The following is a 46,452-nucleotide window of genomic DNA, read 5'->3' on the forward strand; positions in this document are numbered from 1 at the left end:
GCGACCCCCGGCGTGACAGGCCGGTATTCTAACCGACTGAACTACCGCTGCGCGTCGGTGGACTTTCGTCCGGTTTCACAAGAGTGGTGGGTGATGACGGGATCGAACCGCCGACCCTCTGCTTGTAAGGCAGATGCTCTCCCAGCTGAGCTAATCACCCGCTGCTTGCGAGGCGCGAAATTTACGCAAGGGCCGCACCTAAGTCAACACCCTGCTTCAAGTTTTTCTAAAAAAGTGTAAAAACCGCCGCCCTTGCCAGGTGCTATCACAGGGCACCCTGCACCCTTATTGCGCCACCCGCAGACTGAGCCGAGCAGCCACCTTATTGTCTTCGGCGCGATCCAGCCCGGCTTCGGCGATTTGTACGCCCTGCTCCTGCAGCACGGTGAACCAACGCAGCAACTGGGCAAAAGGCGCCGGCTGCAGGTTGAGCTGCACAGCACCATCGCCGGAGTTGTCCAGGCGCTCGATGGTCAGGCCCTGGGTTGCCGCCGTGGCCGTGACCATGCCTTGCAGCCGCTCCGGATCAATCGCCTGCTGCGGGGTACTGGCCAGATTGCGCGCCGCCGGCGCCTGGCTATGCAGGTAGGCATTCAACTCGCGCTGCGTTTCAAACGCACTGCGCGCTGCGGCCAGGCGCTCTTGCGTCGGCTGCCAGAGCGTCAGGTAGAGCAACACCAGCAGCAGAAACGCGCCCAAGCTACCAAGCGAGAACTGCTCACGCGGCGCCAGAGCACGCCAGCGCTGCAGCAACAGCGAATTATCCAATTGCGCGGTAAAGCCTTTGCCTTGCGGAACCATGCTCATCCTCCGATCACCACGCGCGCGCTGACGCCCGCCTCTTCCCGGCTGGCCGAGCCCAGCTGCACCGCCAAGCCACTTTCCTGCAAGCGCTCACGCAGGCGCTCCAACTCGGCAAAACCTGCAGCCTGTACCTGCATGGCCAGATCGCCACGTACCTCGCTGAAATCCACCTGACTGATCTGTACTTGGCCGCCTTCGGCAGCCAACGCGCCGCTGACCTGTGCGAGCAAGCCGAGCAGACGGGTTTGCCCGCTGCCCGCGCCGGCCTGCAGATGCTGATCAAACTGCGCACGCAGGTTGACCAGCTTGCTGTCCTGCGGGAACAGCTCCTTGTACAACGCGGCGCTGGCGGCAGCGTATTCATCGGCCTGACGCTGCAGATGCCAGCCCTGTGCCAGATTGAAGCCCCACTGCAACACCAGCCACATGCCGACCAGCCCCAACAATGGCCGCCAGCGTTGCCAGTGGCCATTACTGCTTTGCACGGCGAACTCGCCCTGGGCCAGGTTGTTACGCAGCGGCTGTTGAGCGAGCCAAACAAAGGGCTCGGTCACCGCCATGCGTTCATCCACCGGCTGTGGCGCTTGATGCTGAGAGTCACACCAGACCACCTGCGGTTGCACACACAAGGGGCTCAGCTGCGGCCAGTCCTGCGCCTGCAGCGCCATTTGCGAGACATTTTCGCCGCCCAGCAACCAACGGCCATGCAGCGGCAAGAGCGCAGTACCCGGCCCGGGCAATAGATCGGCATCCACCACAATCGCCTGCGGCGCTGTGGGGCACAACGCCAGCCAGCCGGCCAGCCAGCTGCGGCGCACGGCAAACACCCGATGGCGACCATCGGCTAATTGCTCGCCCAACGCCAGGTGCATCAGTTCGACTTCTTCGGCAAGCAGCTCTTCCACCGCAAACGGCAACGCCTGACGCAGCCAGCGGGCTTTGCGCGTCGGCAGGTTAACCGCGCAGGCCGTCACCGCCTCAACGGGCAGGACCAGGGTCCAGCTGGTGCCAAGCTGCATCTGCGCGTCACCAAACGCCAGGGCTTCACTTACCCCGTCGGCCACCCACTGCACGGGTAGATCCGCCTGCGCGCCAGCACAGGCGGCGGGAGGCAGAAATACATAGGTCTGACTCATGGTTCGACTTCCTCAACGGGCGCCGGCGGCATACCGCCCTGTCCCAAATCACGGGCTAGAACATACAACTTGCCATCACTGGCGCGCTGCAAGGTACTGCGTAAAACCTGACGGCGCTCACCCACAGTGACCTCGCTGAGCACCTGAAAATATTGACTACCCACAGCCAACCCTTGGCTCTGTACCTGCAAGCCGCTTAGCTGCGCAGTAAAGCTCGGTAAATCACGATAGCCCTCACTGCCCCGCGCGGCGACCAGGCCCTGAGCAGTACTCAGCGGCAGCCCTTCGGCCACGCTGGCCAATACCCGCGCACTGGCAGTATTGACGTTGAGCGTGGCATCCGCCGGCAAGGCGCTGACATAGGGCGATAAGCGCTGGTAATCCGCCTCGGTCATTTCCAGCAACAGGCGCAGCTCGGAGACATCCTTCAACTCGCGGTTGCCTGCGCGATAAGGTGGCTGCGCGAGCAGGTACTGATTGTCTTCCGCACCGTAACCGCCGCCTGGCTGATCATCGGCATCCAGCCAATCGAGCAGCCGCTCGGCGTAAGGCGCTTCGATCTGCAACCCCAGCAGCAGACGACGAAATTGCGCCACGGCGGCCTCGTTGGGCTGGCCCTGGCGCAGCACGCTGTTGAGGTTGAAACGTGCGGTCAGATCGGTGATCTGCACACGCAAGGCGCCGCCCTCATCCAGAGCAAAGGGCGCTCGGACTTTGGCCCATGCTTCGCCCGGATGATCCACTGGCGCACGCGGGTCACCTTCGCGCAGGTCACGCTGCAAAATGGCCTTGGCCAGGGTCTCGCCGCCCAGGGCGTACTGCCAGGCTTGGCGGACGTGTAACTGATTAGCGCTGCTGCGGATCGACAGTTGCTGACGGGCGATAATCCCGGCGCTGACCACCGTGACCACCGCTACCACCAGCAACACGGTAATCAGCGCCATGCCGCGCTGCCGACTCATGAGCGCGGCTCCTCGGGAATATCACCGCCGGGCTCGGCGGGATCGTCCGGGCTCGGCTCGGGCGCTTGCTGCAAGCGCTCCGGTAAGCCTTCTGGCAAACGCAGCAGACGGCGCAACTCGCCATAACGACGATGCTCCAGCACCAGTTCAACGGCCTGCGGTAACAACTTGAGCGCATCGTCCGGGTTGTTGCCCAGTGGCGGCCAACTGGTCTGCCAGGTGCCTTCCTGATCCAGATAACGCAACTGCAGTCGCGTCACCCCATCCAGCGCCTGCTGCACCTGCGGCTGGCTATCCTGCGCTTGATCCAGCACCGTCCAGTACTGACGCTGCCATTGCTCACCACTGAGTTGCCAGCGCACGCGCTGCAGGCCAGAGCGCGGCTGCCCCAGGGGATTGCGCCAGCCGCTGCGAGTCAGTTCCAGGGCAGGGTTATCGAGGTCTTCGCCAAGCAACGCGGCGCGCGGATCACCAAATGGATCACGCGTGGGCCTGGCCTGCACCTGCAACACATCGCGCTCGAATGCGGCCATGGCGCGCACCAGCTCGCGCAGTTGCAGTTCATGGTCACGGGTGACCCTGTCGGTTTGCAGCACGCTGTCGAGCATGCGGTAGGTGCCCAGCCCCAGCAGGGCAAAGATGGCGATGGCAATCAGCAATTCAAGCAGGGTAAAACCGCGCGCGCCCCTCATTGCATCACCCCGAGAAAACCATTCAGGCTGACCACCGCGCGCTCACGTATATCACCGCCTAAACGTCCCTGCTCTGCGGGCGCGACCCACAGGGTGACGCGGCGCATATCCGCCTCGCTGGTGGCCAGCACCTCGCTTTGCCACTGCCAGCGTCGCCCGGCGAAATCCACCTCGCCCTGGTCGCGGCCATCAGCAACCGGAGTCTTCGACAACTGCAACTCAGCCAGCTGGTTGTCGGCGATCCACATAGCCAGAGTCTTTTCTTCCAACCGCGAGGCGGTTTGCAGGCTGCGCGCAGTGGCGGTCAGCACGCTAGCGGCGACCAGCGCGAAAATTGCCAAAGCAATCAGCACCTCAAGCAGGGTAAAGCCGCCCGCGCGCCTCATCGTTTGCGTCCTGCCGGCTGCTCGCTCTCAACCTTTGGCAGCTGGAAACCATCGCTGACCAATTGCAGGCGCAGCCCATCGGCGCGGCGCTCGGCCAAGCGCAAACGAAACGGACTGATTTCCCCGCTCGACAGCAACAACAACTGTGGCGTCAGTGCACCTTTGCTGGGTTCTTCGCCCTCAGGCAGAGGTAGCTCCAGCGCCGCACCTTCCAACTCAACACTCAGTTCGGCCCAGCCCGGCAGCTTATGGGGCTTGGCCGACAAGGCCTGCCAACTCTGTTTCGCCGAGTCGTAGCGCAGCACCTGATAGGCCTCGCGACTGAGCAGCAGGCCGTACTCCTGGTTATCCAGCACCGCTTCCTCGGCCAGCACGCCAATCAACCCGGCCAGCCGTTCGGCTTCGTTGTGCAACTCGCGCCCCGGACCGGCGATGCCCACGCTAAGCACCGCAATACCGATCAGGCTGCCGAGAATCACCAGCACCACCAGCAGTTCGATCAGGGTAAAGCCCCCAGCCTGGCTCGGTTGCTGGCGCATGGGGATCAGAGGTCCCAGTTACCGATATCGGTATCCTGATCACTGCCGCCTTCCTTGCCGTCGGCGCCCAGGGAATACAGGTCAAAAGCACCCTTGGTGCCCGGCGCCAGGTATTGGTAGACGTTGCCCCACGGATCGACCGGCAGGCGCTTGAGGTAACCGTCGCGGTTCCAGTTCTTCGGCTGCGGGTTGCCAGAAGGTTTCTTCACCAGCGCTTCCAATCCCTGCTGGGTGCTGGGGTAGCCGTGGTTGTCGAGCTTGTACATATCCAGCGCGGCGGCCACGGCCTTGATATCACCCTTGGCCACGGTGACCTTGGCCTGATCGGGCCGGCTCATCACCTGCGGCACCACCAACGCGGCGAGGATGCCGAGAATGACTACCACAACCATGATTTCGATCAGCGTAAAACCGGATTGACGCTTGTTCACTGCTTACCCCACCAACTGATTGAGAGACAGAATCGGCAGCAGAATGGCCAGTACGATCACCAGCACCACCGCCCCCATAAAGACCAGCATAAAGGGCTCGAACAGCCCCACCAGCAGTGCCACCTGGGCACCCAAATCGTTTTCCTGATTGCGCGCGGTACGCGCCAGCATCTGATCCAGCTCACCGGAGCGCTCACCGCTGGCGATCATATGCAGCATCATCGGCGGAAACTGGCCGCTGGCTTCCAGCGCGCGGGTCAGGCTGCCGCCCTCGCGCACCTTCTGCGCGGCAATCACCACTTCAGCGCGAATCACCCGGTTGGCAATTACCTGTGCGCCGATGCCCAGGGCTTCAACCAACGGCACACCGCTGCGGGTCAGAATGGCCAGGGTCGAAGCAAATCGCGCGCAGTCAGTGGCACGAATCAACCGCCCGACCAGCGGGATGCGCAGCAGAAAGCCGTGCCAGCGCGCCTTGACCGCATCATCACGCAGCGCCCAGCGCAGGGCGAACACGCCCAAGATGGCGAGAATCACCGCCAGCCAGCCCCAGCCTTTGACCCAATCACTCAGTGCAATCAGACCGCGAGTCAGCGCCGGCAGGGTTTGCCCGGAGTCGACAAACACCCGCACCACGTCCGGCACCACATAACCGAGCAGGAAGCCGACGATCAGCAAAGAAGCGCACATCAGAATCAGTGGATAAAGCAGCGCCAGTTGGATTTTCTGCCGCGACTGCTGACGTTGTTCAGTGTAATCGGCCAACTGCTCCAGCACCGGACCCAGGTGGCCGGCATGCTCGCCCGCCGCCACCGTGGCGCGGTACAGCTCAGGGAAAGCCGAGGGAAATTCTTTCAGGCTGCTGGCCAGATCATGGCCTTCCAGCACCCGCGCGCGCACCGCCAGCAGCATGCTTTGGATACGCGGCGAACTGGCCTGAGCTGCAGCTGCACGCAGGGCTTCCTCAATTGGCAGCGCCGCTTGCACCAGGGTTGCCAATTGACGGGTGATCAGCGCCAGATCACGCGCGGAAATACCCCGAGCAAAACTGAAATGCGAGCCTGCCCCAGCATGTTCACGGGTGCGCGTGGCCTTCACATCCAGCGGCGCCAGTTGCCGTTCGCGCAGAATCTGCCGTACCTGGCGCGCGCTGTCGGCTTCCAGCACGCCTTTCTGCTGGCGACCTTTGCCGTCGAGAGCGAGGTATTCAAACGCGGCCATTATTCTTCTCGAGTCACGCGCAGCACTTCCTCAACCGTGGTCGCCCCTTCCAACACCTTGCGCCGGCCATCCTCGCGGATACTCGGGCCGAGGCTGCGGGCGTGGCGGGTCATGTCCTGCTCAGAAGCGGCGTTGTGAATAAGCGTGCGCAAGTGGTCATCGAACACCACCAGTTCGTAGATGCCGGTACGGCCGCGGTAGCCCTGCTGATGGCACTCGGCGCAACCGCGGGCGTGGTAAAGGGTCGGTGGCTGTGCGAACGGCACGCCGAGCAATTTGCACTCGGCTTCGTCGGCCTGGTAGGCCTCTTTGCAATGCGGGCAGAGCACCCGCACCAGGCGCTGGGCCAGCACGCCGAGCAATGATGATGACAACAGAAACGGCTCGATGCCCATATCCACCAGACGGGTAATCGCGCCGATGGCACTGTTGGTGTGCAGGGTCGAGAGCACCAAGTGACCAGTCAATGAGGCCTGCACGGCGATTTCGGCGGTTTCCTTGTCGCGGATCTCGCCGACCATCACCACGTCCGGGTCCTGACGCAGGATCGCGCGCAGGCCACGGGCAAAGGTCATATCGACCTTGGAGTTAACTTGGGTCTGGCCGATGCCTTCGAGGTGATATTCGATGGGGTCTTCGACGGTAAGAATATTGCGTGTGCGGTCATTCAGGCTGACCAGGCTGGCGTACAAGGTGGTGGTCTTACCCGAACCGGTAGGCCCGGTGACCAGCAGAATGCCGTGGGGCTTGCGTACGGTGGCTTCCATCTGATCGCGGTCACGCGGGCTCATGCCCAGGTGTTGCAGGTTGAGCCGGCCGGCCTGCTTGTCGAGCAAACGCAGCACCACCCGCTCGCCATTGGCCGAGGGCAGGGTCGAAACCCGCACATCCACCTCGCGGCCACCGACTTTCAGGGAAATACGGCCATCCTGCGGGATGCGCTTTTCAGCGATATCCAACCGCGCCATGACCTTGATCCGCGAAACCAATAACGCCGCCAGTTCTCGCTTGGGCTCCAGAACTTCACGCAGGATACCGTCCACCCGGAAGCGCACGACTAAGCGTTTTTCGAAGGTTTCCAGGTGGATGTCCGAGGCGTTTTCCTTGATCGCCTCGCCGAGGATGGCGTTGATCAAGCGGATGATCGGCGCGTCGTCCTCCTGCTCCAGCAGGTCTTCGGTTTCCGGCACCTGCTCGGCCAATGCCGCCAAGTCCAGGCTGCCGCCGATGTCTTCGGCCAACTGCATGGAGGCTGAATCATGCTGATAGGCCTTGGCCAGGGCCTGCTCGAAGGCCTCTGCCGACAGCGCCTGCAACGGCAGCTGTGCACCAACAAACCGCTGCGCCTCGCTCAGCGCCACCAGTTCGACGCCTGGGCGATAAACCAGGCTGGATGTACCCTCAACGCTTAACAGCACCACACCATGGCGCTTGGCAAAGCTGAAGGGCAAACGCCGTAAGGGCACTTCGATAAGCAGCGCATTCATTCGTAACATGCCTTTGTCACAATAACCCGACACCACGCAACAGGCGCCAAACGCAGGACAGCTAGCCAGGGTTCTGTGAATTAATTGTTGTAAGTTGGCGGAAACAGCATGAAAACAGCGCACTATCTTTAGCACATTGAGCGGATCGACACACTACCCCAACGGGGGGCTGCCAAATGCCCGGCAAGTGTCTATGATCAGCGCGCGATCCACGCCACATAATAATAAGTTACGGAGTGACGCCCCTTGCCCCTTTTGGCCTCCCAACGCTGGCTGAAGCGCCATGCCACCACTCTGGTGGGCTCTGCGCTGGTGATCGCCATGAGCGCTTGCCTTGCCTGGCAAAGTGCCGATTGGCTGCGCCTGCTGCGCACCCCGATCAGTGCGGCTGACACTTCGGCCACTACCGTGCAAACCGCTGTACAGCCTACTGAAATTGGCCAGCTATTCGGCACCAGCAGCGCAACCAGCGACAGCCCAGCACCCAGTACCAACCTGCGCCTGACCCTGCTTGGCAGTTTTGTACATGCCGATCCGCAGCGCTCCACCGCGATTATTCGCAGTGAAGGCAGCACCGCCCAGCGCTACACCCTCAACAGCGAGATCAGCAGCGGTGTGCGCCTGCATGCTGTAGCTGCCGACCACGTTGAACTGCTGCGCAATGGCCGCCGCGAAAGCCTTAGCTTCCCGCTGAATAACTCGAGCACCAGCAGCCTGCAGAGCAATACCTCGGAGGCTATAGCGGACCCACTTGAGCAGCTCAGCGAAATGGAATCCGATGACCTGAGCCAATTACGTGAACGCATGGATGCGTTGCGCCAGCAGATGCAGGACTCCAGCACACTGCCGGGTACTGCAGAATCCTCCGAACAGCCCTTGGAAACCAACTGACACGATGACTCCGACTCTCTCGCGCCTCACCTTCGCCCTGCTGGCCGCCGGCCTTGCCTTCAGCTCGCTGCCACTGAGTGCTGCCGTTACTGCTGTAGCGCCCAGCGCCAGCCATCAGGAAGAAAGCTGGACCATCAACCTCAAAGGCGCCGATATCCGTGAGTTTATCGATCAGGTCGCGCAGATCAGCGGACAGACCTTCGTCGTCGACCCACGGGTCAAGGGCCAGGTCAGCGTGGTATCCAACAGCCCGCTGACGCTGACCGAGGTTTATCAGCTGTTTCTCTCGGTGATGGCCACCCACGGCTTCAGCGTGATCACCCAGGGCGACCAGGCGCGCATCGTCCCCAACGCCGAGGCCAAGGCCGATGCGGACGCCGGGCGCAACGCACCAGACCGCCTGGAAACCCGACTGATTCAGGTACAGCATGGCTCGGCGACCGAACTGATTCCGCTGATCCGCCCACTGGTGCCGCAGTACGGCCACCTGGCCGCTATCAGCAGCGCCAACGCCATCATCATCAGCGACCGTACAGCCAACATTGAACGCATCGAAGACCTGCTGCGTCAGCTCGATCAGAAAGGCCAAAACGACTACAGCGTGCTCAACCTGCAACACGCCTGGGTCATGGACACCGCCGAAGTGCTGCGCAATGCCGTGGATCGTGGTCAGGCCAAGGGCGCGTCCGGCACTCAGGTAATTGCCGACGGCCGCACCAACCGCCTGATTCTGCTCGGCCCGCCGGCCGCACGGGCCAAGTTGATGGCCCTAGCACAGTCGCTGGACACACCCACCAGCCGCTCGGCCAATACCCGCGTGATTCGCCTGCGTCATGGTGATGCCAAGAGCCTGGCGGAAACCCTCGGCGAGATTTCCGAAAAACTCAAACCTGAAACCGGTGGTGAAACCACTGGCAAGCCGCAGACCATCCTGATCCGCGCCGACGAGAGCCTAAACGCACTGGTGCTGCTGGCCGAACCTGATGTGGTGGCGACCTTGGAAGACATCGTGCGCCAGCTGGATGTGCCACGCGCTCAGGTTATGGTCGAGGCAGCGATTGTCGAAGTCTCAGGCGATATCACCGACGCCCTCGGTGTGCAGTGGGCCGTGGATGGCCGCGGCAGTACCGGTGGCCTGGGCGGCACCAACTTCAGCGGCACCGGATTGTCTGTGGGCCGTGTATTACAAGCCATTCAGGACAGCGGCAGCGACACTGATAACAACACCCTGGCCAACCTGCCGGATGGCGCCATCATCGGCCTGGGCACAGACAGTTTCGGGGTACTGATTACTGCGCTGTCGGCAAATAGCAAAAGTAATCTACTGTCCACGCCCAGCCTGCTGACTCTGGATCACCAGAAAGCGGAAATTCTGGTCGGGCAGAACGTCCCCTTCCAGACCGGCTCCTTTACCACCAGCGGTTCGGGCGCGGACAACCCCTTCACCACCATCGAACGCCAGGACATCGGCGTGACCCTGAAAGTTACCCCTCACATCAACGAAGGCGCCAACCTGCGCCTGGAAATTGAGCAGGAAATTTCCTCCATTGCCCCCACCAGTCAGGGCGTCAATGCCGTCGACCTGATTACCAACAAGCGCTCGATCAAGAGCACTATCCTTGCCGAAAACGGCCAGGTTATCGTGCTCGGCGGATTGATTCAGGATGACGTGACCCAGGCTGACTCCAAGGTGCCACTGCTCGGCGATATTCCGCTAGTAGGCGCCCTGTTCCGCTCAACCAAGGAAACCCGCATCAAGCGCAACCTGATGGTCTTCCTGCGTCCAACCGTGGTGCGCGATGGCGCAGGCCTGGCGGCGTTGTCTGGGAAGAAATACAGCGATATCCGGGTACTGGGCGACGTACGTGAGGACTACCGTCCTGGCATTTTGCCGCGCGACCCTGTGCAGCTGTTTGACCAGAACACTCCTGAGGCGATCGACCTGCGCGAGTGATGGTTACGGATACGTCATCAGGCGACATAGCAATAAAAAAGGCCTCGGTGGATACAGAGGCCTTTTTGTTTACCGCGATGAATCCTTACTTATCTTCGTTACGCTGGTGCTTGAAGAACACACCGCTGTCACCGAAGGTAGACGCGATAAAAGCGGAGGTCAGTTCCATCTCACCGATCTTCACCGCACTGTTGCGCCGCTGGGTGGCGTAGTTGCGGCTGATGGATGGAATGATCGAACTTTTGATTTCCATCGAGGTGGCATACACGTCGTAGACCTTGGTGCCGGCATTCAGGGTCAGCAGGTCCGTACGGAAATCATGGGCCGTGCTGGCGAAACGATTACGCAGCTCGGTGCGCGGCACAAAGTAAATCTGCGTCGGCGCTTTGGGTTTAGCCACGGCGGCGCCTGCCTGGGTGACTTCTGCCAGGTCGTTGAGCAGCAGCAACGTCGGTTTGAGGCTCACCGCGGAGAACAGGATGGTGGTGCCCAGGGTGTCATTGGCTTCCGGCACCACGTACTGCGACAGCTCGTTGGCGAAGAAGTTATGGTTAGCGCCCTGCCCGCTCAGGGTGTACAGCGCGGAAACGTTCTCCGACGGTTTGCCATCGACAAAAGCCTTCCACGCCAGCCCCGGTGCGAAACCACGATCCGCCGGATCACCGGTAACCGACAGCCGCAGCAGGCCGCTGTCAGAGCCCTGGAACAGACCGCTGTAGGGGTTATTGGGCACCGCGACGAACTTGACCTTGGCCATCACACCATGCGGATGAATCGGCTTCTCATAACCGGCCGGGGCCACGTCGCTGCGCACCTTGACCTTGTTCCAGAGGATTGAGCCGATCAACCCGCCAACATTCACCGGCTGCAACGCTGGCAGTTTGTCCGCCGCATACTGGGTGCGCAGCGCGCCGTTGACCCAAAGGTTTTCCTGCTTGTTGGCCCCAGGCCAGCTTTCGTAGTCCGCCGGAATATTCAGCCCCCAGGGTTTGAAGGCATTTTCCACACCGGCCAGGCTGGCTTGCAGCTGCGGGTTATGCCGACGCAGCACATCCACCATGGTGGTGTGTTCGACCCAGTCGATCCCTTCCGGGGTGTACACCTCTGGGCGGTAGTCCTTGGTGTAGAAGCGGTCCGCCATCAAGCGGCGTGAGGCGTTCATGATAAAGATCTGGAATGCCGTTTCACCGAAGGCAAAGCCCTCAGGACGTACGGTTTCCGCCAACTGACCGACCAGGGTGTCGATTTTCTCGATGTCGTTGTTATACAGACGCTTGAGCTCGGCCAGGGTCGCGGCATCCTTGGTCAGGTCCTCGAACTTGGTGATCGGGTTGAGGCCGATCTGCCGGCGGAACTCGTTATAGCGCGGCACGCCACGCTCACGGTCACGCAACACATCGATGGCGGCCAGGTCGATATCACCCACCAGCGGCATCGACAGGTTACGCAAGAAGCTCGGGTAGTTGTTCAGCGTCAGCGAACCCGGATTGGTGATGCCGAATGAGTACCACAGGCGCTCCGGGCGCTCGTCGTTGAGCAGGTTTTCGGCGTCACGGTCACGGGTGTTCTGCAGTGCGATGGTGCGCGAAACCTGATTTGAGCCGATGTCATACACCTGCACGTTGTCGCGCATCAGCGGGTGCATGCGGTACACCGCGACAAACTCTTCGGTGAGGGTGAACGGCACGCCGTAGTTGTTCGGCGCGGTGGAGCCGACGATGCCGGTAAGGGCGTGGTCGATGGCACTGTTACCAACGCCCGGCGCCACGTTCGGGTCGAAGCCGAGGATGCGTTTGACGAAGGAATCGGAGCGCGCCAGGTCCGCCTGCAGCATGCGTACTTCGGCCTGGAAGTCGTCACGCGGGCCGCCCTGACCGAGCAGACCCCACCAGTTGGAATACATGGCGCGCTCGGTGATTGGGTTGGCGATCACCGCCGGAGTCCATTCCACGGTGTGGATCTTGGCCATCAGCGCCGAGTTGATCAGGCGCGCGCGGTCGTACAGCCACTGGTCGCTCTGCGCCGGGTACTTCTGCTTGAGCTTGCTGGCGATGGCGTTGTGTTCGAGGGTGAACAGCTGATGCAGCATGCTCAGGCCAACCCACCAGTTCTCATTGAAACCGGTTACCGGTTTGCCGCTGAGCAGCTCGGTGGGCAAGGTGCCGTTGGCATTGACCTTGAGCTTGCCGTCAACAAACGAGCGCACCTTGTCGTTGGTTTCCTTGCTGCTGCCATACAGCTGCGAGCCGTCCCACCAGTGGGTGTTGTGGTTACGGTAGGTTTGCGGCTTGCCGGCGTCAGCGCCGCTGCGTGTCGGGTCAGGCTGCGTGCGCTTGACCGACATACTGCCGCTGCCCAGCACATCGCCCGGCGGCAGCGGGAACTGGATCGGGTCGGCGACGGCATTCGGGCCGTGATCGAACCAGTCGTGCACCATAAATTGAATCCAGGCGGCGGCGATAAAGTTCAGGCTTGGCGCCGGCTTGAACTCCTCGCGTGCCATCAGGCTGTTACTCACCTCACGCGGGTTAGGGCTAAGCAAGGTGGTGGTTTCACCCTGGGTCACCGCCGGGTTGACGTTACGGCCAAAGCGCCGATACACCGAACCCTCGGCCGGGTTACTGAGAATGTTGCAGGTACCGTCTTCAGTACGAGCCGCCTGGCTGCGCGCATCACAGGTGATGTTGGCGTTGTAGCCCGCGTAGTTTTCAACATCGAAGAGGTTGTTCTCGAACAACGCCTGGCGTTCAACCGCCAGCACCAGTAGTCCAGAGACTACGCCCAGCGTTCCCAGCTTGGTCAAAGCTGGCCAAGTGACCCATACCGACATGGCTAATGCTCCCGTTTTTATTGTTGTACGGACAAGGCGGCTACTGACATAGCAGCGCAGGATCAAGCCTATCGACGGGTATGGCGCAACGCCCCCTTCCAGCGGAGGGGCTATGGCCAATCAGTTATGCAGGGCGGTCTAGTTGAGCGAGGCGCGCGGCCGTACGGAGAGAATCGCCTCGGTGCGACTGGAGACATTGAGCTTGGCGTAGATGTTTTTCAGGTGCCATTTGGTGGTGGACAAAGCGATACCGGTCTTGTCGCTAATCTGAGTGTTCGACAGGCCGCTAAGCAGGCACTCGAACACCTCCACCTCACGCCCTGTCAGCAGGCCGCCGGCCAGCGTATCAAGAGCCGGCGCAACCTGAATACCCTGGAGAAACTCTGCGTAGTGCTCACGGTAGTTGTCCGGTACCACCAATAAGCCGGCCTGCACCAGATCCAGCACACCTGCGGCAAAACCTGGGGCCTCATCGAATACCGAGCGATTGATATTGACGATGCCATAAGTCTCAACCAGCCCCGCCAAAGCAGCCAGTTGCTGGCCCTTGCTCTGGCTGGGCGCCGCCAGCACCAGGCGGTTGGCTTCGACGATCAGCAGCCGCGCACGCATCTCACTTTGCCGCAACGAGGCCGCCAGCACCTTGAGAATCCGCTCGGCCTGCGCCTGCGCACCGCGTGCCTGCAACCAGTACACACAGGCCAACCCCTGACGTTCCCAACTTTCGTCATAGGCGCGCACGCGCTCCCACTCCCCGGCCTGCAACCGCCCAGACAAACCGTAGCGCTGAGCTACGGCATCCATGACGGCACTCTTACCGCTCAGGTACGCCTGACGCATGCTTTCCTGGGCCACCTGGCTGACAAAACGCGCGTAGTTGCCCAACTGCAGAATGCATGACAGTTGATCGAGCAAGCGGCTGGAACGCGCCGTCTGCTGCTGGCGATGCAACAACCGCGACAAGGTGATGTAGACCGTGGCAATCGCTTCGGTGGCCGAGGACGAATTGACCATCGCCATCAGCTCGTTACACAGCTGCTGCGCCTCGACCAGCTGATTCTGCTCATACAGCACCACCACCATGGCCGTGGCGCGATTGACCCAGGCCGGAGAAACAGAATCAGTGCTTTGGTAGTCCAGACACACCTGCTTACGCGCATGGGTAGCGCGCCCGGCATTGCGGTGGCAGAGCGCGATAATCAGATCGGTGTAACTTTCCAGAAAGCTGTGTCCACATTGCGCGAGCAACTGCTTGGACTCGCTGGCAAAACGAATCGAATCCTGTAGACGTGCGGCCAATAAATGCTGATAGGCAATCACCGCCAAGGTGCAAGCACGAATTTCCAAGTCTTGCCCCACACCCAGCAAGTCGCGCCAGGCAGGCGGCGGCACAAAGTCCTTGTCCTGCTCGAATAAGCCCAGCAACAGGGCAAGAAACTGCCGTGTTGCCGGCTCCAGATTTACGCCTGGCGTGGTGTGCTCGAGAGCATCGAGCAACTCAAGGTGGTAATGCGCCTGATGAAAACGCCGCGACAGTGATAGCGCCGCAATCAGCCAGCCGAGCAACTTGGGTTGCGCCAGCAGCTGCGTCTCCGGCAGCGGTTCAAGCCAGCGCAGAATGTCGCCAAACTGCCCGCTGCGCACCCATGACGCGCAGCAGTGCTCCAGCAGCCCCAGGAAGATGCGCTGATCGCTACAGTGCCGGGCGTGCTGCAACGCCAGCTCATACTCACCCAGGCTCAGGTAGTAGTCGGCGGCGCGACTGTGCAGCTGATCCAGACGCGCGTATTCCTCGACCTGCAGGCGGCGACAGAGAAAATCCTGCAACAGGGCATGAAAACGAAACCAGCCTGGCTGATTGTCCACCGGCAACAGAAACAGCTGGCGCTCAGCCAACTCTTCCAGCAGCAAAGCCGAGCCACTGCGCTGCATCACATGATCGCAAAGCGCGCCATCAAAGCGCTCAAACAGGCCACTGCACAGCAGGAATTCACGCAGGTTCGGCGGCAACTGGCGCAGCACCACATGGCCGAAGTAATCGACGATTTCTGGCTGACTGCCGTTAAAGCGCTGCAGCGCCTGAGTGCCGAAGCGCGCATAGGCCAGCAGCGCAATCTTCACCCCCGCCACCCAGCCTTCGGTCATGCCCAGCAGGCTGTCGACATACGCCTGACTCAGCGCCTGACCGCCCAGGTGAGTGTTGAGCTGCTGTACCTGCTCGACCGACAGACGCAGGTCATGCTGATCAATACACAGCAGACGGTTTTCCAGCTTCAGCTGGCTCAGGGCAAAGCCCGGGTGATTACGGCTGGCGATGATCAGGTGGGCATGGGCAGGCAGCTTGTCGAGCAGCGCCGCCATCACCTCAAGAATGCTACGCGACTCGATCCACTGAAAATCATCGAGCACGATAAACAACGGACCTTCGACCCGCGCCAGGGCATCAGCGAGCAGATCACCCAACAGCTGCGGCGACAGGCTGGAAGCTACCGCCAAAGGGTTGAACCAGGACGTATCGAAATCGGCCACCTGGGCGCGAATGTTGTCAGCCAGACGACGGAAAAAACACAATGGGTCGCTGTCCCGCGCTTGCAGCGGGTAATGCACCACCACCGCAGCGCAACGGCCGCGCCAGTGTTGCAACAACGTCGACTTTCCCGAGCCGGCTGGGGCCAGCAATAAAGTCAAGGCAAAGCGCTCACTGCGCGCCAACAGCTCCAGCAGGCTCTGGCGGAGCACACCATTGGCAGGCAATACGCATGGCTGAAGTCGGTCCATCAGGCAGACCCTGTTCTTATTATTCTTCGCACGGTCAGACGCCGCACTTGGATATGGATGCTAGCGCCTGCGCACCTTCAGACTTTGAAGTACGTCATGTTTTACCCGCAGCTAGCCAAAGGATTGCCCACAACTCTGCGCGCCCACGGGTTTGGCGAAGTAGCGAATGCTGTTGGGGGAAATGAAACACCCTGACGGGCCGGAAAGGCCCGTCAGGTATGCAGAGCGACTTAGAGCGCCGCCAGGCCGCGAGCCAGATCGGCTTGCAGGTCGGCCAGGTCTTCCAGGCCCACCGCGACGCGGATCAGGTTGTCGCGAATACCGGCGTTAGCACGCTCAGCAGGACTCAAACGACCGTGCGAGGTGGTCGCGGGATGGGCGATGGTGGTCTTTGTGTCACCGAGGTTGGTGGTGATCGAGATCACCCGCGTGGCATCGATAAAACGCCAAGCCGTCTCTTTGCCACCCTTGACCTCGAAGCTGACCACGGCACCGAAAGCACTCTGCTGACGCTTGGCCAACTCATGCTGCGGATGACTGGGTAAACCGGCGTAGTAGACATGCTCAATGCCGGGCTGTTGCTGCAGCCACTGCGCCAACTGCAGCGCGCTGGCGCAATGCGCCTGCATGCGGATGCGCAGGGTTTCCAAGCCTTTGAGGAAGATCCAGGCGTTGAACGGGCTGAGTGTAGGCCCGGCGGTACGTAGAAAGCCCACTACTTCAGTCATCAGCTTGGCCGAGCCTGCGACCACACCGCCCATGCTGCGGCCCTGACCGTCGATATATTTGGTTGCCGAATGCATCACCACATCTGCACCGAGCTTGAGCGGCTGTTGCAACGCCGGGGTGCAGAAGCAGTTATCCACCGCCAGTAGCGCGCCTTTGCTGTGGGCGATATCCGCCAATGCAGTAATGTCCACCAGTTCGGCCAACGGATTGGACGGCGACTCGACAAACAGCAGCTTAGTGTTGGGCTTGAAGGCAGCGGCCCAGCCATCAAGATCAGCCAGCGGCACGTAGTCGACCTGCACGCCGAAGCGCTTGAGGTACTTCTCAAACAGGCTGATGGTCGAACCGAATACGCTGCGCGACACCAGTACGTGGTCGCCAGCGCTGCACAGGCTCATGACAATGGCCAGAATCGCCGACATGCCGGATGAGGTCGCGACCGCCTGCTCGGCCCCTTCCAGGGCGGCAATGCGCTCCTCGAAAGCACGCACTGTCGGGTTGGTGTAGCGCGAATAGACATTGCCCGGCACTTCGCCAGCAAAACGCGCGGCAGCATCGGCCGCGGTGCGGAATACGTAGCTGGAGGTTGGGTAGATCGCCTCGCTGTGCTCACCTTCTGGCGAGCGGTGCTGACCGGCGCGCACCGCCAGAGTATCGAAGCCGACGCCGTCGAGATCGCTGTCCAGACGCCCGGCTTGCCATTCAATCGTCATTGCCAATTTCCTCAACCGGCCCGCCGCAGCGGGCCGGACTGCAACCTAGTTGTTGTACAGGTCGATAATCGCGCTGACGGCCTGGGACTTGACCTTGGAGGCATCGTTGCGCGCCTGCTCGATCTTATCCAGGTAGGCCGCGTCGACATCGCCGGTCACGTACTTACCGTCAAACACCGCGCAGTCGAAGTTGTCGATCTTGATCTTCTTGCTGCCACTGACCGCTTCGATCAGGTCCGGCAGATCTTGATAGATCAGCCAGTCGGCGCCGATCAGCTCGCACACTTCCTCGGTGGTGCGGCCGTGCGCGATCAACTCATGGGCGCTGGGCATGTCGATGCCGTACACGTTCGGATAACGCACCGCTGGCGCGGCCGAGCAGAAGTACACGTTCTTCGCTCCAGCTTCGCGGGCCATCTGGATGATCTGCTTGCAGGTAGTGCCGCGCACGATGGAATCATCCACCAGCATCACGTTCTTGCCGCGGAACTCCAGCTCGATGGCGTTGAGCTTCTGCCGCACGGATTTCTTGCGGGCAGCCTGGCCCGGCATGATAAAGGTACGACCGATATAACGGTTCTTGACGAAGCCTTCGCGGAACTTCACGCCCAGATGGTTAGCCAGTTCCAGTGCTGCGGTACGGCTGGTATCAGGAATCGGGATAACCACGTCAATATCATGCTGCGGACGTTCACGGAGGATCTTGTCAGCCAGCTTCTCGCCCATGCGCAGGCGCGCCTTGTACACCGAGATGCCATCCATGATCGAGTCCGGACGCGCCAGATAAACGTGTTCGAAGATGCACGGAGCATATTTCGGGTTCGCCGCGCACTGACGGGTAAACAGCTTGCCTTCTTCGGTGATGTACACCGCTTCACCCGGCGCGAGGTCGCGAATCAGGGTGAAGCCAAGCACGTCGAGGGAGACGCTTTCAGAGGCGATCATGTACTCCACGCCTTCGTCGGTATGACGCTGACCGAAGACGATCGGACGAATGCCGTTAGGGTCGCGGAAACCAACAATGCCGTAACCGGTGATCATCGCCACTACCGCGTAGCCACCCAGGCAGCGCTCGTGCACGTCAGTCACGGCAGCAAACACGTCTTCTTCGGTGGGCTGCAGTTTGCCGCGCTGGGCCAGCTCGTGAGCGAACACATTAAGCAGCACTTCCGAATCGGAGTTGGTGTTCACGTGGCGCAGGTCAGACTCGTAGATCTCCTTGGCCAGCTGCTCGACGTTGGTCAAATTGCCGTTGTGCGCCAGGGTGATGCCATACGGCGAGTTGACGTAGAACGGCTGCGCTTCGGCCGAGCTGGAGCTACCCGCAGTCGGGTAGCGCACGTGGCCAATGCCCATATGGCCGACCAGACGCTGCATGTGGCGTTGTTGGAACACGTCACGTACCAGACCGTTGTCCTTTCGCAGGAACAGGCGGCCATCATGGCTGGTGACAATACCGGCAGCATCCTGGCCGCGGTGCTGGAGGACGGTGAGCCCGTCATACAGCGCCTGATTGACGTTCGATTTACCGACGATACCGACAATGCCGCACATGTGACGCAACCCCTACTCAATGAAACACGATGATTCGCAATGCACTTACGGCAGTTTAGGCTGCTGCAGTGCCTCTTTGAACGGTAACTCCACCGGCGCCGTAACGCCGCTGGCCAGCCACTCACTGGACAGACCCAGAATCAGGTTTTTCGACCAATCAGCAACCATCAGAAAATGCGGTACAAGTGCTGATTCCTGCCACCAGCTGTCTTGCTCCACCGGTGCCAGGCTGATCAAACCGACCAGCACCACGACCAGCAGGCCTCCGCGCGCCGCGCCGAAAACCATGCCAAGAAAACGATCGGTCCCCGACAGTCCGGTCACCCGGATCAATTCACCAATCAGGTAATTGACCAGGGCACCTACCAACAGGGTGACCACAAATAGAATCGCGCAACCTGCAATCACGCGCGCCGAGGGTGTTTCGATAAAATCCACCAGGTGCTGCGACAGTGCGCCGCCGAACATCCAGGCGACCACGCCAGCAATGATCCAGGTAAGCAATGACAGGGCTTCCTTGACGAAGCCACGGCTCAGACTGATCAGACTTGAAACGGCGACAACGGCGATAATCGCCCAATCGACCCAGGTGAATGCCACGATGCAGGTTACCGACGAGAAAGGCGCTGCATTTTAGCAGAGCACCTGTGTGGGGCGTAAGCAAAGGATTCGCCAACCGCTGAAATGCCCGCCCCGCCTAGTGGCGGGCCAAACAGTTCGGCTTGACGAAGAACGCCAAGCAGCTTACTCAGCCGGCTTCGGGCTGAAAACGCACCACAAAACCATTGAGCTTGTGCTGACGATTGAGCTGATCACGCAGGCGATCCGCCTCGGCACGCTCGATCAGCGGCCCGACAAATACCCGGTTCATGCCATCGACGCTGCGGATATAGGCGTTGTAGCCCTGGCTGCGCAGAGTTTTCTGCAGTTTCTGCGCGCCATCGCTGCTGGACAGACTCGCCAGCTGCACCGACCAACTGATCGGCAGGCTATTGGCATCCAGCTTACTCGGCGCAGGCTGAGGTGGTTCTGCCACAGGCTCAGGCGCGGCCGCTGGCGTCCCTGGAGTGATGGGTTCGGCCGGCAGCTCACTCACAACAGGCTCGCTTGGCTCCAGGCTTTGCGCGGCCTCGCTACCAATCGGCTCATCAGGCAAAAGCTGCGGTTCAGGCACGGCCACAGGCTGTAATTCAACTTCGGGAGCCTGGGGAGCCGCCGGCATTTCAGGCGCGTCTACCTGCACGCGCTGCGACTCATCCTCACGCGACAACAGCATTGGCAGGAAAATAACTGCCAGCGCCAGCAATACCAACGCACCGACCATGCGCTGCTTCAATCCCTTATCCAGCAAAGCCATCCTGCACGCCCCCATTGGCTTGGCGGGCCAGCCAATCCAGGGCCTCGGCCACGCAGTAGAAAGATCCATACAGCAGCACTTCATCCCCATCCGAAGCCTGCTCACACTGAGCTTCAAGCGCTGCCTGCACACTGGTGTAAGCAGCCACTTGCGCACCGCTGTTATGCAGATGCGCCTGCAGCTCGCTGGCTGCACGCGTGCGACTGGTCGGCAAAGCCGCCACCGCCCAACTGTCCACTTCGCTTAACAACGGCGTCACCACACCGGACAGATCCTTGTCAGCCAGCAAACCAAACACGGCCAGGCGTTTACCTGATAGCGAACGGCTGGCCAAACGCTGAGCGAGATACTCGGCAGCATGGGGATTATGCCCAACATCGAGCAGTAGTGTGAGTGACTTACCCTGCCAATTGAGGCTTCTGCGATCTAGACGCCCGGTCACCCGGGTCTGCTGCAACGCCTGACTGATTACCTCAGGCTGCCAGGGTAGCTGCATCACTGCATACGCCTGCAGAGCCAGGGCAGCGTTTTCCATGGGCAGGTCGAGCAGCGGCAAGTGGGCCAGCTTAAGCACTTCGCCTTGATGATTAAGGCCGTACCAGGACCAATCCTGCGCACTCAGGCTCAGGTCATAGTCACGGCCACGTAGAAAGAATGGAGCATCGAGCAGTGCTACTTGATCAAGCAAAGGCTGCGGCGGCTCAAGATCGCCACACAGAGCAGGTTTTCCAGCACGGAAAATACCAGCCTTCTCGAAAGCCACCGACTCACGGGTATCACCCAGCCAGTCGGCGTGGTCGATGCCGATGCTGGTAACCAGAGCGATATCGGCGTCCAGTAGATTCACTGCGTCCAGGCGCCCGCCCAGTCCAACTTCCAGCACCAGCGCATCCAGGCCAGCTTGCTGGAATAACCAGAAGGCGGCCAGGGTGCCCATTTCGAAATAGGTCAGTGAGGTGTCACCACGCGCGGCCTCGACCACGGCGAACGCCTCACAGAGCATGGCGTCAGTGGCTTCGACGCTAGCGATCTGTACTCGCTCGTTGTAACGCAACAGGTGCGGTGAGCTGTATACACCGACTTTGAGGCCCTGCGCTTGCAGCAGCGAGGCAATAAACGCACAGGTCGAACCCTTGCCATTGGTTCCAGTGACGGTAACCACATGCGGCGCCAGCTTGGACAAGCCAAGACGCTGCAAAACGATCCGCGAGCGCTCCAGCCCCATATCAATGGCACTGGGGTGCAGCTGCTCCAGATAGCTCAGCCAATCGGCAAGGGAGCGCTCGGTCATGCAGTCGCCGGCAAGGCTACAGGCGACGGTAGGCCCATCAGCTGAGCCAGCAGACGCGCGAGACGCGGACGCAGTTCAGCGCGGTGAATGATCATGTCGATGGCGCCGTGCTCCAACAGGAATTCGCTGCGTTGGAAGCCTTCCGGCAGCTTCTCACGCACAGTCTGCTCGATCACCCGCGGGCCAGCAAAGCCAATCAGAGCGCGGGGCTCGGCAACAATCACATCACCGAGCATGGCCAGGCTGGCCGACACGCCGCCGTACACGGGGTCAGTCAGCACGGAAACAAATGGAATACCCTCTTCACGTAAGCGCGCCAGCACGGCCGAAGTCTTGGCCATCTGCATCAGCGAGATCAGCGCTTCTTGCATGCGTGCACCACCGGATGCGGAGAAGCACACTAGCGGGCAACGCTGCTCCAAAGCGGCATTGGCGGCGCGGACAAAGCGCTCACCCACAATGGCGCCCATCGAACCACCCATAAAGGAGAACTCGAACGCGCAAGTCACAATCGGCATACCTTCCAGGGTGCCGCGAATCGACACCAGGGCATCTTTCTCGCCGGTCTGCTTTTGCGCGCCAGCAAGGCGATCCTTGTACTTCTTGCTGTCGCGAAACTTGAGGCGATCAACCGGTTCAAGATCGGCGCCCAGCTCTTCACGTCCTTCCGCATCTAAGAAGATATCCAGGCGCGTGCGGGCATCGATACGCATGTGGTGATTGCACTTGGGGCAAACATCCAGGGTCTTTTCCAGCTCAGGCTTGTACAGCACCGAATCGCAGGACGGGCACTTATGCCACAGGCCTTCGGGCACCGAACTCTTTTTGACCTCGGAACGCATGATCGATGGGATCAGTTTGTCTACCAACCAGTTGCTCATGCTCTTGACTCTCCAAAGCTGTTAACCGGACGGGCTGCACTAAATGCGACCAAGCCTAACCGGGAAAATTCATGGGTACGGTCGATTCAGGGGCCGGTGAGAGCTATCCGCATTACCCACCCGCCACCTCAAACGACCGCCTGCAGCGTTTATCCAACCTGCAACAGGGTTATGGACGGCCAAGCCCGCAGCGCCGTCACATCAACCAGGCACACCTCAAGCAGCCTTCACCGCCTGCATAAAAGCGCGAATCTTCTCGGCGTCCTTGATGCCTTTAGCCATTTCTACGCCGCCACTGACATCGACGGCATAGGGACGCACCTGAGCAATGGCCTGCGCAACGTTCTCAGCCGTCAGGCCGCCCGCCAGGATTACCGGCTTACTCAAGCCTTCAGGCACCAGCGACCAGTCGAACGCCTCACCTGTGCCACCCGGAATGCCTGGCACATAGGTGTCCAGCAGTACACCGCTGGCAGTCCTGTACAGCGCCACCTGGGCGGCAATGTCATCGCCCGGCTTGACCCGCAGTGCCTTGATATAGGGGCGATGGTAGCCATCACAGTCTTCAGGGTTCTCGTCGCCATGGAACTGCAGCAAATCCAGCGGCACTGCATCGAGAATCTCACCTAGCTCACAGCGACTGGCATCGACAAACAGGCCCACAGTGGTCACAAAAGGTGGCAAAGCAGCAATGATCGAGCGCGCTTGCTGCAGCGTGACCGCGCGCGGGCTCTTGGCATAGAACACCAGGCCAATTGCATCAGCGCCCGCCTCGACAGCCGACAATGCGTCCTCTATGCGGGTAATGCCACAAATCTTGCTGCGAACGGCTGACAACAGGATGACCTCGATAAATTCAGTGGAAGCCGGATGCTAGCAAATAGCCTTTCAGGCGTCAGCCGCCACATCAGGCAAGCCGGAAAGAAAGTGCGGCCCCAAGTAGCGTTTGGGCAAGTCGAACTCCTCGGGATAATCAACCTGCACCAAATACAAACCATAAGGGTGCGCAGTCACTCCACCGGTACGCCGCACGCGGGTTTCCAGCACTTCCTGCGCCCACTCAACCGGCCGCTCGCCCGCACCAATAGTCATTAGCACCCCAGCGATATTGCGCACCATATGATGCAGAAAGGCATTGGCGCAGATATCCAGCACGATAAACCGTCCGTGCTGCAATAGCTCAAGGTGATGCACCGTTTTGATCGGCGACTTGGCCTGGCACTGCCGCGCACGGAACGCACTGAAATCATGGGTACCGATGAAACACTGCGCGGCTTGGCGCATGCGCTCGACATCCAGCGGCCGATGATTCCACGTGACCTCTTCGGCCATATGCGCCGGGCGAATCTGGTCGTTATAGATCACATAACGGTAACGCCGCGCCTGAGCGCAAAAACGCGCATCAAAGTGCGCCGGCATCGATTTCGCCCACGTCACGCTGATATCACCAGGCAAATTCATATTCGCGCCCATGACCCAAGCATGCATGGAGCGCTCGACCGGCGTACTGAAATGCACCACCTGGGCACTGGCGTGCACCAGTGCATCGGTACGCCCGGCACAGCTCAGGGTTACGGGAACGCCGCCAGCGACTTTCGCCAAGGCTTTTTCCAGCGATTCCTGAATTGAAGGCACGCCTGCACGCTGACGCTGAAAGCCGCGATAGCGCGAACCTTTGTACTCGACACCCAGGGCTATCTTGAAAACGCCAACGGCAGCCGAGTCGGCTGCCGTTGTAGTAAGACCATCAGACATGTATCAAACCAATTTAGCGATCAGCTCACGCGCTTCACTTTGCTGACCTTCGTTACCTTCGGTGATGACTTCATCGAGGATATCGCGAGCACCTTCGGTATCACCCATATCGATGTAGGCACGCGCCAGATCGAGCTTGGTTGCCGTCTCGTCGGTACCCGAAAGGAAGTCGAAGTCATCGTCATTATCCATGCCAGACGAAGCAGTACTTGCCGACATACCCAGATCCGCTGGCTGATCCAGGTCATCAGACAACAGGTCCAGCTCAGCGCTAACTTCATCCAACTGAGCGGCGAAACTGTCGCTTGATGGCTGCGCAGGCGCCTCATCATTCAGCGACAGGTCGAAATCAGCCGACAAGTCGAAATCACCACCCGCTTGCTCACTCGGCAGATCAAAACCTGGCTCAGCTACTACCGGCGCTGCACTTAGCTCATCATCCAGACTCAGCAGGAAATCATCTTCGGCAGCTGCAGCAGGCTTGGCCGGAGTATCCAGATCCAGACTGAAATCAGCCAAATCGCCGCTCAGGTCAAGACTGCTATCACTGCTTTCAGGTAGGCTCAGATCAAAACCCAGGTCATCATCCTTGCTGTCGGCTTGCTCAACCGGCGAGCTGAAGTCCAGATCGTCATCAAGTGACAAGCTATCCAGATCATCCAATGAGGCCGAGTTACCGGCAGCCTGCAGATCACGATCCAGCTCAGACTCGAGATCATCCAGGCTCAGATCGAATGCATCGTCTTGATCGCCAGCAGCGGCTTTCGGGCTAGGCTCGTCCAGAGCAAGATCATCCAGACTGAAGCTGTCTAAATTCTCTTCTGCAACTGCGGCGGCGGCAAAGCCAGCACCGGCTGCAACTGCCATGGCCGGATAGCGCGCTTTGATCTGATCAAGCTCTGCAGCACTGCCACCAATCTCACGCAGCTCGCTGTCCTGACGGGCGAAACCATTACGGTCACCCATCTCGGCATAGACTTCCATCAATTTCAAACGCAGATCACTGCGCTGAGGTTCATCATTGATGGCGCTTTGTAGTAGTTCAGCAGCCTGAGGGAAGCGACCGTAGGCAATGTAGATATCAGCCTCGCCCAACGCATCGCCAGTTTGCGCAGTCACGCGTTCTTCGCTCGGCAGATCGGTTTGCTGACCATCCAGCTCATCAGCCATGCCAGCAAAGCTGTCATCCTGAAGGTCCAGACCAGCATCCAGATCGGACGGGGCGTCATCAGCTGCCAAGCTTTCCTGCAGCTCGGCTTCTTTCAGTGCATTGCGGCGCGACAGCATCATCAGCGCCACCAGCAATATCAGCAGTGCACCACCACCTGCAGCGCCCAGCAAAATCGGGTTAGCCAACAAATCATCAAGGGTGCTGCTTTCAGCTTGCGGCTCAGCCACTACCGGTGCTTCAGCAACAGGTGTGACCGGAGCTGGCTCAGGAGCAGCAATCGGCGCGGGCTCTACCGCAACAGGCGCTACGGTCTCGGGCTGAGCTGCAGGCTCTTCGCTGTAGTTAAAATCCGTTTCAGGTGTAGCAGCCGGGACTACGGGAGTAGCAGCAGCTGGATCCTGTGGCGCGGCCTCTGGCGCAGGCTCAACCGGAGTAGCCGGGGCCTCAGCTACCGGTGCTACTGGGGCGGCAGGTGCAACAGCTGGGGCTTGGCCTTGCGCAGCAAGATCAGCCTGCAGCTTGGCCATTTGGTCGTCTTTCAACTGAATCAGACGCTGCAGCTTGTCGAGCTGGCTCTGCAGGTCTGTCATGCGGCCTTTCAGCTCATCATTTTCACGACGACTGGAGTCCAGGCTTTCCTGGGTCACGGCCAATTTGTCAGTCAGCGCTTTGCTGTCGGCTGCGCCCTTGTCGCTGCCAGTAGTGGCTTTACCACTGTCAGCAGCAACCAGTTTCAGGCTATCGCCAGTTTCAACCTTGGCTGGAGTCGCGGCGGCGCTGGTGCGTTTGGTGGCATCCAGCTGACGCGCGCTGGCAGCAACGCTGCGGCCTTCACGCCAGGCTGCATTCTGCTCGGCAACCTGAGCGAGAGCTTCGCCCTGGGCACGGCTCTTGACTTGTTGCTCATCGGGTAGACGCAACACCTGACCACTTTTAAGGCGGTTGATGTTGCCGCCGATAAAGGCATCCGGATTCAAGTCCTGAATCGCCAACATGGCCTGATGTACGCTGCCACCAGCACGCGCTCGCTGGGCAATTTCCCAGAGGGTGTCGTTGGCGGTGGTTTTGTATTCATTGCCTTCCAGCGGTTTGGCCGCTGGCGCAACAGGTGCTGCTGGAGCTGTTGGCGCTACAGGCTTAACGGCAGCTGAGGCCGGGCGCGGAGCAGGAGCTTGCACACGTGGCGCAGGCGCTGGTGCAGCTACAGGCATTTGCGCTGCAGCAGGAATAACGCTCTGCGGGGTATACAGCGGCGGATCCAGCAACACGGTGTATTCACGCAACAAACGGCCATTCGGCCAGAGCACTTCAACCAGGAAGTTCAGGTAAGGCTCACGCATGGGTTTGCTGGAGGTCACCCGAATGACGCTTTTGCCATTGGGCTTGAGCACCGGGGTGAATTTCAGGTCAGTCAGGAAGAACTGACGATCAACGCCGGCTTTAGTGAATGCTTCCGGGGATGCTAGGGTCGGTATAACTTCGTTGGAAGCCAGGTCACGCACTTCCAGCAACTCAATCTCAGCCACTAACGGCTGATTGAGCGCCGATTGCAGGGTCACCTCACCCAGCCCCAGCGCGTGCGCCATACCGGATGACAGCGCCGAAGCAGCTGCGATTGCCAGCACCAGTTTGCGAACCCGAACCATAGCGTTATCCCTTGTTTTATCTTTTTTTCTCGACCAGCGAGAGGATGTTGATAATTGCTGCCTACTACGCCCGAAGACGCAACCCCATCCAGCAATCAACTCAGCCAGTATTGCCAAGCTCGAAAGATTCTTCAAATTTCTTGGTAAGTATCTTTTACAGATAGTGTTTTATCAACAACTCGGCCAATTGCACAGCATTTAGCGCCGCGCCTTTTCTCACGTTATCAGACGCAATCCACAAATTGAGTTCAGCAGGATCAGCCAAACCGGCGCGCACTCGGCCAACATAGACCACATCCTGGCCGACGGCGTCGCCGACCGCGGTCGGATAATCATCCATTTGCACCAATTCCAGAGCCGGCGCGGCGTCCAGAGCAGCGTATACCTGCGTAAGGTCGATGGCCGACTCGGTCTGCACTGAAACGTTCAGGCTGTCGCCAAAGAACACCGGAACCTGGATACAGGTCACCGCAACCTGCAAATCGGGCAATGCCAGCAACTCCTTGAGCTCGCCGGCAATCTGCCGCTCTAGCGCTGCGTGCCCTGCGCTATCGGTCTGTTCGACCTGCGCCAGCAGATTGAAGGCCATTTGCCGATCAAACAGCTGCGGCTCGAATGCTCGGCCATTGAGCAGCTCGGCGGTTTGCCGCGCCAACTCGGACACCCCTTCCCGCCCGCGACTGGAAACCGCCAGGCAGGCCGTCACAGTCACCCGCTGAATACGCACTTGCTCAGGCAACGCCGCCAGCACCGCGGCCAGTGCAACACCCGGGGCGCTTGGGCTGGTCAACAGATAAGGCGCCGTCAAGCTCGCTAAGACGGCAGGATTGACCTCGGGAATCACTCGTGGCGCCTGGGCGGCGGGCAAACCACTGGCCAGATCAATCACTGCGCAGCCAGCCGCAGCGGCTTGCGCGGCATACTTCTGCGTCACCTTGCTGCCAGCAGCGAAGAACACCAGCCGCACGCTGGCAAAATCGAAGGTTTCCAGATCGCGTACGCGTAGGTTCTTGCCCTTGTAAGACAAGGAACGTCCGGCTGATTCACCGCTGGCTACCAGATGCAGATTGGCCACCGGGAACTCGCGCTCTTCCAGCAGCTGCACCAGGGTTTCACCAACGCTGCCGGTGGCGCCGATTACGGCAATATCAAAAGTACGGGTCATGGCAACGCTCGAATAAATAAGCCCAGCACTGTATAGCCGCCCCAACAAAATGCAAAGGAGCGGGCTGCCGGGCGCTCGATTTGACTCGAATGCCCAACAGCCCGCCCCTTTTAGTCAACCTGTTTGCGTATCAGCGCAGCGCGATTAACGCTCCAGCAGGATACGCAGCATGCGTCGCAGCGGCTCCGCCGCGCCCCACAGCAGCTGATCACCGACAGTGAATGCGCCCAGGTATTGCGAGCCCATGTTGAGCTTGCGCAGACGACCAACCGGCACGCTCAGAGTACCCGTCACAGCAGTCGGACCCAGCTCGCGAATGCTGGCTTCACGCTGATTCGGCACCAGCTTGACCCAGGGGTTGTGCTGGCTGATCAGGCCTTCGATGTCCGACAGCGGCACGTCCTTGTTCAGCTTGATGGTCAGCGCCTGGCTGTGGCAACGCATGGCACCGATACGCACGCACAGACCGTCGACAGGAATCGGGTTCTTGAAGCGACCGAGGATCTTGTTGGTTTCTGCCTGGCCCTTCCACTCTTCACGGCTCTGGCCGTTCGGCAGTTCCTTGTCGATGTAAGGGATCAGGCTGCCGGCCAGCGGCACGCCGAAGTTATCGACCGGGAAGGATTCGCCGCGCATGGCTTCGGCCACTTTGCGATCGATATCCAGAATGGCGCTGGCCGGGTCGGCCAGCTCATCGGCTACCGAGGCGTTAATCGCGCCCATCTGTTTGATCAGCTCACGCATGTTCTGCGCACCAGCACCGCTGGCCGCCTGATAAGTCATGGCGCTCATCCACTCGACCAGGCCAGCCTCATACAGGCCGCCCAGCGCCATCAGCATCAGGCTGACGGTGCAGTTGCCGCCGATGTAGTTCTTGGTACCGGCATCCAGCTGCTGATCAATCACCTTGCGGTTAACCGGGTCGAGCACGATGACCGAGCTGTCATCCATGCGCAACGACGAGGCAGCATCAATCCAGTAACCCTGCCAGCCGGCTTCGCGCAGCTTGGGGAAAACTTCGCTGGTGTAGTCGCCACCTTGGCAGGTGAGAATCACGTCCAGGCTTTTCAGCTCGTCAATGCTGTAGGCGTCCTTCAAGGGCGCCGTTTCCTTGCCAATCGCCGGGCCTTGGCCGCCGACATTGGAGGTGGTGAAGAACACCGGCTCGATCAAGTCGAAATCCTGCTCTTCCAGCATGCGTTGCATCAGCACGGAACCGACCATGCCGCGCCAACCGATCAGACCTACACGTTTCATAACCACTACACCTATATAAGCTGACCACCGGAGACCTCCGGCGGGCCAGGAAGATTACAGACTACGCAGCGCTTCGACTACCGCATCACCCATTGCCGCGGTGCCGACCTTGGTTGTACCCGCACTGAAGATATCGCCGGTACGCAGGCCCTGATCCAGCACATTGCTTACGGCCAGCTCGATGGCATCCGCAGCAGCCGTTTGATTGAAGCTGTAACGCAGCATCATCGACACCGACAGAATGGTCGCCAACGGGTTGGCAATGCCCTGGCCGGCGATATCCGGCGCGCTGCCGTGGCACGGTTCGTACATGCCCTTGTTGTTGGCGTCCAGGGAAGCCGACGGCAGCATACCGATGGAGCCAGTGAGCATGGAGGCTTCATCCGAAAGAATGTCGCCGAACATGTTGTCGGTGACCATCACGTCAAACTGCTTCGGCGCGCGCACCAGCTGCATGGCGGCGTTGTCCACGTACATATGGCTGAGTTCGACGTCCGGGTAGTCCTTGGCCACTTCAATGACCACAGCGCGCCACAGTTGGCTGGAAGCCAGCACGTTGGCCTTGTCCACCGAGCAGAGCTTCTTGCCACGCACACGTGCCATGTCGAAGCCGACACGGGCGATACGGCGGATTTCACTCTCGCTGTACGGCAGGGTGTCGTAGGCCATGCGCTCGCCGTTTTCCAGCACTTTGCTTTCGCGCGGCTGACCGAAATAGATGCCTCCGGTCAGCTCACGCACGATCAGAATGTCCAGACCCGCGACGATTTCACGCTTGAGGCTGGAAGCATCGGCCAGTTGCGGGTAGAGAATCGCAGGGCGCAGGTTGCCGAACAGACCCAGCTGCGAGCGAATCTTCAGCAGGCCGCGCTCCGGGCGGATCGCCGGGTCAATGGCGTCCCACTTCGGGCCGCCCACAGCGCCGAGCAGAATGGCGTCAGCGGCCTTCGCGCGAGCCAGGGTTTCGTCGGCCAGCGGCACGCCGTAACGGTCGATGGCTGCACCACCGAGGTCATCGAAGCTCAGTTCGAAACCCAGGTTGTACTTGTCGTTGGCCAGGTTCAGCACCTTGACCGCTTCGGCCATGATTTCCGGGCCGATACCGTCGCCGGGGAGAATCAGAATCTGCTTGGACATGCTTTTCTCAACTCATTAATCGGCGAGTGACGGATGCACTCGCCCGCTGATTACTTGATGGCGCCGAACAGCCAAGGGCTGCGCTGCTGATAGGTGGTTTCAAAGGTCTTGATCGCGTCACTGTCCTGCAGGGTCAGGCCGATATCGTCCAGGCCATTGAGCAGGCAATGCTTACGGAAGGCATCGACCTCGAAGCTATACTGCACGCCATCCGGACGGGTCACGGTTTGCGCGGCCAGGTCGACGGTCAGCTGGTAGCCAACCGTGGCTTCGGCCTGCTGGAAAAGCGCATCGACCTCGTCCTCCTTGAGGATGATCGGCAGCAGGCCGTTCTTGAAGCTGTTGTTAAAGAAGATATCGGCAAAGCTCGGCGCGATGATGGTGCGGAAGCCATATTCTTCCAACGCCCAAGGCGCGTGCTCGCGGCTCGACCCACAACCAAAGTTCTCCCGCGCCAGCAGCACGCTGGCACCTTGGTAACGCGCGAAGTTCAGTACGAACTCCTGATTCACCGGGCGCTTGGAGTTGTCCTGATTCGGCTGGCCGACATCGTGGTAGCGCCATTCATCGAACAGGTTCGGGCCGAAGCCAGTACGCTTGATCGACTTCAAGAACTGCTTGGGGATGATCTGGTCGGTGTCGACGTTGGCGCGATCGAGCGGTGCAACCAGGCCGGTGTGTTGGGTAAAGGCTTTCATCGTCAGCTCCTTAGGCCTGGATCAATTCGCGCACATCGATAAAGCGGCCAGTCACCGCCGCTGCCGCCGCCATCGCCGGGCTGACCAGGTGAGTACGCCCACCGGCACCCTGACGGCCTTCGAAGTTACGGTTGGAGGTGGATGCGCAATGCTCGCCACTACCGAGTTTGTCCGGGTTCATCGCCAGGCACATGGAGCAGCCCGGCTCGCGCCATTCAAAACCGGCCTCGATAAAGATGTGGTGCAACCCTTCTTGTTCCGCCTGGGCTTTAACCAGACCGGAGCCCGGCACCACCATCGCCTGCTTGATGGTGCTGGCGACCTTACGACCCTTGGCCACTTCAGCAGCGGCGCGCAGGTCTTCGATGCGCGAGTTGGTGCAGGAGCCGATAAATACGCGATCCAGCTGGATATCGGTGATCGCTTGATTGGCCTGCAAGCCCATGTATTTCAGGGCGCGGATGATCGAATCCTTCTTCACCGGGTCGCTTTCGGCAGCGGGGTCCGGCACGTTCTGGTCAACCGCCAGCACCATTTCCGGCGAAGTGCCCCAGCTGACTTGCGGTTTGATGTCTTCAGCGCGCAGCTCAACCACGGTGTCGAAATGCGCATCGGCGTCGGACACCAGGTCCTGCCACTGCGCCACAGCGGCGGCCCAATCGGCGCCTTTCGGGGCAAACGGACGACCTTCGACATAGGCAATGGTTTTTTCATCCACCGCCACCAGGCCCACGCGGGCACCGGCTTCGATGGACATGTTGCAGATGGTCATGCGCCCTTCCAGCGACAAGTCGCGGATTGCGCTGCCAGCAAACTCCAACGCATGGCCGTTACCGCCGGCGGTGCCGATTTTGCCGATCACGGCCAGCACGATGTCTTTGGCGGTCACGCCGAACAGCAGCTTGCCTTCGACCAGCACCTGCATGTTCTTCATCTTCTTGGCCACCAGGCACTGGGTGGCGAGCACATGCTCGACCTCAGAGGTGCCAATGCCATGGGCCAGCGCACCGAAGGCGCCATGGGTGGAGGTGTGCGAATCGCCGCAGACCACGGTCATGCCCGGCAAGGTCGCGCCCTGCTCTGGGCCAACTACGTGAACGATGCCCTGGCGAATGTCGTTCATCTTGAATTCGAGGATGCCAAAGTCATCGCAGTTCTCATCCAAGGTTTGTACCTGAATGCGCGACACTTCATCAGCAATGGCTTCCAGGCCGCCCTGACGCTCGGCCTTGGTGGTCGGCACGTTGTGGTCCGGGGTGGCGATGTTGGCGTCGATGCGCCACGGTTTGCGGCTGGCCAGACGCAAGCCCTCAAAGGCCTGGGGCGAGGTCACTTCGTGGAGGATATGCCGGTCGATGTAGATCAGCGACGAACCATCGTCGCGGCGCTTCACTTCGTGCATTTCCCAGAGTTTGTCGTACAGCGTTTTGCCGGCCATCCGCTATCCCTCATCAACCTGTTTCTATGCCTGGGCAAATAGCCCTTTGGCTTATGGGGTAATCCTATGGGCTTGAGTTAAATTACTCAAATTCATATTTTTCATCCAAAGGATTCCTCAATGGAATACAAGTAAACTTGAGCAGCGCAAATTGCGCTTCGCCCACTGCCAGGAAAAGCCGCATGGATCTCGCCACCCTCAATGCCTTTATTGCCATCGCCGAGCTGGGCAGCTTCTCCGAAGCGGCGGAACGCCTGCACCTTACCCAGCCGGCGGTGAGCAAACGCATCGCCAGCCTGGAGCAGCAGCTCAATGTGCGCCTGTTCGACCGCCTTGGCCGCGAGGTCAGCCTGACCGAGGCAGGCCGTGCCTTGCTGCCACGGGCCTATCAGATTCTCAATGTGCTCGATGATACGCGCCGTGCGCTGACCAATCTGAATGGCGAGATCAGCGGCCGCCTGACCCTGGCCACCAGTCACCACATTGGCCTGCACCGCCTGCCACCGCTGCTGCGCGCCTTTACCCGCGCACACCCGCAGGTGGCACTGGATATCCAGTTCCTCGATTCAGAGGTGGCCTATGAAGAAGTGCTGCATGGCCGCGCCGAGCTGGCGGTGATCACCCTGGCTCCGGAAACCCGCGAGCCGGTGCATGCCGTGGCCGTATGGGACGACCCGCTGGATTTCGTCGCTGCCCCCGAGCATCCACTGGCACGCAGCCAGGCGATCAGCCTGGCCGATGTGGCACACCACCCGGCGGTATTTCCCGGCGGCAACACCTTTACCCACCATATCGTGCGGCGCCTGTTCGAGGCCCAGGGGCTGACGCCGAATATCGCCATGAGCACCAACTACCTGGAAACCATCAAGATGATGGTTTCCATCGGCCTGGCCTGGAGCGTGCTGCCGCGCACTATGCTCGATGATCAGGTCGCGCGCCTGCCATTACCGGGCATCCAGCTGACCCGTCAGCTGGGCTATATCAGCCACACCGAACGCACCCTTTCCAACGCCGCGCGGGCCTTTATGAACCTGCTGGATGCTCAGCGTGATGGCCTTGCAATGGCCAGCGACTAGGGGCTAACGTGGGCTTATAACGATAAGAAAGGTTTCTGCATGACTCAGCCTCGTAGCTCAGCCAGCGACCAGGAAACCCACGCATACAAAGGAAGAGTTGGTCGTGGCTAAATCCAGTGATCGCCGTCCGCCACTGCCGTTTATCCCGGCACTGGATCCTGCCGAATTCGAAAACGCCTGGAACGATGCCCCGCGCCTGTTGCGCGCCCTTAACGGCGCCAAACTGGGCACTTGGTACTGGGACATCGAAAGCGGCCGCGTCAGCTGGTCACGGGGCGCCCAGGCGCTTTTCGGCCTCGACCCCAAGCAACCGCTGGAAAAACGCATCGACTATATCGAGCTGATTCCCGAGGAAGACCGCCCAGATATTCTGCGCCTGTTTGAACAACTGCTAGCCGGCAACCCCAGCAATCGTGCCTTCCGCCACCGTATTCGCTGGCCGGACGGCAGCTTGCACTGGCTGGAGATTAGCGGCAGCCTGCAACTGGACGCCGATGGCAAGCAGCGTGTCATTGGTGTCATCCGCGACATCAGCAACCAGCAAGCCCGCGAACAGGCACTGCGCAGCAGCGAGGAAAAGTTCGCCCAGGCCTTCAATTACAGCCCGGACGCGGTGGTTATCACTGAGAAATCCAGCGGCCGCTTTATCGAAATCAACGCAGGTTTCGAACGTCAATTCGGCTGGACCAGTGAACAAACTCTGGGCCGCACCTCGCTGGAAATGGGCATCTGGGCCTGCCTCAAAGATCGCCAACGGATGATGGACGCGGTCAAAAGCAACACCCTCAACGGCCTGGAAGTACCGCTCTACCACCGCGACGGCAGTATTCGCCGGAATCTGCTGTTTGGCGGCGAAATTATCCTGGATGGCATTCCATGCCTGGTTCTGTCGCTGCGTGACATTACCCAGCAACGCCAGCAGGAGCGTGATCTTCACGACAGCCAGGAGCGCCTGAATCTGGCCCTGGATTCGGCCGACCTCGGCACTTGGGACTGGCACATCCCAAGCAACATGCTGTTTGGCTCTGCGCGCGCCTCCAAACTACACGGTTTGGAAGATGAGCCCTTCCATGACGACTTCCGCAAGTTCTTCAGCTGCGTCCCACTGGAAGACCGTCACGCCATGCGCAAGCACTTCAATAACTTGGCGCAGGGACTCACCGAGGATTACCAGGTCACCTACCGCGCGGTATACGGCAACAAGGAGGTGCATTACCTGGAAAGCACCGCCAAGCTCTACCGCGACGCCGACGGCAAGCCTGAACGCATGGCCGGCATCCTCATCGATATCAGTGAGCGTGTGCGCCGCGAACAACGCCTGGCAGCTTCTGAGGCCAAATTCGCCAACCTGTTCCAAGCCAGCCCCGACCCCGTCGCCCTGACCACCCTGCCTGACGGCGTGGCCATGGAAATCAACTCAAGCTTCAGCCAGGCCTTCGGCTGGCAGCCCGAGGAGATTATCGGCCGGCGCATGACCGAGCTGAACTTCTGGGCCAACCTCGACGTGCGAACCGCGCTCTACGACAAGCTCGAACGCGATAAGAGCCTGCATAACGAAGTGGCGGATTACCTGGATAAACAAGGGCGCGTGATCACCTGCGTGGTGTCCACCAGACCCCTGCTGCTGAATAACCAACCCTGCATCCTCACCACCTTCCGAGACATCAGTGAACGGCAAAAAGCCCAAGCAGCGCTGCAAGCCAGCCAGGAGAAGTTCGCCCTGGCATTCCAATCAAGCCCGGACGCCATCACCATTACCGAACGCGACACTGCCCGCTACATTGAGGTAAATGAAGGCTTCTGCAGGCTAAACGGCTACAGCGCTGAAGAGGTCATTGGGCGTACGGCCCTAGAAATTAACGTGTGGGCCGATCCATCAGAACGCATCCAGATGCTAGATACGCTTAAACGCGACGGGCATGTGCGCCGCATGGAAATGCATGGAAGACACCGCGACGGCAGCATCAAAATGGTTGAGGTATCGGTAAATCCCATCCAGCTCAACAACATCCCCTGCCTGCTGCTCACCGCCCGCGATATCAGCGAGCTCAAGGAAGCCCAGGCTCAGGTGCAGCACCTGGCTTACCACGACTCGCTGACCAACCTGCCCAACCGTGCACTGCTGCTTGATCGCCTGACCCAGCAAATCGCTCTACTCAAACGTCACGAACTGCGCGGCGCCCTGCTATTTATTGACCTGGACCACTTCAAACACATCAACGACTCACTCGGCCATCCCGTCGGCGATGCGGTGCTCAAGCTGGTGACGGCGCGCTTGGAATCCAGCGTACGTCAGGAAGACACGGTGGCACGCCTGGGTGGCGACGAGTTTGTCGTGCTGATTTCCGGCCTGGAAGGCAAGCGTTCAAAGGTCGTGCAACAGGTCCGCGCCCTGGCGGAAAAACTGCGCCACTTACTCGCCGAACCCATGCTGCTCGACGGCCACCAACTGCAAGTAACGCCCAGCATTGGCATCGCCCTGGTGCCTGACCACGGCGATACACCATCCGATGTGCTCAAACGTGCGGATATCGCCCTGTACAGGGCCAAAGACTCGGGCCGCAACTGCATCCAACTGTTTCGCAACACCATGCAGAAGGCTGCCAGCGAACGCCTACGCCTGGAAAACGACCTGCGCCTGGCGCTCGCCCGGGGTGAATTCGAGTTGTACTTTCAGCCTCAGGTGGATGCGCGGAACAACCAGATTATCGGGGCCGAAGCCCTCTTGCGCTGGATGCATCCGACCCTTGGGCCGCAGTCGCCGGCGCTGTTTATCCATGTGCTTGAAGAAAGCGGGCTGATTCTTGAAGTCGGCGCATGGGTACTTGCCGAAGCCTGCCACGCCTGCGCCCGCCTGATTGAGCAAGGCATGGTCAACGCCGCGCAGTTCAGCCTATGCGTCAACATCAGCCCTCGACAGTTCCGTCAGCATGACTTTGTTGACCGAGTAGAAAGCAGCCTGACCAACAGCCACCTGCCGCCGCAGATGCTCAAACTGGAAATCACCGAAGGCATCGTGATCCAGAACATCGACGACACCATCGCCAAGATGAATCGCCTCAAACGCCTCGGTGTAACCTTCGCCATGGACGATTTTGGCACCGGCTACAGCTCGCTGACCTACCTCAAGCGCCTGCCGGTGGATGTGCTGAAGATTGATCAGTCGTTCGTACGCGACGCCACCCTCGATGCCAACGATGCCGAGATTATCCGCGCAATCGTCGCCATGGCTCGCAGCCTGGGCTTGGGCATGATTGCCGAAGGGGTTGAACAGGTGGATCAGTTGGAGTTTCTCCAGCAACAGGGCTGTCACCACTATCAGGGCTACCTGTTCAGCCGGCCGGTGCCACTGCAGCAGTTCCGCCAGTTGCTGCACGACAACCGCATACCGGCGCCCCTGTAAAACAACAAGGGCACCCGCAGGTGCCCTTGTTGTTAACCGCAACGCTGCTTAGCTCTGCAGCACAGTGCGACCAGCACCGATTGGAATGCGCTTGGCTTTTGCCTCTTCCGGCACGATACGCACCAGGTCGATATTCAGCAGGCCGTTGACCAGGCTGGCAGCCTTGACCTCGATATGGTCGGCCAAGCGGAACGACAGTTTGAAGGCGCGCTGAGCGATGCCCTGGTACAGGTAGGTGACGTTCTCGGCGCTGGTATCGCGCTTGCCACCGCTAACGGTCAACACGCCGCGCTCGACCTGCAGCTCCAAATCGTCCTCTTGGAAGCCCGCGGCCGCAACCACGATGCGGTATTGATCGTCGGCATACTTCTCGACGTTATAGGGTGGATAGCTGCTACCTGCCTCGTTGCGCATGGCCGACTCGAACAGATCATTAAACCGGTCGAAGCCAACGGACTGACGGAACAGCGGTGTCATGGAAAATGCAGTGCTCATAAAAATCTCCTGAGGTTCAGCGAGTGAATAAGCGCAGGACCCGACTTCGGCATCCCACATCACTGAACATGTGGTGACTCAGAAAAATTTCAAGTGCTGCATGTTATGCACAGCGCCAGAACGGCAGTAAGGGCTGGCAGATCGTCAGGCACTGGCCTGCTCGACAGGCTCTACCTCGGCAAACTGGATACCGAGCAAGCCATCAATGCGCAGACAGTCGTTTTCGCGGCGCAGCAGGTTGAACAGCTCGGTGGCTTCGGGGTAGCTGCGCGTCAGCATGGCAAGCCATTGCTTGAGACGACCCGGTGCGTAGCGTGGTGACATTTTGCGCCGCGCCTGCAGCCAGAAATCCGCAAGCAGCGGCTGCAACTCAGCCCAACTCATGGCAACCACGTCCTGCCCTGCCCTAGCAGCGGCAATTTGCCGGGCCAGGTCAGGACGCGCCACCAGGCCACGACCGAGCATGATGTCCTCAACCCCACTGACCTCACGGCAACGCCGCCAGTCATCCAGGGTCCAGATCTCGCCATTGGCAAATACCGGCACTTTCACCGCGTCCTGCACCCGGGCCACCCACTCCCAGTGTGCCGGCGGCTTGTAGCCTTCAACCTTGGTCCGCGCGTGTACCACGATCTGTGCCGCGCCGCCCTCGGCCAGCGCCTCGGCACACTCCAAGGCATAGTCCTTGTGATCAAAACCCAGGCGCATTTTCGCCGTGACCGGAATCGCGGCTGGCACCGCACGACGCACTTCACGGACGATGGCATGCAGCAACTCGGGCTCTTTGAGCAATACCGCGCCGCCACGGGACTTATTCACCGTCTTGGCCGGGCAGCCGAAGTTGAGGTCGATCACGGGCGCGCCGAGGGTGCAGGCAAACGCCGCGTTGTCCGCCAGGCAGGCTGGATCGGAGCCGAGGAACTGCACGCGCAGCGGCGTGCCGGCGGCCGTTTGCGCGCTGCTGAACAATTCAGGCGCGAGCTTCTCATAGGTGCTGACGGGCAATACCCGCTCGGTTACCCGGATAAATTCCGTCACGCACCAATCGATGCCGCCCACCTGAGTGAGCACATCGCGAAGGATTTCGTCGACCAACCCCTCCATCGGGGCCAGGGCGATTTGCATAGGCAATCTCTTGAAAATGCGGTGCTGCGCTTCGGCTAAAAGTCGCAGGTAGAAAAACGCCGCGTAGTGTACGCGGCGTGATGGTGAAACGCTCAGGCATTAGCCCAACGGCGCGTCACAGTTCCATGGGAAATGGGGGTTGCAAAGCCGCGCCATAACCCTCAACAAACTCTGGCGGCATACGCTTGGGCTTACCACTGGACAGTTCGATGCAGACAAAGGTGGTTTTCGCGCGCAACAGGGTCATGCCATCTTCCGGGCGAATCAGCTGGAAGCGTCGATCCATCTTCAGGCGCTGGTCGGACTCGACGATCCAGGTAGCCATCTGCAGCTGCTGGTCTTCGTAGGCGCTGGCCAGATAGTCGATCTCATGGCGCAGTACGGCCATAGCGCGGTCGAGGCGGCGATACTCAGCCAGGTCCAGCCCCAGAAACTGCGAATGGCGCCAGGCGCAGCGCTCCAACCAGCTGACGTAGACCGCATTATTGGCATGACCAAGGCCGTCGATATCCTCGGCCGTGACCTGAATATCAATGACAAAGGGATTGCTCAGCTCCCAGCTCATGCCGACTGCTCCAGGCTACCGGCCAAGGCGCGCGCCTCGGCAGCCAGCTGGGTGATCTGATCCCAGGCACGTGCGCGTACCAGGTTACTTGGCGCGATCCAGGTGCCGCCGACACAGGCCACGTTGGGCAAGCGCAGGAAGCCCAGCAGGTTATCCGGGGTTACCCCGCCGGTTGGGCAGAAGCGAATACCGGTAAACGGGCCTTTGAAACTCTTGAGCATCTTGATGCTGGTGGCGCCATCAGCCGGAAATAGCTTGAGCGAGCGGTAGCCGTATTCCAGCGCCAGCAGCACCTCGGACGGCGTCATCACACCCGGCAGATATGGCAGGCCTGAATCCTCTGCCGCCGCCGCCAGACGTTCAGTGCAGCCAGGGCTGACGGCAAACTGCGCACCGGCATCGCGGGCTTCGAGAAACTGCTCGGCGTGGATCACTGTTCCGGCGCCAATCAACAGGTCCGGCAGTTCCTTGCGCATCGCCGCCAGGGCATCCAATGCCCGCGGCGTGCGCAAGGTCACTTCCAGCACGCGGATGCCACCGGCGTGCAGCGCACGGGCCAGGTCCACCGCCAGGCTGATGTCTTCAATCACCAGCACCGGTAACACCGGGCGGGCCTGCTGCAGCACCACATCCATCGTCAGGCTCATGCCTTGCTCCCCGCTCTCAAATTCAATTGTCGCGTTCAGTCTTCAAACAGGCTGCTGGCGCCCTGCTCAGCCGACCCGACCAGACGGCGCTGCGCGGCGAACATTTCCAGACCATAGCCCAATTCCAGCTCGGTACTGGCAGATGCCAATGGCCGCGCGGCCAATTGCTGCTCACTCAGCTCCACCTGCAGCAGACCATTTTGTACATCCAGTACCAACCAATCGCCGTCCTGCAGCCGCGCCAAGGGACCACCAGCCGCCGCCTCAGGGGTGACGTGCAAGGCAGTGGATACCTGCCCCGAAGCCCCAGACATGCGCCCATCGGTCACCAGGGCCACCCGCTGGCCGGCTTGCTGCAAATTGGCCAACAACGGCATCAGTTTGTGCAGCTCAGGCATGCCATTGGCTTGTGGGCCTTGGAAGCGCACCACCAGCACCAGGTCACCATGTAGATCGCCGGCGCTGTAGGCCGCCTGCACAGCTGCTTCCGAATCAAAGATGCGCGCTTGGGCGCGGATGTGCCAGAACGCCGGATCCACCGCTGAGGTTTTCAGGATGGCGCGCCCCAGGTTGCCTGCCAGCAGCACCAGCCCGCCCTCCTCAGCAAAAGGCTCAGCCACATGCCGGACAATATCCGGCGCCGGGCTCTGTGCCGGCAGGTCGCGCCAGGCCAGGCGCTCAGCCTCCAGCCAGGGCTCGCGGGTATAGGCACGCAAACCATGTCCGGCAGCGGTGGCAACATCGTCATGCAGCAGACCGGCGCCGAGTAGTTCACGCAGCAACCAAGCCGGCCCACCGGCGGCCTGAAACTGATTCACGTCTGCTGCGCCATTCGGATAAACCCGCGCCAGCAGCGGCACCACCTTGGACAACGCGGCGAAATCATCCCAGTTCAGTTCATAGCCCGCCGCTCGAGCAATGGCCGGCAGGTGCAAGGTGTGATTGGTCGAGCCGCCGCTGGCAAGCAAAGCCACCACCGCATTGATCAGCGACCGCGCATCAATCTGCTGACCGACCGGCAGATAGCGCTCGCCCTGGCGGCTGTTGTGCGCCACCAAGCGCGCTGCCTCATCGGTCATGGCATCGCGCAGCGGTGTGTAGGGGTGAATAAAGGCGCTGCCCGGTACGTGCAGGCCCATCGCTTCCATCAGTAACTGATTGGTATTGGCCGTGCCGTAGAAGGTGCAGGTGCCGGCCTGGTGGTAAGCAGCTAACTCGGCAGCCAGCAGCTCATCACGACTGGCTTCGCCACGGGCATAACGCTGGCGGACGGCGGCTTTTTCCTTGTTCGGCAGCCCCGATTGCATGGGCCCGGCCGGCACGAATACGGCCGGCAGATGACCGAAATGCAGCGCGCCAATCAGCAGGCCGGGGACGATCTTGTCGCACACCCCCAAATACAGCGCGCCATCGAAAATACCGTGGGTCAAGCCGATGCCGGCAGCCTGGGCAATCAGGTCGCGGGAAAACAGCGACAGTTGCATGCCGCCCTCGCCCTGGGTGATGCCATCGCACATGGCCGGCACCCCGGCGGCGAACTGCGAGGTCGCGCCAGCCTTGGCCAGCGCCACTTTCAGACGCTCGGGATAGTCCCTGAGCGGCGCATGGGCCGAGAGTAGATCGTTGTAGCTGGAAATGATCGCGACATGCGGCGAGCCGCCCTGTTTCATGATCAGCCGCGCATCATCAGGTTGCGCCGCCAGGGCATGAGCCAGGTTGGAGCAACCCAGGGCCTGATGTGCGGTGCGCGCGGCAGCCTGGGTCAAGCGCTGTAAATAGCGCTCGCGGCGTTTGGCCGAGCGTTTTTCCAGTGCGGCGGTCACCTGCTCAACAACCGGATGCAACATGACTATTCCCTTTCTCGGTGAGGCACAGGCTTGCAGTGTAACGGCTTAGCCACTGCTCTAACGCAGCAGCACCTATATGCAGCAGACCTCAACATGCTCTCAGGGTGCCCAGTAGATATTTACCGGCAACGGACTGCACTGCAGCCAAGCATACAGCGGTAACTCGCGAGCCGAAGGTTGATCCGCCAGCACGGCATCAATCAGCTCGCGCTTGCGCTCGCCGAACGCCAGCAAGCCGAGCCACTGGCCACGCTGCAGCATCGCCAGATTCAGCGACAACCGCTCACGCGGTGCTTGCGGCGCCAGAGCTAGCAAGGCTGCGGGTTGAGCTTGCGGATCAAGCGCGGCAGCCAGGCCGGGCATACCGGGAAACAGCGAGGCGATATGCGCGTCTTCACCCATGCCCAGCAACACTGCACTAAACGGCGGCCACTGCGCCAACTGCTCGCCCCAGCTCAATGCCGATTGTTCAAGCGTTGCGCCCTGGCGTGGGTCAAGGCAATTAGCCTGCGGCAGCCCCTGATGCAACAACTGCCAATTACTTTCGGCCGCCTGCGCTGGCACCCAACGCTCATCGCTGGGAGTGAGGTCAATCCGTTGGCTGTCCAACTGCTGCGCCAAGAGGGGCAATAAGGCCTGCGGGCTACTGCCGCCGGGCAGGATCAGACCGGCGCGAGGCTGTTGCCCCAGTTTGGCCCGAATCTGCGTTGACAGATCAGCAGCCAGCGCATGCACACAAGCGTCGCGCTGAGCATGGCAATGCAACAAATTTTGGCTCATAAGCGACCCCGGAGAAGCTATCGGTATGTCATAAGGCCGCGTAATAATGCACCTTTGTCGTGTCGCCAACATCCTTGCCATGGAATGCCTCTTTTGATTGTGTTGCTGCGCGTACTCCTACTGCTGTTGCTGCCGACACTGGCGCAGGCCTCCAGCCTGCCGCTTCTAGCCAGCGATACCCCGCTATTGCCAGGCCCGGCCATGCATGTCTGGGCTGACCCCGAAGGCCTGGCGGACATTCACAGCGTTCGCCAGCTGCCTGAATCGGCCTGGCAACCGGTAGCCCGTCGCGATGCCAGTTTCGGCTACAGCACACACGCCTACTGGTTGCGTTTCAGCCTGCACAACCCGGCTGATAACGCCATCAACTGGGTGCTATTGATCGGTAATCCGCTGCTCGACACCCTGGACGCATACGGCCTGGACGACGGCCGGGTGTACCAGGCGGGCGATCAGCGGCCGTTCCACCACCGCTGGGTCAATCACCGCCAACTGGTGTTGCCATTCAGCCTGGCTGCCGGGGAGGAACGTGAGCTGATCCTGCGCATGCAGACCGACGGCTCGGCCAACCTCAGCGCAAGCCTGATGAGCAGCCAGGCCTTCAACCAGTATGAACAACGCATGCTGCTGCTCCAGGGCCTGTTCTTTGGTGCGCTGCTGGTGATGATGATTTACAACCTGTCGATTTTTATCATCACCCGCGACCGTAACTACCTCTGGTACAGCCTGTTTGTCGCCAGCTTCAGTTTTTACCAGTTCATCCAGTTAGGCTTCGCCTTGCAATGGTTCTGGCCCGAGTCACTGACTTGGCAGCAGATGAGTTTCCCGTTCAGTTCGGCGCTGGCGACACTGTTCGGCGTACTGTTCACCCATGGCGTGCTCGACCTCAAAAATCACCATCGGGCTTACAGCTGGATTTGCCACGGCCTAATTGGCTGCAGCCTGCTGGTGATGGCACTGGCCGTGGCAGCGCCCTACCTCGTCGCGTTAATCGGCAGTTTCGTGCTGCTTCTGGTCTGTGCAATTTTCGGCTGCATCTTCACCGTGCTGCGCTGGCGCGACGGCTACCCGCCGGCCAAGCTGTTTGCCCTGGGCTGGTCAGCACTGATTATCGCCAGCCTGTTCAGCGTGCTGAGCGGCACCGGCCTGATCGCCAACTCGCTGCTAACCCTACACGCTCAGCAAATCGGCAGTCTGTTTGAGCTGGTGATCTTTTCAATTGCCCTTGGTTCACGCATTCGGCTTGCGCAAAACGCCCAGCAAGAAGCTCAAGCTCAGCTATTTGCCAATGAGCACCAGCTGCGCCTGGAGCAGGCCAAGAGCCTGGACCTGCAACAACAAATTAACGAAGGCTTGGAAGCCCGCGTGCAGGAGCGCACCGCCTCCCTGCAACAGGCCCTGCAGGAACTATCGATTGCCAACCGTCAGCTGGCCGAACTGAGTCGTCGCGACAGCCTGACCGGGCTCCTCAATCGTCAGGTGCTCAACGAAGAACTGGAGCGTCTGCTGGCACAGGCCAAACGCAGCCAGCAGCCGATTTCAATGCTGATGATGGACCTGGATCACTTCAAGAAGGTCAACGACCTGCACGGCCATCTGGTCGGCGATGCCTGCTTGCAGCACGCCGCCCTGCGCATGCAGCAGCGCATGCGCAGTAATGACCTACTGGTACGTTTTGGCGGTGAGGAGTTTGCCGCCGTGCTCTGCGACACCCACCAATCTGGCGCCATGGACCTGGCCGAGCAGCTTCGCGCAGACCTGGCCAGTCATCCCTGCATGCACCAGGGTTTGAGTATCGACCTGAGCCTAAGCATCGGCGTGTACACACTCACGCCAGGCCCCAACAGCGAACGCGAGCAGCTGTTACGGCACGCTGACCAAGCGCTCTATCAAGCCAAGGCCGCCGGGCGTAACCGGGTTATTGGCTACGAGGCGAGCGCCCTGGACGATGCCTGATTCAACGACGCCAACAGCGTCAGCACGGCCTGCACCACCTGCGGATCAGCCAATACACGCTGATGCCCACCACGCTCAAGGCGCAGCAGACGACTGTCGAACCAGCTCTGGTGAATGGCCTCTGCCTCGCTGAACGGCACCATCGGATCGTCTACCGCATGCACGACCAGTCCGGGAAAATCCAGTTGATAGTGCGCGCTATCAAGTTGCCCTGCAGGAATCCCTGCCTGCTCTTCGACCAACTGGACAAAGTGCGCGCGGGCCTGGCGCGGCAGCCCCATGTAGTGCGAGAAGCGCCGCAGCATAGTCAGAATTCGGCTGGGTGCGGCAATGCTGACGAGCGCCTCAGTGCGCAAGCCCAACTGAGTGGCCAGCAAGGCGCTAGCGCCGCCCATGGAGTGACCAATCACTGCTTTGAGTGGTGGTAACTCACTGGCAGCCTCCAGCAAGGCACGGGCAAACAGCACCACATTGGCCTCGCGACCAGGCGAACGGCCATGAGCCGGAGCATCCAGCGCCACCACGCCGTAGCCAGCATTAACCAAGGCCTTGATTAGCTCGGCAAACTGCGTCGGCCGGCCTTCCCAGCCATGCATCAACAACACGGCCGGCCCACTGCCCCAGCGCAGCGCGGACAGACCGAAACGCAGGGTGATGCGCTCGGCCTGCGCCAGCAGCGGCAATTCCCAATCCCGCGGCGGCAAGGTGTGTGGCGTCATAAATTCCCGGCGCAACTTGCTTGCCAGGGCATGCGGCGCCAGTAGACCAATCGATGCGTTGAAACCACGAACCCAGCTCATGCTATTCATTGCCATATCCTCAAACGATTGCCGATTTAGCGGCACGCAAGACTCGATCAGACAACTCACCAGGGCCCAGCGCGCGTGCCAGCGCCAACCCTCCGACCATCAAGGCGATATCGGCCAGCGCCTGCTCAGCCTCTTCAGGACGGCCCGCGAGCTGCGCTGTCATCAACTCGACATGCTCGGCCAGCACGACGCGAAAGCCTTCCGGCATACGCGCCAGCTCGCCTATCGAACTGGGCAACGGACACCCTTGCTCGCTGGCATCACGGTGCTTACGCGAGAGATAAAAGGCAGCCAGCAACACCCGACGCTCATGGCCAGGCAGCACGGGATCAAACTGCGTGACTCGCTCGCGGCGTTGACAGAGCATCTGCTGGAATACTTCCAATATCAGCGCGTCCTTGCTCGTGAAGTGCGCATAGAAGCCACCGACTGTCAGGCCTGCAGCGCCCATCAACTCCGCCACACCAGGCTCAGTCGGACCGCGCTGCAACAACGCCGCACGAGCAGCTGCGAGGATGCGCTCGCGGGTTTGCGCCTTCTTATCGCTCATGCCTGCCTCCTTAACATTACAACCATAATATTAAGGTCGAAATATAATTAAGCAAGCCTCTTGGGCAGCCGCTGATCGGCTGGAGAATACTGTTCAGGAGGTAGAAAAAATTGCTTGGAGCAATGTTTAACGTCGCGTAGCAACGGTCCGCAGGGTGGCCGACAGGGATGTCAGGCAACAAAAAACAAAAGGGCCATTCACTAATGAATGACCCTTCAAAATCCCGCAGAGCGGGCAAAAATGGCGTCCCCTAGGGGACTCGAACCCCTGTTACCGCCGTGAAAGGGCGGTGTCCT

Annotated in this window: 39 protein-coding genes and 1 tRNA gene; 6 read left to right on the forward strand and 34 right to left on the reverse strand. The window is 60.4% G+C overall.

Annotated elements, in window-relative coordinates; all coding sequences use genetic code 11:
• Positions 1 to 84: 84 nt before the first annotated feature.
• From CUR33_RS00600 to gspE, 10 genes are all read right to left on the reverse strand, one after another.
• Positions 85 to 160: transfer RNA gene (locus tag CUR33_RS00600), tRNA-Val, on the reverse strand.
• Between the two features lie 125 nt (positions 161 to 285).
• Entirely contained in the window at positions 286 to 807 is a 522-nt protein-coding gene (locus CUR33_RS00605; RefSeq protein ID WP_289238372.1) for a type II secretion system protein M, read from the reverse strand.
• A complete protein-coding gene (gspL, locus tag CUR33_RS00610; RefSeq protein WP_289238373.1) occupies positions 804 to 1,940 on the reverse strand; it encodes a type II secretion system protein GspL in 1,137 nt (378 codons plus the stop codon). Before gspL ends, CUR33_RS00605 begins: the two co-directional genes overlap by 4 nt.
• Entirely contained in the window at positions 1,937 to 2,902 is a 966-nt protein-coding gene (gspK, locus tag CUR33_RS00615; protein ID WP_289238374.1) for a type II secretion system minor pseudopilin GspK, read from the reverse strand. The genes gspL and gspK overlap by 4 nt, the downstream gene beginning before the upstream one ends.
• Entirely contained in the window at positions 2,899 to 3,594 is a 696-nt protein-coding gene (gene gspJ, locus CUR33_RS00620; protein WP_289238375.1) for a type II secretion system minor pseudopilin GspJ, read from the reverse strand. Before gspJ ends, gspK begins: the two co-directional genes overlap by 4 nt.
• A complete protein-coding gene (gene gspI, locus CUR33_RS00625) occupies positions 3,591 to 3,980 on the reverse strand; it encodes a type II secretion system minor pseudopilin GspI (RefSeq protein WP_289238376.1) in 390 nt (129 codons plus the stop codon). Before gspI ends, gspJ begins: the two co-directional genes overlap by 4 nt.
• Positions 3,977 to 4,519 (reverse strand): type II secretion system minor pseudopilin GspH, encoded by a 543-nt coding sequence (gspH, locus tag CUR33_RS00630; protein WP_090252280.1) that lies wholly within the window; start codon positions 4,517 to 4,519, stop codon positions 3,977 to 3,979. The genes gspI and gspH overlap by 4 nt, the downstream gene beginning before the upstream one ends.
• A 5-nt stretch (positions 4,520 to 4,524) precedes the next feature.
• Positions 4,525 to 4,950, reverse strand: coding sequence for a type II secretion system major pseudopilin GspG (gspG, locus tag CUR33_RS00635; protein ID WP_289238377.1), 426 nt, complete (start codon positions 4,948 to 4,950; stop codon positions 4,525 to 4,527).
• A 3-nt stretch (positions 4,951 to 4,953) separates the two neighbouring features.
• Positions 4,954 to 6,171, reverse strand: a complete 1,218-nt coding sequence (gene xcpS, locus CUR33_RS00640; protein ID WP_289238378.1) for a GspF family T2SS innner membrane protein variant XcpS — start codon at positions 6,169 to 6,171, stop codon at positions 4,954 to 4,956.
• Positions 6,171 to 7,658, reverse strand: a complete 1,488-nt coding sequence (gene gspE / locus CUR33_RS00645; RefSeq protein ID WP_289238379.1) for a type II secretion system ATPase GspE — start codon at positions 7,656 to 7,658, stop codon at positions 6,171 to 6,173. The genes xcpS and gspE overlap by 1 nt, the downstream gene beginning before the upstream one ends.
• Positions 7,659 to 7,904: 246 nt before the next feature.
• Here gspE and CUR33_RS00650 point away from each other — a divergent pair, with 246 nt between their 5' ends.
• Both CUR33_RS00650 and gspD read left to right on the forward strand, forming a co-directional pair.
• Positions 7,905 to 8,549, forward strand: coding sequence for a type II secretion system protein N (locus tag CUR33_RS00650; protein WP_289238380.1), 645 nt, complete (start codon positions 7,905 to 7,907; stop codon positions 8,547 to 8,549).
• Positions 8,550 to 8,553: 4 nt separating this feature from the next.
• Positions 8,554 to 10,503: a type II secretion system secretin GspD gene (gspD, locus tag CUR33_RS00655; protein WP_289238381.1), complete on the forward strand. Its 1,950-nt coding sequence runs from the start codon at positions 8,554 to 8,556 to the stop codon at positions 10,501 to 10,503.
• A gap of 85 nt (positions 10,504 to 10,588) precedes the next feature.
• On the opposite strand, the gene CUR33_RS00660 is transcribed toward gspD, so the two are convergent.
• The 8 genes from CUR33_RS00660 to accD all read right to left on the reverse strand — a co-directional run bounded on the left by CUR33_RS00660 (position 10,589) and on the right by accD (position 22,636).
• The gene (locus CUR33_RS00660; RefSeq protein WP_289238382.1) at positions 10,589 to 13,333 is read right to left on the reverse strand and encodes a peroxidase family protein; all 2,745 of its coding nucleotides are present in this window, start codon (positions 13,331 to 13,333) and stop codon (positions 10,589 to 10,591) included.
• Between the two features lie 138 nt (positions 13,334 to 13,471).
• Positions 13,472 to 16,111, reverse strand: coding sequence for a LuxR C-terminal-related transcriptional regulator (locus tag CUR33_RS00665; RefSeq protein WP_289238383.1), 2,640 nt, complete (start codon positions 16,109 to 16,111; stop codon positions 13,472 to 13,474).
• A gap of 230 nt (positions 16,112 to 16,341) precedes the next feature.
• A complete protein-coding gene (locus tag CUR33_RS00670) occupies positions 16,342 to 17,553 on the reverse strand; it encodes an O-succinylhomoserine sulfhydrylase (protein WP_289238384.1) in 1,212 nt (403 codons plus the stop codon).
• A gap of 45 nt (positions 17,554 to 17,598) precedes the next feature.
• Complete coding sequence (gene purF, locus CUR33_RS00675; RefSeq protein ID WP_090252254.1) at positions 17,599 to 19,107, reverse strand: amidophosphoribosyltransferase; 1,509 nt, start codon at positions 19,105 to 19,107, stop codon at positions 17,599 to 17,601.
• Positions 19,108 to 19,152: 45 nt separating this feature from the next.
• Positions 19,153 to 19,707, reverse strand: coding sequence for a CvpA family protein (locus tag CUR33_RS00680; RefSeq protein WP_160087864.1), 555 nt, complete (start codon positions 19,705 to 19,707; stop codon positions 19,153 to 19,155).
• Positions 19,708 to 19,855: 148 nt separating this feature from the next.
• The gene (locus CUR33_RS00685) at positions 19,856 to 20,464 is read right to left on the reverse strand and encodes an SPOR domain-containing protein (protein WP_289238385.1); all 609 of its coding nucleotides are present in this window, start codon (positions 20,462 to 20,464) and stop codon (positions 19,856 to 19,858) included.
• On the reverse strand, positions 20,448 to 21,755 hold the full coding sequence (gene folC / locus CUR33_RS00690; protein ID WP_289238386.1) for a bifunctional tetrahydrofolate synthase/dihydrofolate synthase: 1,308 nt from the start codon (positions 21,753 to 21,755) through the stop codon (positions 20,448 to 20,450). The genes CUR33_RS00685 and folC overlap by 17 nt, the downstream gene beginning before the upstream one ends.
• Positions 21,752 to 22,636 carry an acetyl-CoA carboxylase, carboxyltransferase subunit beta gene (gene accD, locus CUR33_RS00695; RefSeq protein ID WP_289238387.1) on the reverse strand — a complete coding sequence of 295 codons (885 nt, stop codon included), beginning with the start codon at positions 22,634 to 22,636 and terminating at the stop codon, positions 21,752 to 21,754. The genes folC and accD overlap by 4 nt, the downstream gene beginning before the upstream one ends.
• Positions 22,637 to 22,707: 71 nt before the next feature.
• Here accD and CUR33_RS00700 point away from each other — a divergent pair, with 71 nt between their 5' ends.
• Positions 22,708 to 22,878, forward strand: coding sequence for a hypothetical protein (locus tag CUR33_RS00700; protein ID WP_289238388.1), 171 nt, complete (start codon positions 22,708 to 22,710; stop codon positions 22,876 to 22,878).
• On the opposite strand, the gene CUR33_RS00705 is transcribed toward CUR33_RS00700, so the two are convergent.
• The 8 genes from CUR33_RS00705 to leuC form a co-directional block, all read right to left on the reverse strand.
• Positions 22,853 to 23,473: a phosphoribosylanthranilate isomerase gene (locus tag CUR33_RS00705; protein ID WP_289238389.1), complete on the reverse strand. Its 621-nt coding sequence runs from the start codon at positions 23,471 to 23,473 to the stop codon at positions 22,853 to 22,855. The two genes, CUR33_RS00700 and CUR33_RS00705, sit on opposite strands and share 26 nt — an antisense overlap.
• Positions 23,474 to 23,524: 51 nt before the next feature.
• Positions 23,525 to 24,391 carry a tRNA pseudouridine(38-40) synthase TruA gene (gene truA / locus CUR33_RS00710; protein ID WP_289238390.1) on the reverse strand — a complete coding sequence of 289 codons (867 nt, stop codon included), beginning with the start codon at positions 24,389 to 24,391 and terminating at the stop codon, positions 23,525 to 23,527.
• Positions 24,392 to 24,394: 3 nt separating this feature from the next.
• Positions 24,395 to 27,208, reverse strand: coding sequence for a FimV/HubP family polar landmark protein (locus CUR33_RS00715; protein WP_289238391.1), 2,814 nt, complete (start codon positions 27,206 to 27,208; stop codon positions 24,395 to 24,397).
• A 154-nt stretch (positions 27,209 to 27,362) separates the two neighbouring features.
• Positions 27,363 to 28,373 carry an aspartate-semialdehyde dehydrogenase gene (locus tag CUR33_RS00720; RefSeq protein WP_289238392.1) on the reverse strand — a complete coding sequence of 337 codons (1,011 nt, stop codon included), beginning with the start codon at positions 28,371 to 28,373 and terminating at the stop codon, positions 27,363 to 27,365.
• Positions 28,374 to 28,517: 144 nt separating this feature from the next.
• Positions 28,518 to 29,630, reverse strand: coding sequence for an aspartate-semialdehyde dehydrogenase (asd, locus tag CUR33_RS00725; protein WP_069521323.1), 1,113 nt, complete (start codon positions 29,628 to 29,630; stop codon positions 28,518 to 28,520).
• Between the two features lie 54 nt (positions 29,631 to 29,684).
• The gene (gene leuB, locus CUR33_RS00730) at positions 29,685 to 30,767 is read right to left on the reverse strand and encodes a 3-isopropylmalate dehydrogenase (RefSeq protein ID WP_289238393.1); all 1,083 of its coding nucleotides are present in this window, start codon (positions 30,765 to 30,767) and stop codon (positions 29,685 to 29,687) included.
• A gap of 50 nt (positions 30,768 to 30,817) precedes the next feature.
• Positions 30,818 to 31,465 carry a 3-isopropylmalate dehydratase small subunit gene (gene leuD, locus CUR33_RS00735; protein ID WP_160087874.1) on the reverse strand — a complete coding sequence of 216 codons (648 nt, stop codon included), beginning with the start codon at positions 31,463 to 31,465 and terminating at the stop codon, positions 30,818 to 30,820.
• A 10-nt stretch (positions 31,466 to 31,475) separates the two neighbouring features.
• Positions 31,476 to 32,903 (reverse strand): 3-isopropylmalate dehydratase large subunit, encoded by a 1,428-nt coding sequence (gene leuC, locus CUR33_RS00740; RefSeq protein WP_289238394.1) that lies wholly within the window; start codon positions 32,901 to 32,903, stop codon positions 31,476 to 31,478.
• Positions 32,904 to 33,085: 182 nt separating this feature from the next.
• On the opposite strand from leuC, the gene CUR33_RS00745 reads away from it, so the two are divergent.
• Together CUR33_RS00745 and CUR33_RS00750 are read left to right on the forward strand one after the other, a co-directional pair.
• Positions 33,086 to 33,979, forward strand: coding sequence for a LysR family transcriptional regulator (locus CUR33_RS00745; RefSeq protein WP_289238395.1), 894 nt, complete (start codon positions 33,086 to 33,088; stop codon positions 33,977 to 33,979).
• Positions 33,980 to 34,082: 103 nt separating this feature from the next.
• Positions 34,083 to 37,382, forward strand: coding sequence for a sensor domain-containing protein (locus CUR33_RS00750; protein ID WP_289238396.1), 3,300 nt, complete (start codon positions 34,083 to 34,085; stop codon positions 37,380 to 37,382).
• Positions 37,383 to 37,430: 48 nt separating this feature from the next.
• Here CUR33_RS00750 and CUR33_RS00755 read toward each other — a convergent pair whose 3' ends face one another.
• From CUR33_RS00755 to CUR33_RS00780, 6 genes are all read right to left on the reverse strand, one after another.
• The gene (locus CUR33_RS00755) at positions 37,431 to 37,877 is read right to left on the reverse strand and encodes an Hsp20 family protein (protein ID WP_090252221.1); all 447 of its coding nucleotides are present in this window, start codon (positions 37,875 to 37,877) and stop codon (positions 37,431 to 37,433) included.
• 144 nt (positions 37,878 to 38,021) lie between these two features.
• Entirely contained in the window at positions 38,022 to 39,002 is a 981-nt protein-coding gene (locus tag CUR33_RS00760) for a tRNA dihydrouridine synthase (RefSeq protein ID WP_289238397.1), read from the reverse strand.
• 115 nt (positions 39,003 to 39,117) lie between these two features.
• Positions 39,118 to 39,567, reverse strand: a complete 450-nt coding sequence (locus tag CUR33_RS00765) for an acyl-CoA thioesterase (RefSeq protein ID WP_090252215.1) — start codon at positions 39,565 to 39,567, stop codon at positions 39,118 to 39,120.
• Complete coding sequence (locus tag CUR33_RS00770; RefSeq protein ID WP_090252212.1) at positions 39,564 to 40,214, reverse strand: bifunctional 4-hydroxy-2-oxoglutarate aldolase/2-dehydro-3-deoxy-phosphogluconate aldolase; 651 nt, start codon at positions 40,212 to 40,214, stop codon at positions 39,564 to 39,566. The genes CUR33_RS00765 and CUR33_RS00770 overlap by 4 nt, the downstream gene beginning before the upstream one ends.
• A 35-nt stretch (positions 40,215 to 40,249) precedes the next feature.
• Complete coding sequence (gene edd, locus CUR33_RS00775) at positions 40,250 to 42,058, reverse strand: phosphogluconate dehydratase (protein WP_289238402.1); 1,809 nt, start codon at positions 42,056 to 42,058, stop codon at positions 40,250 to 40,252.
• A gap of 102 nt (positions 42,059 to 42,160) precedes the next feature.
• Positions 42,161 to 42,841 carry a 6-phosphogluconolactonase gene (locus CUR33_RS00780; RefSeq protein ID WP_289238398.1) on the reverse strand — a complete coding sequence of 227 codons (681 nt, stop codon included), beginning with the start codon at positions 42,839 to 42,841 and terminating at the stop codon, positions 42,161 to 42,163.
• A gap of 84 nt (positions 42,842 to 42,925) precedes the next feature.
• On the opposite strand from CUR33_RS00780, the gene CUR33_RS00785 reads away from it, so the two are divergent.
• Entirely contained in the window at positions 42,926 to 44,797 is a 1,872-nt protein-coding gene (locus tag CUR33_RS00785) for a sensor domain-containing diguanylate cyclase (RefSeq protein ID WP_289238399.1), read from the forward strand.
• Here CUR33_RS00785 and CUR33_RS00790 read toward each other — a convergent pair.
• Complete coding sequence (locus CUR33_RS00790; protein ID WP_289238400.1) at positions 44,767 to 45,606, reverse strand: alpha/beta fold hydrolase; 840 nt, start codon at positions 45,604 to 45,606, stop codon at positions 44,767 to 44,769. The two genes, CUR33_RS00785 and CUR33_RS00790, sit on opposite strands and share 31 nt — an antisense overlap.
• A gap of 10 nt (positions 45,607 to 45,616) precedes the next feature.
• Positions 45,617 to 46,156 carry a TetR/AcrR family transcriptional regulator gene (locus CUR33_RS00795; protein ID WP_289238401.1) on the reverse strand — a complete coding sequence of 180 codons (540 nt, stop codon included), beginning with the start codon at positions 46,154 to 46,156 and terminating at the stop codon, positions 45,617 to 45,619.
• Between the last annotated feature and the right edge of the window lie 296 nt (positions 46,157 to 46,452).

This window comes from Pseudomonas sp. FEMGT703P (assembly GCF_002786345.1).
GTDB classification, from domain to species: domain Bacteria; phylum Pseudomonadota; class Gammaproteobacteria; order Pseudomonadales; family Pseudomonadaceae; genus Aquipseudomonas; species Aquipseudomonas peli.

Coding starts and splice junctions, on each gene's coding strand:
- CUR33_RS00700 (WP_289238388.1), top strand. CDS start 22,708: ATGGGTACGGTCGATTCAGGGGCCGGTGAGAGCTATCCGCATTACCCA.
- leuB (WP_289238393.1), bottom strand. CDS start 30,767: ATGTCCAAGCAGATTCTGATTCTCCCCGGCGACGGTATCGGCCCGGAA.
- truA (WP_289238390.1), bottom strand. CDS start 24,391: ATGTCTGATGGTCTTACTACAACGGCAGCCGACTCGGCTGCCGTTGGC.
- CUR33_RS00660 (WP_289238382.1), bottom strand. CDS start 13,333: ATGTCGGTATGGGTCACTTGGCCAGCTTTGACCAAGCTGGGAACGCTG.
- CUR33_RS00685 (WP_289238385.1), bottom strand. CDS start 20,464: ATGGCTTTGCTGGATAAGGGATTGAAGCAGCGCATGGTCGGTGCGTTG.
- CUR33_RS00795 (WP_289238401.1), bottom strand. CDS start 46,156: ATGAGCGATAAGAAGGCGCAAACCCGCGAGCGCATCCTCGCAGCTGCT.
- gspJ (WP_289238375.1), bottom strand. CDS start 3,594: ATGAGGGGCGCGCGCGGTTTTACCCTGCTTGAATTGCTGATTGCCATC.
- CUR33_RS00715 (WP_289238391.1), bottom strand. CDS start 27,208: ATGGTTCGGGTTCGCAAACTGGTGCTGGCAATCGCAGCTGCTTCGGCG.
- CUR33_RS00720 (WP_289238392.1), bottom strand. CDS start 28,373: ATGACCCGTACTTTTGATATTGCCGTAATCGGCGCCACCGGCAGCGTT.
- gspI (WP_289238376.1), bottom strand. CDS start 3,980: ATGAGGCGCGCGGGCGGCTTTACCCTGCTTGAGGTGCTGATTGCTTTG.
- CUR33_RS00605 (WP_289238372.1), bottom strand. CDS start 807: ATGAGCATGGTTCCGCAAGGCAAAGGCTTTACCGCGCAATTGGATAAT.
- CUR33_RS00665 (WP_289238383.1), bottom strand. CDS start 16,111: ATGGACCGACTTCAGCCATGCGTATTGCCTGCCAATGGTGTGCTCCGC.
- CUR33_RS00755 (WP_090252221.1), bottom strand. CDS start 37,877: ATGAGCACTGCATTTTCCATGACACCGCTGTTCCGTCAGTCCGTTGGC.
- folC (WP_289238386.1), bottom strand. CDS start 21,755: ATGACCGAGCGCTCCCTTGCCGATTGGCTGAGCTATCTGGAGCAGCTG.
- CUR33_RS00765 (WP_090252215.1), bottom strand. CDS start 39,567: ATGAGCTGGGAGCTGAGCAATCCCTTTGTCATTGATATTCAGGTCACG.
- accD (WP_289238387.1), bottom strand. CDS start 22,636: ATGAGCAACTGGTTGGTAGACAAACTGATCCCATCGATCATGCGTTCC.
- asd (WP_069521323.1), bottom strand. CDS start 29,630: ATGAAACGTGTAGGTCTGATCGGTTGGCGCGGCATGGTCGGTTCCGTG.
- xcpS (WP_289238378.1), bottom strand. CDS start 6,171: ATGGCCGCGTTTGAATACCTCGCTCTCGACGGCAAAGGTCGCCAGCAG.
- CUR33_RS00770 (WP_090252212.1), bottom strand. CDS start 40,214: ATGAGCCTGACGATGGATGTGGTGCTGCAGCAGGCCCGCCCGGTGTTA.
- CUR33_RS00745 (WP_289238395.1), top strand. CDS start 33,086: ATGGATCTCGCCACCCTCAATGCCTTTATTGCCATCGCCGAGCTGGGC.
- purF (WP_090252254.1), bottom strand. CDS start 19,107: ATGTGCGGCATTGTCGGTATCGTCGGTAAATCGAACGTCAATCAGGCG.
- gspL (WP_289238373.1), bottom strand. CDS start 1,940: ATGAGTCAGACCTATGTATTTCTGCCTCCCGCCGCCTGTGCTGGCGCG.
- CUR33_RS00670 (WP_289238384.1), bottom strand. CDS start 17,553: ATGACGATTGAATGGCAAGCCGGGCGTCTGGACAGCGATCTCGACGGC.
- leuD (WP_160087874.1), bottom strand. CDS start 31,465: ATGAAAGCCTTTACCCAACACACCGGCCTGGTTGCACCGCTCGATCGC.
- leuC (WP_289238394.1), bottom strand. CDS start 32,903: ATGGCCGGCAAAACGCTGTACGACAAACTCTGGGAAATGCACGAAGTG.
- gspD (WP_289238381.1), top strand. CDS start 8,554: ATGACTCCGACTCTCTCGCGCCTCACCTTCGCCCTGCTGGCCGCCGGC.
- gspE (WP_289238379.1), bottom strand. CDS start 7,658: ATGAATGCGCTGCTTATCGAAGTGCCCTTACGGCGTTTGCCCTTCAGC.
- gspK (WP_289238374.1), bottom strand. CDS start 2,902: ATGAGTCGGCAGCGCGGCATGGCGCTGATTACCGTGTTGCTGGTGGTA.
- CUR33_RS00785 (WP_289238399.1), top strand. CDS start 42,926: ATGCCTCTTTTGATTGTGTTGCTGCGCGTACTCCTACTGCTGTTGCTG.
- CUR33_RS00790 (WP_289238400.1), bottom strand. CDS start 45,606: ATGAATAGCATGAGCTGGGTTCGTGGTTTCAACGCATCGATTGGTCTA.
- CUR33_RS00760 (WP_289238397.1), bottom strand. CDS start 39,002: ATGCAAATCGCCCTGGCCCCGATGGAGGGGTTGGTCGACGAAATCCTT.
- gspH (WP_090252280.1), bottom strand. CDS start 4,519: ATGCGCCAGCAACCGAGCCAGGCTGGGGGCTTTACCCTGATCGAACTG.
- CUR33_RS00780 (WP_289238398.1), bottom strand. CDS start 42,841: ATGAGCCAAAATTTGTTGCATTGCCATGCTCAGCGCGACGCTTGTGTG.